The 57,384-nt window shown below is 61.6% G+C and carries 54 protein-coding genes and 1 tRNA gene (2 of these 55 running past the window's edge); 50 read left to right on the top strand and 5 right to left on the bottom strand.

The features are described 5' to 3' along the window. The 9 genes from ACE3PP_RS16580 to ACE3PP_RS16540 all read left to right on the top strand — a co-directional run. A protein-coding gene (locus ACE3PP_RS16580; protein ID WP_374384308.1) for a TerB family tellurite resistance protein crosses the window boundary here: on the top strand, positions 1–283 show its end. 545 nt of this gene lie to the left of the window's left edge; 283 of the gene's 828 nt are visible here — the last part of the coding sequence; its start codon lies beyond the left edge, outside the window; the stop codon is at positions 281–283. Between the two features lie 40 nt (positions 284–323). After that, complete coding sequence (locus ACE3PP_RS16575) at positions 324–2,141, top strand: ABC-F family ATP-binding cassette domain-containing protein (protein ID WP_374384307.1); 1,818 nt, start codon at positions 324–326, stop codon at positions 2,139–2,141. 6 nt (positions 2,142–2,147) lie between these two features. Then, positions 2,148–3,437: an NAD(P)/FAD-dependent oxidoreductase gene (locus ACE3PP_RS16570; RefSeq protein ID WP_374384306.1), complete on the top strand. Its 1,290-nt coding sequence runs from the start codon at positions 2,148–2,150 to the stop codon at positions 3,435–3,437. Positions 3,438–3,552: 115 nt separating this feature from the next. Next, positions 3,553–4,071: an RNA polymerase sigma factor gene (locus ACE3PP_RS16565; RefSeq protein WP_374384305.1), complete on the top strand. Its 519-nt coding sequence runs from the start codon at positions 3,553–3,555 to the stop codon at positions 4,069–4,071. A gap of 136 nt (positions 4,072–4,207) precedes the next feature. Further along, positions 4,208–5,146 (top strand): FecR domain-containing protein, encoded by a 939-nt coding sequence (locus ACE3PP_RS16560; protein WP_374384303.1) that lies wholly within the window; start codon positions 4,208–4,210, stop codon positions 5,144–5,146. A gap of 124 nt (positions 5,147–5,270) precedes the next feature. Next, on the top strand, positions 5,271–7,727 hold the full coding sequence (locus ACE3PP_RS16555; RefSeq protein ID WP_374384301.1) for a TonB-dependent siderophore receptor: 2,457 nt from the start codon (positions 5,271–5,273) through the stop codon (positions 7,725–7,727). A 2-nt stretch (positions 7,728–7,729) separates the two neighbouring features. Beyond that, the gene (locus ACE3PP_RS16550) at positions 7,730–7,987 is read left to right on the top strand and encodes a DUF3649 domain-containing protein (RefSeq protein ID WP_374384299.1); all 258 of its coding nucleotides are present in this window, start codon (positions 7,730–7,732) and stop codon (positions 7,985–7,987) included. Further along, on the top strand, positions 7,984–9,480 hold the full coding sequence (locus ACE3PP_RS16545) for a PepSY-associated TM helix domain-containing protein (protein WP_374384297.1): 1,497 nt from the start codon (positions 7,984–7,986) through the stop codon (positions 9,478–9,480). The genes ACE3PP_RS16550 and ACE3PP_RS16545 overlap by 4 nt, the downstream gene beginning before the upstream one ends. Continuing rightward, entirely contained in the window at positions 9,477–9,761 is a 285-nt protein-coding gene (locus ACE3PP_RS16540) for a DUF3325 family protein (RefSeq protein WP_374384295.1), read from the top strand. The genes ACE3PP_RS16545 and ACE3PP_RS16540 overlap by 4 nt, the downstream gene beginning before the upstream one ends. Positions 9,762–9,796: 35 nt before the next feature. On the opposite strand, the gene ACE3PP_RS16535 is transcribed toward ACE3PP_RS16540, so the two are convergent. After that, positions 9,797–10,147 (bottom strand): RidA family protein, encoded by a 351-nt coding sequence (locus tag ACE3PP_RS16535; RefSeq protein WP_374384293.1) that lies wholly within the window; start codon positions 10,145–10,147, stop codon positions 9,797–9,799. Positions 10,148–10,351: 204 nt separating this feature from the next. Here ACE3PP_RS16535 and ACE3PP_RS16530 point away from each other — a divergent pair. After that, positions 10,352–10,427 (top strand) — tRNA-Glu (locus ACE3PP_RS16530). Between the two features lie 98 nt (positions 10,428–10,525). Here the strand turns inward: ACE3PP_RS16530 and ACE3PP_RS16525 are convergent. Both ACE3PP_RS16525 and ACE3PP_RS16520 read right to left on the bottom strand, forming a co-directional pair. Further along, positions 10,526–12,151 carry a GMC family oxidoreductase gene (locus ACE3PP_RS16525; RefSeq protein WP_374384291.1) on the bottom strand — a complete coding sequence of 542 codons (1,626 nt, stop codon included), beginning with the start codon at positions 12,149–12,151 and terminating at the stop codon, positions 10,526–10,528. Positions 12,152–12,324: 173 nt separating this feature from the next. After that, on the bottom strand, positions 12,325–13,092 hold the full coding sequence (locus ACE3PP_RS16520; RefSeq protein ID WP_374384289.1) for a FadR/GntR family transcriptional regulator: 768 nt from the start codon (positions 13,090–13,092) through the stop codon (positions 12,325–12,327). 342 nt (positions 13,093–13,434) lie between these two features. Between ACE3PP_RS16520 and ACE3PP_RS16515 the strand changes: the two genes are divergently transcribed. The 10 genes from ACE3PP_RS16515 to ACE3PP_RS16470 all read left to right on the top strand — a co-directional run bounded on the left by ACE3PP_RS16515 (position 13,435) and on the right by ACE3PP_RS16470 (position 23,581). Beyond that, positions 13,435–14,598, top strand: a complete 1,164-nt coding sequence (locus tag ACE3PP_RS16515; protein WP_374384287.1) for a cupin domain-containing protein — start codon at positions 13,435–13,437, stop codon at positions 14,596–14,598. Between the two features lie 34 nt (positions 14,599–14,632). Continuing rightward, positions 14,633–15,760 (top strand): LVIVD repeat-containing protein, encoded by a 1,128-nt coding sequence (locus ACE3PP_RS16510; protein WP_374384285.1) that lies wholly within the window; start codon positions 14,633–14,635, stop codon positions 15,758–15,760. 19 nt (positions 15,761–15,779) lie between these two features. Then, positions 15,780–16,157 carry a RidA family protein gene (locus ACE3PP_RS16505; RefSeq protein WP_374384283.1) on the top strand — a complete coding sequence of 126 codons (378 nt, stop codon included), beginning with the start codon at positions 15,780–15,782 and terminating at the stop codon, positions 16,155–16,157. Between the two features lie 63 nt (positions 16,158–16,220). Next, the gene (locus ACE3PP_RS16500; RefSeq protein WP_374384281.1) at positions 16,221–16,820 is read left to right on the top strand and encodes a glutathione S-transferase family protein; all 600 of its coding nucleotides are present in this window, start codon (positions 16,221–16,223) and stop codon (positions 16,818–16,820) included. Between the two features lie 93 nt (positions 16,821–16,913). Further along, entirely contained in the window at positions 16,914–17,828 is a 915-nt protein-coding gene (gene fhmpcd1 / locus ACE3PP_RS16495) for a 5-formyl-3-hydroxy-2-methylpyridine 4-carboxylate 5-dehydrogenase (protein WP_374384279.1), read from the top strand. A gap of 143 nt (positions 17,829–17,971) precedes the next feature. Beyond that, positions 17,972–19,033 (top strand): BMP family protein, encoded by a 1,062-nt coding sequence (locus ACE3PP_RS16490; RefSeq protein WP_374384277.1) that lies wholly within the window; start codon positions 17,972–17,974, stop codon positions 19,031–19,033. Between the two features lie 90 nt (positions 19,034–19,123). Then, the gene (locus tag ACE3PP_RS16485; protein ID WP_374384275.1) at positions 19,124–20,701 is read left to right on the top strand and encodes an ABC transporter ATP-binding protein; all 1,578 of its coding nucleotides are present in this window, start codon (positions 19,124–19,126) and stop codon (positions 20,699–20,701) included. Continuing rightward, on the top strand, positions 20,698–21,786 hold the full coding sequence (locus tag ACE3PP_RS16480) for an ABC transporter permease (protein ID WP_374384273.1): 1,089 nt from the start codon (positions 20,698–20,700) through the stop codon (positions 21,784–21,786). Before ACE3PP_RS16485 ends, ACE3PP_RS16480 begins: the two co-directional genes overlap by 4 nt. 1 nt (position 21,787) lies before the next feature. Next, positions 21,788–22,723, top strand: coding sequence for an ABC transporter permease (locus ACE3PP_RS16475; RefSeq protein ID WP_374384271.1), 936 nt, complete (start codon positions 21,788–21,790; stop codon positions 22,721–22,723). Positions 22,724–22,774: 51 nt separating this feature from the next. After that, positions 22,775–23,581, top strand: a complete 807-nt coding sequence (locus ACE3PP_RS16470) for an N-acyl homoserine lactonase family protein (protein ID WP_374384269.1) — start codon at positions 22,775–22,777, stop codon at positions 23,579–23,581. A gap of 86 nt (positions 23,582–23,667) precedes the next feature. Here the strand turns inward: ACE3PP_RS16470 and ACE3PP_RS16465 are convergent, their stop codons facing one another. Both ACE3PP_RS16465 and ppaT read right to left on the bottom strand, forming a co-directional pair. Next, a complete protein-coding gene (locus ACE3PP_RS16465) occupies positions 23,668–24,408 on the bottom strand; it encodes an SDR family NAD(P)-dependent oxidoreductase (RefSeq protein WP_374384267.1) in 741 nt (246 codons plus the stop codon). Positions 24,409–24,436: 28 nt separating this feature from the next. After that, positions 24,437–25,621, bottom strand: a complete 1,185-nt coding sequence (gene ppaT, locus ACE3PP_RS16460; protein ID WP_374384264.1) for a pyridoxamine--pyruvate transaminase — start codon at positions 25,619–25,621, stop codon at positions 24,437–24,439. A gap of 137 nt (positions 25,622–25,758) precedes the next feature. Here ppaT and ACE3PP_RS16455 point away from each other — a divergent pair, with 137 nt between their 5' ends. The 30 genes from ACE3PP_RS16455 to ACE3PP_RS16310 all read left to right on the top strand — a co-directional run. Beyond that, on the top strand, positions 25,759–27,315 hold the full coding sequence (locus ACE3PP_RS16455; RefSeq protein WP_374384262.1) for a GMC family oxidoreductase: 1,557 nt from the start codon (positions 25,759–25,761) through the stop codon (positions 27,313–27,315). Between the two features lie 10 nt (positions 27,316–27,325). Then, positions 27,326–27,802 carry a hypothetical protein gene (locus ACE3PP_RS16450; RefSeq protein ID WP_374384260.1) on the top strand — a complete coding sequence of 159 codons (477 nt, stop codon included), beginning with the start codon at positions 27,326–27,328 and terminating at the stop codon, positions 27,800–27,802. 58 nt (positions 27,803–27,860) lie between these two features. Continuing rightward, positions 27,861–29,378, top strand: a complete 1,518-nt coding sequence (locus ACE3PP_RS16445; RefSeq protein WP_374384258.1) for an acyl--CoA ligase — start codon at positions 27,861–27,863, stop codon at positions 29,376–29,378. Beyond that, positions 29,375–30,352, top strand: coding sequence for a 2-dehydropantoate 2-reductase (locus ACE3PP_RS16440; protein ID WP_374384256.1), 978 nt, complete (start codon positions 29,375–29,377; stop codon positions 30,350–30,352). The genes ACE3PP_RS16445 and ACE3PP_RS16440 overlap by 4 nt, the downstream gene beginning before the upstream one ends. Before the next feature lie 311 nt (positions 30,353–30,663). After that, entirely contained in the window at positions 30,664–31,404 is a 741-nt protein-coding gene (locus ACE3PP_RS16435) for a type 1 glutamine amidotransferase domain-containing protein (RefSeq protein ID WP_374384254.1), read from the top strand. Between the two features lie 298 nt (positions 31,405–31,702). Beyond that, positions 31,703–32,782: a hydrogenase small subunit gene (locus tag ACE3PP_RS16430; RefSeq protein ID WP_374384252.1), complete on the top strand. Its 1,080-nt coding sequence runs from the start codon at positions 31,703–31,705 to the stop codon at positions 32,780–32,782. Continuing rightward, complete coding sequence (locus ACE3PP_RS16425) at positions 32,782–34,578, top strand: nickel-dependent hydrogenase large subunit (protein ID WP_374384250.1); 1,797 nt, start codon at positions 32,782–32,784, stop codon at positions 34,576–34,578. The genes ACE3PP_RS16430 and ACE3PP_RS16425 overlap by 1 nt, the downstream gene beginning before the upstream one ends. Before the next feature lie 11 nt (positions 34,579–34,589). Beyond that, positions 34,590–35,336, top strand: a complete 747-nt coding sequence (gene cybH / locus ACE3PP_RS16420) for a Ni/Fe-hydrogenase, b-type cytochrome subunit (protein WP_374384247.1) — start codon at positions 34,590–34,592, stop codon at positions 35,334–35,336. Between the two features lie 237 nt (positions 35,337–35,573). Further along, a complete protein-coding gene (locus ACE3PP_RS16415) occupies positions 35,574–36,224 on the top strand; it encodes a HyaD/HybD family hydrogenase maturation endopeptidase (protein WP_374384244.1) in 651 nt (216 codons plus the stop codon). Then, positions 36,224–36,550 carry a HypC/HybG/HupF family hydrogenase formation chaperone gene (locus tag ACE3PP_RS16410; protein ID WP_374384241.1) on the top strand — a complete coding sequence of 109 codons (327 nt, stop codon included), beginning with the start codon at positions 36,224–36,226 and terminating at the stop codon, positions 36,548–36,550. Before ACE3PP_RS16415 ends, ACE3PP_RS16410 begins: the two co-directional genes overlap by 1 nt. Positions 36,551–36,552: 2 nt before the next feature. Next, on the top strand, positions 36,553–36,981 hold the full coding sequence (locus tag ACE3PP_RS16405; RefSeq protein ID WP_374384239.1) for a hydrogenase-1 expression HyaE: 429 nt from the start codon (positions 36,553–36,555) through the stop codon (positions 36,979–36,981). A 15-nt stretch (positions 36,982–36,996) separates the two neighbouring features. Then, entirely contained in the window at positions 36,997–37,845 is an 849-nt protein-coding gene (locus tag ACE3PP_RS16400; protein ID WP_374384237.1) for a hydrogenase expression/formation C-terminal domain-containing protein, read from the top strand. Next, positions 37,842–38,063 (top strand): rubredoxin, encoded by a 222-nt coding sequence (locus ACE3PP_RS16395; protein ID WP_374384234.1) that lies wholly within the window; start codon positions 37,842–37,844, stop codon positions 38,061–38,063. Before ACE3PP_RS16400 ends, ACE3PP_RS16395 begins: the two co-directional genes overlap by 4 nt. A gap of 4 nt (positions 38,064–38,067) precedes the next feature. Further along, positions 38,068–38,577 (top strand): [NiFe]-hydrogenase assembly chaperone HybE, encoded by a 510-nt coding sequence (gene hybE / locus ACE3PP_RS16390; RefSeq protein WP_374384232.1) that lies wholly within the window; start codon positions 38,068–38,070, stop codon positions 38,575–38,577. Then, positions 38,574–39,710, top strand: coding sequence for a nickel-dependent hydrogenase large subunit (locus ACE3PP_RS16385; RefSeq protein WP_374384230.1), 1,137 nt, complete (start codon positions 38,574–38,576; stop codon positions 39,708–39,710). Before hybE ends, ACE3PP_RS16385 begins: the two co-directional genes overlap by 4 nt. Before the next feature lie 8 nt (positions 39,711–39,718). Then, positions 39,719–40,051 (top strand): hydrogenase maturation nickel metallochaperone HypA, encoded by a 333-nt coding sequence (hypA, locus tag ACE3PP_RS16380; protein WP_374384228.1) that lies wholly within the window; start codon positions 39,719–39,721, stop codon positions 40,049–40,051. Continuing rightward, a complete protein-coding gene (gene hypB / locus ACE3PP_RS16375) occupies positions 40,051–40,941 on the top strand; it encodes a hydrogenase nickel incorporation protein HypB (protein ID WP_374384226.1) in 891 nt (296 codons plus the stop codon). Before hypA ends, hypB begins: the two co-directional genes overlap by 1 nt. Before the next feature lie 10 nt (positions 40,942–40,951). After that, the gene (locus ACE3PP_RS16370; protein WP_374384224.1) at positions 40,952–41,212 is read left to right on the top strand and encodes a HypC/HybG/HupF family hydrogenase formation chaperone; all 261 of its coding nucleotides are present in this window, start codon (positions 40,952–40,954) and stop codon (positions 41,210–41,212) included. After that, positions 41,209–42,363 carry a hydrogenase formation protein HypD gene (hypD, locus tag ACE3PP_RS16365; protein WP_374384222.1) on the top strand — a complete coding sequence of 385 codons (1,155 nt, stop codon included), beginning with the start codon at positions 41,209–41,211 and terminating at the stop codon, positions 42,361–42,363. Before ACE3PP_RS16370 ends, hypD begins: the two co-directional genes overlap by 4 nt. Before the next feature lie 35 nt (positions 42,364–42,398). Next, complete coding sequence (locus tag ACE3PP_RS16360; RefSeq protein ID WP_374384219.1) at positions 42,399–42,986, top strand: HupE/UreJ family protein; 588 nt, start codon at positions 42,399–42,401, stop codon at positions 42,984–42,986. Positions 42,987–43,048: 62 nt separating this feature from the next. Next, positions 43,049–44,098 (top strand): hydrogenase expression/formation protein HypE, encoded by a 1,050-nt coding sequence (gene hypE, locus ACE3PP_RS16355; RefSeq protein WP_374384217.1) that lies wholly within the window; start codon positions 43,049–43,051, stop codon positions 44,096–44,098. A 24-nt stretch (positions 44,099–44,122) separates the two neighbouring features. After that, positions 44,123–45,625, top strand: a complete 1,503-nt coding sequence (locus ACE3PP_RS16350) for a sigma-54-dependent transcriptional regulator (RefSeq protein WP_374384215.1) — start codon at positions 44,123–44,125, stop codon at positions 45,623–45,625. A gap of 12 nt (positions 45,626–45,637) precedes the next feature. Further along, positions 45,638–47,053 carry a sensor histidine kinase gene (locus tag ACE3PP_RS16345; protein WP_374384213.1) on the top strand — a complete coding sequence of 472 codons (1,416 nt, stop codon included), beginning with the start codon at positions 45,638–45,640 and terminating at the stop codon, positions 47,051–47,053. Beyond that, positions 47,050–48,048, top strand: coding sequence for a HupU protein (locus ACE3PP_RS16340; RefSeq protein ID WP_374384211.1), 999 nt, complete (start codon positions 47,050–47,052; stop codon positions 48,046–48,048). The genes ACE3PP_RS16345 and ACE3PP_RS16340 overlap by 4 nt, the downstream gene beginning before the upstream one ends. A gap of 10 nt (positions 48,049–48,058) precedes the next feature. Further along, on the top strand, positions 48,059–49,513 hold the full coding sequence (locus ACE3PP_RS16335; protein ID WP_374384209.1) for a nickel-dependent hydrogenase large subunit: 1,455 nt from the start codon (positions 48,059–48,061) through the stop codon (positions 49,511–49,513). Positions 49,514–49,531: 18 nt separating this feature from the next. Beyond that, the gene (gene hypF, locus ACE3PP_RS16330) at positions 49,532–51,853 is read left to right on the top strand and encodes a carbamoyltransferase HypF (RefSeq protein ID WP_374384207.1); all 2,322 of its coding nucleotides are present in this window, start codon (positions 49,532–49,534) and stop codon (positions 51,851–51,853) included. 411 nt (positions 51,854–52,264) lie between these two features. Continuing rightward, a complete protein-coding gene (locus tag ACE3PP_RS16325; protein ID WP_374384205.1) occupies positions 52,265–53,251 on the top strand; it encodes an ABC transporter permease in 987 nt (328 codons plus the stop codon). Between the two features lie 55 nt (positions 53,252–53,306). Further along, positions 53,307–54,329, top strand: a complete 1,023-nt coding sequence (locus ACE3PP_RS16320; protein WP_374384203.1) for a sugar ABC transporter substrate-binding protein — start codon at positions 53,307–53,309, stop codon at positions 54,327–54,329. A 101-nt stretch (positions 54,330–54,430) separates the two neighbouring features. After that, positions 54,431–56,545 carry an ABC transporter permease gene (locus tag ACE3PP_RS16315; protein WP_374384201.1) on the top strand — a complete coding sequence of 705 codons (2,115 nt, stop codon included), beginning with the start codon at positions 54,431–54,433 and terminating at the stop codon, positions 56,543–56,545. Further along, positions 56,542–57,384: the 5' portion of a hypothetical protein gene (locus ACE3PP_RS16310; protein WP_374384199.1), read on the top strand. It continues 213 nt past the right edge of the window; 843 of the gene's 1,056 nt are visible here — the first part of the coding sequence; it begins with the start codon at positions 56,542–56,544; its stop codon lies beyond the right edge, outside the window. The genes ACE3PP_RS16315 and ACE3PP_RS16310 overlap by 4 nt, the downstream gene beginning before the upstream one ends.

The following is a 57,384-nucleotide window of genomic DNA, read 5'->3' as shown; positions in this document are numbered from 1 at the left end:
CGAAGTGGCGCGTATCTTCGGTTTTTCGGATGCCGATTTTGCGCGCCTGCGCGAGGTGAATGTCGGGCCGGACCAGGCTGACCCTTATACGGTGCTGGGCGTGCGTCGCGAGCAGACGGATGAGGAAATCAAGGCCGAATGGCGCCGCCTGATGCGCGAAAACCACCCCGACAAACTGGTGGCGCAGGGCCTGCCCACCGAGTTCGTGGCGCTCGCCAATGAGAAAGTGGCCACTCTCAACGCCGCCTATGACAGGATTGCCAAGGAACGCGGCATCAAGTAGGTCAGCCGGACCTTTTTGATCCAAACAGTGTCCTGCCCACATGCCCCCCGCCCCACCGCTCGTTGCCCTTCGCGATGCCGCCGTCACTTTCGGCGGCAAACCGCTTTTTTCCGGCATCACGCTGACCCTGGGGAAGGGTGAACGCGTTGCCTTGGTTGGGGCCAACGGGTCGGGAAAATCGACCATTCTCAAGGCGTTGGCGGGGGCGATCGAACTTGATGGCGGGGTGCGGTTCCTGCAGCCGGGCACCCGCATCGGCTATCTGATGCAAAATCCGGATCTCTCCGGTGGCGGGACGGTGGCGGATTTCGTGGCCGCGGCGCTCCCCGGGGCGGAGATCGACGATTACCGCATCGCCCGGGTGCTCGATCATTTGGACCTTGCGCCGGGACGCGATACGGCGACCTTGTCGGGCGGCGAGGGGCGCCGCGCAGCGATGGCGCGGGCGCTGGTGGCAGAGCCGGAAATCCTGCTCCTCGACGAGCCCACCAACCATCTCGATCTCCCTACCATCGAATGGCTGGAACAGGAGTTGGCGCAGTTCGGTGGCGGCATCCTGATGATCAGCCATGACCGCACCTTCCTCAACGCGCTCTCGAAACGCGTGCTGTGGCTCGATCGCGGCCGCATGTTCGAGATGGACGGGAATTTCGCCGGTTTCGAGGAATGGTCGGCGGGGATCATCGCCCAGGAAGCGGCCGAGGCGCGGCGCCTCGAAAAGCGGATCGAGCAGGAAGAATATTGGATGGCGCGCGGTGTGACCGCGCGGCGTGCGCGCAATGAAGGGCGCCGGCGCGGCCTCATGGCGCTGCGCAAGCAACGCGCCGAGGCGCTGCGTGCCATCGGCCGTGCCAAGCTCGAACTCGGCGAGGCGGTGCAGGGCGGGCAGTTGGTCATCGAGGCGGAGAAGATCGGCAAGAGCTTCACGCGCACCGACGGCACCCAGCGCCTCATCGCCAAGGATTTCTCGACCCGCATCCAGCGCGGCGACCGCATCGGCATTATCGGCCCGAACGGCGCCGGCAAGACGACGCTCATCAAGATGCTGACGGGCGATCTGGCCCCGGACACGGGCAACATTCGCCTCGGCACCAATGTGACCCGGCTCTATCTCGACCAGAAGCGCGAGAGTTTCGACCTCGACAAGAGCCTGTGGCAGACATTGGCGCCGGGTGGCGGCGACAGCATCATCGCGCAAGGGCGCTCGCGGCACGTGGTCGCCTACCTGCGTGACTTCCTTTTCGACGAGAAGCAGGCAACGATGCCGGTCCGCGCCCTCTCGGGTGGCGAGCGGGCGCGGTTGCTGCTCGCCAAGCTCTTCGCGCAGCCGGCCAATCTCATCATCCTCGACGAACCGACCAACGATCTCGACATGGATACGTTGGACCTCCTCCAGGAGGTGCTTGGCGATTTCGACGGGACGGTGATCGTGGTCAGCCATGACCGCGACTTCCTCGACCGGCTGGCGACCTCGATCATCGCGGTCGAGGGCGATGGGGTGGTGGAGGAATATCCGGGCGGCTATTCCGATTATCTCGACCAGCGCAAAGTGGCCGAGCGCCATGCCGAGGCGCTGAAGCCCAAGGCGCCGGCAGCGAAGCCCGCCGCGAAGGTCGAGGCCGAGCGCTGGTCGTCGAAGGATCAGCGGGCCCTCGACCAGGCGGCGGACCGCATGACGACCTTGGAAGCCGAGGTGAAGACGATCGAGACGGCGCTGGCCGATCCCAATCTCTATGCGCGCGATCCGGCGAAGTTCGAGAAAGCGTCGGCGCTGCTCTCGGCCAAGAAGCAGGAGCTGGAAGCGACCGAGCTCAAATGGCTGGAGCTTGAGGACCGGCGCAGCAGCCTGGAAGGGTGAGGCCAAATGGCGGCGGATTATATCGACACCTATTACCGCCGCTCGCTGGTTGCAAACCAGCCCTATCCGGTGCTCGCACGCGATGTCGCGGTCGATGTGGCGGTGGTCGGCGGTGGCCTGGCCGGCCTCTCCACGGCGCTCGAATGCGCGCGGCGGGGGCTGAAGGTGGCACTCCTCGAACGGCATCGCATCGCCTGGGGCGCCTCGGGGCGCAATGGCGGCTTCGTCACCGCCGGCTATGCGACGGGGCTGGAGACCATCCGCCGTCGCGTGAATGCCGCAGACGCGGACGCGCTCTATCGCCTGTCGATGGAAGGCGTCGAGATGGTGCGCGACAATATCTCGGCGCTCGACATCAAGGGCGTCGATCCGACACCGGGCATCCTCCGCGTCATCCGCTATGACGGCGGCGACGGTATCAAAGCCTATCGCGACGAGATGGCGCGGCGCTTCGGCGAGGAGATGCGCTATCTCGCGCGCGAGGAGGTGCAGGCGCTGACCGCAAGCCCCGTCTATCACCAGGGCCTCTATGAAGAGAGCGGCTTCCATTTCCACCCGCTGAACTATGCGCTGGGCCTTGCCGCGGAGATCGCGCGGCTGGGCGGCATCGTGGCGGAAGGGACGCCGGTCATCGGCATTGAGAGCATCGGCGGCAAGCACATCGCCCAGGTGCCGGGCGCCAGGGTGACGGCACGGCACATCGTCCATTGTGGCGGCGGCTATACCGACGGGCTGGAGCGGCGCCTCCGGCGTGCTTATCTCCCCATCGCCACCTATGTCTTGCTCACAGAAAAACTGGGGCCGCTCCTTAAAGAAGCGATCCGCACCGAGGCTGCGATCGCCGACGACCGGCGTGCCGGCGACTATTACCGTGTCGTGGATGGCGACCGGATCCTGTGGGGCGGACGCATCACCACGCGGGTCGCCGACCCCGCCGATCTCGCCACCCTGCTGCGGCGGCAGATGGTCGGGACCTATCCGCAGCTTGGAGAGGTGAAGGTCGACCTCGCCTGGTCCGGGCTCATGTCCTATGCACGGCATTTGATGCCGCAGATCGGACGGCTCGACGCAGGGCTGTGGCATGCCACAGGCTTCGGCGGCCACGGCATGAACACGACGGCGATCGCCGGCCGGGTCGTGGCGCAGGCGATCAGCGGCGAGGGCGATCGCATCCGCCTCTATGAACCCTTCGGCCTCGACTGGGCAGGCGGGCATATCGGCCGTGCCGCGGCGCAGCTTACCTATTGGGCCTATCAGGCGATGGATGCCTGGCGCGAGCGGCATAACGGTCGTTAAAGCCACCCATAAACGATAGCGCGGGCAAGAGGGTTGTTGCGACTAATTCTTAATTGCGATATAGCCCTAGCCGGGTGGCGCATTTCCGGCCGCCCGGGGATGCACCGGAAGGGCTATGCGCGTCGAGGATTTCAATGCCCTGTTTCGCCGCTATGCGAAGGACTTGACCCGATTCCTCCAGCGTCGGGTCACCAGTCCCGATTTGGCGGCGGATATCGCCCAGGAAGCCTTCCTGAGGGTCATGCAGGCTAAGCCCCGGGCGCCGATCGCGGATCCGCGCGCCTATCTGTTCCGCACGGCCGCCAATCTCGCCGTCAACCAGCGGCGTCATCAGCGCGTGCTGCCAATGGCGGCCAATCCCGAGGTGGAACTGGCCCTCGTGGCCGACCGGGCGCCGCTCCAGGACCGGATTTTTGACGGCCGGGCCCAATTGACGGCGCTCACCCAGGCGATCGCAGAGCTACCGCCGCGCCAGCGCGAAGCTTTTCGCCTTCATGCCTTGCATCATCTAAGTCCGCCGGAAATTGCCGAACGGCTCGGTATCAGCCGCAACATGGTGGAGCGGCATTTGCGCCTTGCGATTGCGCGTTGCCTCGAACGCATGCCGGATTTGGGGCAGGACGACCTGCAATGACACTTTCAGGCGAGACTGCTGCGCAGGATACGTCCCCAAAAGTGACGCTGGCGTGTCTTTCAGATAGAAGCTCCCGACAACGTCGGCAGACCAGAATTAAGGATCGCCCGTGCGCGCACGAGCCAGCAGGCAAGATATGAAGGCGCTGAACGCGGAAGCGGCCGATTGGCTATTGCGCATGCAGGCACCCGATTTCTCCGCCCAAGATCGCCAGACTCTCGATGCCTGGCTGGCCGGCGACGAGCGGCACGCCGCGGCCTTGGCGCGGGCGCAGGCCGTTCTGCAATTGGCGCCGCAGGCATTTGCCGCCCTGGAAGACGTTCCGACGCTATCCGCGAAGATGCCCCGGCTACGCGCCTGGTTACCGATGGGTGCCGCCGTTGCGGCGTCATTGGCGCTCTTTCTGTTGTTCGACGGCCCGATGCGGCTGCTGGCCGATCTGCGATCCGGGACCGAAGCGCTGCCGGCCGTGACATTGGCCGACGGTTCATTGCTGCAACTGAATGCCGGTTCTGCGGTCGCCTTCACCTTCAGCGCGAAGCAGCGCGTGGTGCGCTTGCTGCGGGGCGAAGCCTATTTCACGGTCACCAAGGATCCGGCCCGACCCTTCATCGTCGAAGCGGCCGGTGGCGCCGCAACGGCCCTGGGCACCGAGTTCGATGTCAGGCTCAGCGATCCTGCGGAAGGGGCTGGTGGTGCGGCGGAAGTCAAAGTGCTGGTACACGCGGTGCGCGTCGAAACACCAAATGATACCCAGGTCATTGTGCGGGCCGGCGAAAGCCTGCGCTTCGACAAAAACGGCACCATCGGCGAGACCCGCCGCATCGACATCAACGGACTAGACTGGCGGTCCGGCAAGATCGTGATCGAGGATGAAAGCCTGGCCTCGGTCGTCGAACGGTTGCAGCGTCATACCAATACCCGCATCGTCATCCTGGGTGACGATCTGAAGGCGCGTCGCATCGGCGGCACATTCGATACCCGCGACCCCGTTGCCGCCATCGAACTGCTCTGCCGCAGTCTAGGCATCGAGTATTCCGGCATCGGTTCGCTGCTCGTCGTCCTGCACGGCTGAGCCCAACTCAAACTATTTTCGAACTGTACGTCCTCAAGAGCGCTCGCTGTGTGTCTTCGATATCGGGGGCGATATCTGGACTGCCGCGTCGGCATCCGGGTCCCGTTGGAATTTGGGGGATGGAATGCCGAGAAAGAACCTGCGCGCACTGCTGCTGTCTTCATGCCTGCTGATTGGTACGGTAGCGGACATGGCATGGGCGCAAAGCACGCCGCCGCTTCTGTCGCAGACTCACAAAATTGACATCGCACCGCAGACACTGGCATCGGCGCTCAATCAACTCGCGGCACAGACGGGTCTGCAGATTGTCTTCGACGCGGCCAAGATCAGCGGAATCAACAGCGCTGGCGCCAGCGGGGTGTTGACCACCGAGGCGGCCTTGCGGGCAGTCTTAGCGGGCACCGCGTTCGACTACCGTGTGTCCGGAACCAATGCCGTGACCCTCGACCTCGTCCCGGGCGACAGCACTGAGCTGGCGCCGCTCGACGTCCAGGATACAGCCGAAACCGAAACTGCCTGGGGTCCGGTCGATGGTTACGTCGCCAAGCAAAGCACCACCGGCACCAAGACGGACACGCCGCTCATTGAAACCCCGCAATCGATCTCGGTCGTCACGCGTGACGAGATGGAGGCGCGCAATGTGACCGATATGTCGCAAGCACTCGCCTACACGTCAGGCCTGATCAGTGGCGGTCACGGCACATCCGGTGCGATCGGCGGCGATACCGTGGCGATTCGTGGATTTGGTGGCGACGGTACGACAGGCCCCTCCAGCAACGAATATATCGACGGTCTCAAGCTGGCCGGCACCGGCTATGTGACGTCCGCCTTTGATCCTTATTTCTTCGAGCGTGTCGAAGTGTTGAAAGGGCCAGCCTCGGTACTTTACGGCCAGTCGACGCCTGGCGGCATCTTCAACATGGTCAGCAAGCGTCCGACCGAGGATTTTCAGGGCGAAATCGGTTTTCAGGCCGGCAGCAATGACCTCTTCCAGGGCATTCTCGATGTCAGTGGCGCCGTGGACGGGGATAAAGAATTCCTCTATCGCCTGACGGCGACGGGATGGGACAACGATACCGAGGTCGATTTTTCGGATCGCCGACGCTATGCCCTGGCACCGGCGCTGACGTGGCGGCCCAATGAAGACACCAGCATTACCATGCTCGCGCGCATGCAGAAGGATGATTTTGACTCGTCGCCACTCAACTGGTTGCCGACACGCGGTACGGTGCTCGATAATCCTTACGGCGATATCTCGAGCAGCCTTTACACCGGTGACACGAATTATCAGGAATGGGATCGTGATTCCTACGCCATCGGCTATCTGGCCGAGCATGCCTTCGACGATACATTCACCGTTCGCCAGAATTTTCGCTACAATCATAACCGGCTCGACTTCAAGGGTGTCTACATCCAGAGACTGGACGCCGATTTGATCAACGGCAGCCGCTACGCATTCGGCATGGTGGAGCATTCCAACGACTGGACGCTTGATAACCAGCTGGAAGCCAAATTCGAAACTGGTCCGGTGGAGCATACCTTTCTGCTGGGTGTCGATGGCCAGATACTCGACAATGACACCAAGCGCGAACTCGGCGCCTGGACCGATCTCGATGTCTTCGATCCAGATAACGACAACTTTGCCAACACGGTGGCGCCTTGGCGCAGCCAGGCGCAGCTCAGCAAACAGCTGGGCCTCTATGCTCAAGAACAATTCAAATGGGATGATCTCATTCTGACATTCGGTGGGCGTCAGGATTGGACGTCGGGCGAATTGACCAACCGAATTACGGACGAAACGACGAAGCAGACCGATGACGCCTTCACTTGGCGGGCCGGCGTGCTCTACGCTTTTGAGAGCGGCTTCTCGCCTTACTTCAGCTATTCGGAATCCTTCGAGCCGGAGATCGGCACTGACCAGGACGGCAAGCCGTTCAAGCCCACCACCGGCCAGCAGTTCGAAGTCGGTATCAAATACCAACCCCCCGGCTATGACAGCTTCATCACGCTTTCGGCCTTCGACATCAAACGACAGAATGTGGTGACGGCAGATCCGGTGAATCCGAGCGTATCGACCCAGACCGGGGAGATCGGGTCACGCGGCATCGAACTGGAAGCGAAGGCGAGCCTTGCCGAGGGCCTCGATGCCACCTTCGCCTATACCTACCTCGATACCGAAATCCTCAAAAGCGGCGACACGGCAACCGGCATCGACGGCGACGACCACGATGTCGAGGGCAAGCAGAAGGCTGCCATTCCCACGCATGCGGGTTCGGTCTGGGTCAACTACACTTTCCAAGAAGGTGATTTTGCCGGACTAGGCCTTGGTGCCGGTGCGCGCTATGTCGGTGAGACCTATGGCGATGATGCCAACAGTTACAAGGTTCCCGATTATCTGCTGTTCGACGCGGCCGTCCGCTACGATTTCGGCGAGCTCAGCCCTTCACTCGATGGCTGGATCGCGCAGCTCAATGCCAGCAACATCGCCGACAACAAGTATGTGGCCTCCTGCATCGGCATTGATCGCTGCTTCTATGGCGCCGGTCGCACCATCATCGGCACGGTAAAATACACATGGTGAAGATGCGGCTGGATATAGCCGCACGCATCTTGGCAGCTGTTCTGGGTGGGTACGGTCTGGCGACAGCCATCGTGATCGGTCTGCCTACCGTGTTGCCATTGCCGAAGGCTGAGGCTGTCGCCGTCGCCATGATGCTCAGCTTCGCATTCTGTTGCGGCGCGATCCTCTGGGCCTTTGCTGTTCATTCCGCCTGGCGCGCCTGGGCCGGCATCCTGCTGCCCACGATAGTCCTGGTCGTACTGGTCAGCGGCGTCTCATGAAGGCTGGTTTCCGTGCCTCCATGGCTTGGCTGCACAATTGGGCCGGCCTCATCTTCGGCTGGCTGCTTTTTGCGATCTTTCTCACCGGCACGATCAGCTATTTCCGGCAGGAGATCTCGCTCTGGATGCGCCCAGAATTGCCGGTGCCGAGCGAGGTTCCAAGTGACGTGGCGTCCAGTCTGGCCGAGGGGCGCCTACAGGCAATCGGCCCCCATGCGGATCGCTGGATGATTGAATTGCCGGATGCCCGCGATCCGGCGGCACATCTCTTTATCTGGCAGGCGACGCCACCGACCTTTCAGCACGAAATGGTAGATCCCGCCAACGGCGAGCCCTGGCATCCGCGCGACACCTATGGCGGTGATTTTCTCTACTACTTCCATTTCGACCTGCAAATGCCAAGCATCTGGGGGCGTCTGCTGGTCGGTATTGCCACGATGGCCATGCTGGTGGCCATCGTCAGCGGAGTCATCACGCATCGCCGCATCTTTGCCGATTTCTTCACCTTCCGCCCCTGGGCGAAGCCACAGCGCGCCTGGCTCGACGGCCATAACGCGCTGGGCGTCCTGGCACTGCCCTATCACCTGATGATCACGTATTCGGGTCTCGTCATCTTTATGTTTCTATATCTGCCTTGGGGAATCGAACGTCACTATGGCGGCGACGTGCGTGCTTTCGAGACAGCGCTTCTCGGTGACCCGGCGCCGGTGACAGACGCCAGAGCGGCGGCGCTTCTGCCGCTAGGACCGATCGTCGCCAGGGTCGAGAAGATGTGGGTGGAGGATGACTATCGCCCTCGCGTCGGTCGCATCGAAGTTACGCGTCCCGGCCGTGCAGATGCGCGCATCGTCATGATCGCCAACGACGCCAATCATATTTCTCACGCCCGCAACCGTGTGGTGATCGATGGCGTCAGCGGCAATATTCTCAACGACGATCGGAACCTCAATGCCGCCGCCGGCACCTTCTATGCCCTCTACGGGCTCCATATCGCGCGCTTTGCCGATCCGACCTTGCGCTGGATCTTCTTTCTCTCCGGCATGGCCGGGACGGGCATGGTCGCGACCGGCCTCATCCTGTGGACGCGTAAGCGCGCGGCGCGCGGCGGCAAGGGTTTGCGGCTTGTCGAGGGCCTCAACATTGCGACGATTGCCGGCTTGCCGCTCGCGATCGGTGCCTTCTTTGCCGCCAACCAGATCTTGCCAATCGCTTGGGAAAACCGTGCCGACACGGAGGCGCAGGTCTTCTTCGCCGTCTGGGCGGTGGCACAGGGCCATGCCTTTCTGCGACCGGCGGGATCGGCCTGGCGCGAGCAATTCGGTGCTGCGGCACTTCTCTATCTGGCCTTGCCGCTCCTGCACGCGACCCGCACATCGCACGGCCTCGTCAGCGCGATCGGGGCGGACGATTGGGCACGCGCCGGCGTCGATTTCGCGCTGCTGGCGAGCGCTGCCTTTCTGGCTCTCGTTGCGCGCAAGGTGGGCCGCCGATGAGCATGCTGGCCGCCACAATGGCTGCTATGGGCTTCTCGCTCATTGACTGCGCGATGCAGCGGCATGCGGGGCTTCTCCCGGCGCTGACGTCACCCTTGCGCCGGCTGATGCGGGCCACGGGCGGCATCCTACTGGCGCTGTCGCTGGGACTATGCCTGATGGTCTGGCCGGCCAAGATTGCCTGGGTCGCCTGGTTCGGTCTGCTGACGATTGGCGCCCTGGCGGCCGCGCTGTTGATGACCTGGCGCAGCGGCGTGAAAAGAAAACGCCCGCACCAGTAACGGCGCGGGCGCTCAAAGGCACGAGATTTCGAGCGTTAGATCGCCGCGGTCACCATGATCTCGACCTTCCACTTCGGGTCGGCGAGCTTCGCCTCGACCGTGGCGCGGGCCGGGGCTTCGCCCTTCACGACCCATTCCTTCCAGGCCTTGTTCATGTCCTGGAACGTGGAGATGTCGGAGAGCCAGATGTTGGTCTTGATGAGCTTGGTCTTGTCGGTGCCGGCTTCCTTCAGAAGGGCGTCGATCTGGGCCAGGATGTTCTTGGTCTGCTCGTAGACGGAAGCCGAAACCGGCTCCTCCGCCACCTGGCCGGCCAGATAGACGACGTTGTTATGGATAACGGCATCGCTGATGACCGACGGATCGCCCAGACGCTTCAGTGACATGTAGACCTCTAATGTATTGAAAAATGGAAGAAATTCAGGCCAGGACCGAATTCAGCGCAAGGCTTTCGGGCCCGGCCGGGCGGCGCATTATGCCGATCAGGCGGTGGCGCGCAAAGGGGCGTTAAAGAATAGAGTGGCGGCGAGGTCATTCGACCGTTGCAATCCGCCAATCGAGCGGTTAAAAGGCCCCCGCACAGCCCAGACGTCCCCATCGTCTAGGGGCCTAGGACATCACCCTTTCACGGTGAAGACACGGGTTCGAATCCCGTTGGGGACGCCAAATCGCCACGAAGCCGAAAAATCCGGTTTCATCCAGGCCGGCTCGTTCCAGCGCCCATATCCCCGAAAGATTTCCGCAGCCGTCGCCGGCCGATTTGTTCAGCCGGCTGAATGCGTTGCGCGGATGATATCCGAGGCCCGCTCGGCGATCATCACCACGGCGGCATTGATATTGCCGGTGATCATGTCGGGCATGACCGACGCATCGACCACGCGCAGGCCCTCGGCACCCCGAACGCGCAAGGTTGGATCGACAACCGCCATGTCATCGTTCGCATCGCCCATCCGGCAGGTTCCCAGGGGATGGTGCACGGTGATCGATGTCTTGCGGATATGGGTGTCGATGTCTTCGTCCCCATTCTTGTCGTTGCCGGGGAAGAATTCGCGCTCGATGAACCGCTGCATCGATGGCTGGGCCGCCACTTCGCGCGCTTGGCGCACGCCGGCACGGAGCACCTTCCAATCATTCGGTGTCGACATGAAGCGTTGCAGGATGCGGGGGTGTGCACTCGGATCGCGCGACTGCAAGGCAACCATGCCGCGGCTTTCCGGATGCAGCATGACGATGCGGCAGGCGAAGCCGTCCTTGAAGGGTTGCTTGAACGGCTTCATGTAGGGATAGGCGCCAAGCGGCGCGGCCGTCAGCAGGAATTGGAGGTCGGGCAGCGGAACGTCTTCGCTGCTCTTGAGGAAAGCCGTAATGCCACCGGGTACGTCGGCTGCGAAGCCCTTGCCGAGAAAATAGGCCTTTCCCAATTCCTTGGCGATGCGATCGTAGCGCATCATCGGCAGGAAGGGGCCCGGATCCTTGCGGTGATACATCAGGATGACAGAAACATGGTCCTGCAGGTTCTTGCCGACGCCCGGCAATGCAAGCCGGACCGGGATGTCGTGGCGGCCCAGCTCCACGGGATCGCCGATCCCTGAGAGATTGAGGAGCTGCGGCGTGTTGATGACGCCGCCCGCCAAAATGACCTCGCGACCAGCACGTGCGGTGCGCGTGATGCCGTCCTGTACATATTCGACCCCGACGGCGCGCGTGCCGTCCATGACCAGGCGCGTGGTGAGGGCGCGCACTTCGATCGACAGATTGCCGCGCTGTCGCGCGGGCTTCAAATAGGCGGTGGCGCAGCTGGAGCGCCGACCGTTGCGAATGGTCATCTGCAGCCGCCCGAAGCCTTCCTGGGTGGCGCCGTTGTAATCTTCCGTCCAAGTATGGCCGGCGCGCCGACCGGCCTCGGCGAAGCCATCGAGCAGCGGATCCTGATAGTGACAGAATTGCGTTCCGAGTGGGCCATCGCCGCCGCGAAAAGCGTCGGCGCCGCCTTCCCAGGTTTCTTGCCGTCTGAAATAGGGGAGCACGGAATCAAACGACCAATCCCGCAACCCACTCGCCGCCCAGCGATCGAAATCGCCCCGGTTGCCGCGCACATACGCCATCGCATTGGTGGAGGAGCAACCGCCGACGACTTTGCCGCGCGCGCATTCGACCGCGCGGCCTTCGACACTCGGTTCCGGTTCGCAGAAATACATCCAGTCGTGCAGGCGCTTTTGCAGAATCTTTCCCCAGCCCAGGGGAATGTGGATCCAGGGGTCGCGGTCCCAGTCGCCAGCCTCAAGGATCAGAACGGAAATGCCGCTCTCTTCACTCAGCCGATTGGCGAGCACGCAGCCGGCCGAGCCGGCGCCGACGATGATATAATCGTACTCCACATCCCGCGCCACGATTGCCATCCCGTATGTTGCCCGGCCTTGGTGCTGCGCGGGTCGTTGTCGGTCGATCGGCCGGATTGGTTCGTCGCCTTGTTGCAGGCGAACCAATTTTAACCGGTGCCGCGACCAATCGTTAACACGGGTTGTGGTGGCTGGACAAGTCGGCGGCGCTTGCCGCCGGTCGATTACTGCTGCGTGCTGCCGGCCGGGAAGGCGTGCTGGAAGATATAACGCTGCACGTCGCTGAGATGCTGGCACATCAATTCTTGGGCGCGATCGCCCTGACGAGCGGCGATCGCCTCGGCGATATCGCGGTGATAGTCGGCATAGACGGCCTGCCGCTTAAAGCAATTGGCATTCTCGCCCATGCGCTGCCAGTTGGCCTTGCGCTGGCTGGATTGCAGCGTGTCGAAGATCGCCAGAAACAGGGTATTGCGGGCGATCTCGGCGATCGTCCGGTGGAACAGCAGATCCGCATTCTGATAGGTGGCGGTATCGCCGGCGTGGCGCGTTTCGTCGACCAGAGCCAGCAGGCGGTTGATCTCGGCCTGGGATGCGCGAAAGGCGGCAAGGCGCGCCATGACGGGCTCGATGGCGAGACGGACTTCGATCACTTCCAGCGGATTGGTGTGATCGAGAATCCCTTCGAAGCCACCCATGACGGCCGCATTGGCAAGTGCGCCCAGGGAAATTCGGCTGCTGTTATAGGCCGCACTGGCGACCGGCATGCCATTGGTGCCGTCACCGTTCCGCTGGCGGCTGATGAAGGTCCCGCGGCCCTGCTGGCGCGAGATGTAACCTTCTTGTTCGAGGATATCCAGCGCGCGGCGCAAGGAACGTCGACCGACACCGAGTTCCAGCGCCAAAGCCCGCTCCGGCGGCATGCGCGAATCGGCGTCCTGGCTGGCGATCAGCCGCCTGAGTTTCGTGAGGGTGGGGTCCACGCGCTCCATGCTCGGTCCTGGGCTCAGTCCTGGTTCGGGCTTCCTGGTTGGGGCAAAAGGCACCATTGGTACCAGTTGCAGATGCAATGGATACCACGATCCTGCCGTATCGACAATTGTCGCACCAATGACGGTCGATATTGCGCTGCATGATGGACCGGGCAGCAATTGGGCCGCCACCAGAGCGCAAAACCGCCCCATCGAGTCAGCTAGGCGTTGACGGTGCCGAGAAGAAATGGTTACGTTGCCGGCAACAAGAAGGCCCAAAAGGGCGAACCAATACGAAATTGGTTCGAGGGGCGGGTCGGGACGGCCAGTTCCGGTTACCGCATCGGACAGCGGAGGGTGGATATGTCGGTACAAAGCGGCAAGACCGGCGCTCGGCTTGAGGGTGACAATCTTCAGGCGGCGCTCGACAAGCTTCACGCGGATGTCGAAAAGGCCAATATGGCCGGCTATTGGGTCGTCGACCGAACCGTCAAGAATGACGAAGACCGCCAGGTGATGGACAAGCGCAAGGCCATCCCGTTCTCGTGGAAATACAAGACGGATATCGAGCCGCTGCTCTACCGTTCGGCCGAGTTGATCACGACCGAGAGTTCGGAGCGCCGCTCGCTGGTGCTGGTCAATCCGGGCCTGGCGCCGAAGCGCGCCACCACCACCAACATGTACGTCTCCTATCGCCTCAACGATCCGCGCGAGATCATGCCGCCGCATCGGCACTCGCCCAACGCCATCCGTCTCGGCCTCTCCGGCCAGCAGAACTTCACGGGCGTCGAGGGCGAGAACATCACCTTCGGTCCGGGCGATCTGGTGCTGACGCCGCACGATACGTGGCACAATCACGGCAACAAGGGTGACGAGAACGCGATCAACCTGTCGGTTCTCGATCTGCCGCTCGCCGAGACAATGAACTGCATGTATTTCGAGCACGATTACACGGAAGAAGAAGAAGGCATCCGTGTTGCCCGCAAGATGCAGTCGGAGCGCTTCCCGGCGACCTATTCGCAGATGGTCTACGGGCACGGTGGCCTGCTGCCGCGCTTTGTTTCGCACAATCGCGGCGCCGGCAATGCCTCGCCGATGTATGTCTATCGCTATGATATGATGCGTGAGGCGCTCGAAAAGTTCCGCAACTGGGACGGCGATCCTTATGAAGGCATCATGATCGAATATGTCGATCCCACCAGCGGACAGCCCGTCTTCAAGACCGTCACGTTCTTCATGCAGATGCTGCGGCCCGGCGAGAAAACGCTGCCGCTGAAACAAAGCGCCAGCCTGGTCGTTTCGCCGTTCGAGGGACAAGGTTACAGCCTCGTCAACGATCAGAAGATCGCGTGGAACCAGTTCGACACGGTGGCCGTGCCCGGTGCCTCCTGGTGCCAGCACGTCAATACGTCGGACCGCGATCCCGCCATTCTGTTCGTTGCCAGCGACGAACCGGCCTTGAAGGCGCTCGCCTTTTATCAAAAGCACGGCAGGAACCAGAAAGGCGACGTCGTCAGACTCGCCTGACCCTTGATCACGCCGAGCGCAACGGACGGAATTCATGGCACGCGCAAAAAACACCAAGCTGTTGGCGAACATTGATTGCCCGGGTGGCGGTCAGGTCTGGGTTGACGGTCATATCCTTTATATCGGCCACATGCGGCAGCCCAGCGGCACGACCATTGTCGACGTCGCGGACCCGAAAAACCCGAAGGTCCTTTCGCGCGTCGAAATGCCGGTCGGATGGCATTCGCACAAGGTGCGCGTTTCGGACGGCATCATGGTGGTCAATCATGAACGCCAGGGCATGGAGGGCGATGCGGAATTCGGCGGCGGCCTCGGCATTTTTGACGTCTCCAACCCGGCCAATCCACGCCTGATTTCGAAGTGGCGCACCCATGGCAAGGGCGTGCACCGTTACGATTTCGACGGCCGTTACGCCTATATCTCACCGACGGCCGAAGGATATGTCGGCAATATCGCCATGATCCTCGACCTCAAGAATCCGGAAAAGCCGGAGGAGGTGGGGCGTTGGTGGATTCCCGGACAATGGAAAGCGGGCGGGGAGGAATATCCCTGGGACAGTTGGACCCCGCCGCGCTGCCATCATCCGCTGCGCATGGGCGACCGGCTCTATGTCAGCTATTGGCATCACGGTTTCTATATTCTCGACATCGCCGACATGTCGAAGCCGCAATTGATTTCAGCGGTCAACACCTCGCCGACGTTCCCGCATCCCACGCATACCTGCCTGCCGATCCCGGAGCCGCTCAAGGGCCGCCGCATCATGGTCGTGGCGGACGAGGATGTGGCCAAGCTGTGGCCGGCGGCGCCCGCCTTTACCTGGATCTACGACATCACCAACGAGCATTGCCCGATTCCAATTTCGACCTTCCAGGTGGAAGGGCTTGATCGGGATGGCTCGCCGCAGCCGCCGATGATGGGGTGTCACCAGCCATCGGAGCGCTTCAAGGGAAGTGTCATTCCCTTTGCCTGGTTCGCCCAAGGGTTGCGCATCCTGGATATCGCCGACCCCTTCAACCCGAAGGAAGTCGCCTTCTACGAGCCGGATGCGCCGAAGGGTTTCGAATTGTCATCATCCAATGACGTCACGATCGACAGCCGCGGCCTGTGCTATCTGATCGACCGGCAGCGCGGCGTCGACATCATCGAGACGTCAGTCCTTTGAAGGACGAGGGAAAGCGGACATGAGCGATATCACCACCATCGGCAAGAAGAACCCCAATCTTCCCTTCCATCCGGCGGTCCGGGCGGGAGACTTCATCTTTGTCTCGGGACAAGTTGCCAAGGACGAGAACGGCAACATGTGCCACGGCAATATCGAAGAGGAAACGCGCTGGACGATCGAATCGATCCGTCGCATCCTGGCTCTGGATGGGGCCGATCTCAGCGATGTGGTGAAGGTGACAGTCTATCTTGAGGATGCGCGCAACTTCGGGCGCTACAACAGGATTTTTGCCGAGTACTTTCCGGAGGGGCGCGTTTCGCGGACCACCGTCGAGGCGCGCGCCGTCATTGAATGCAAGATCGAGATGGATGCCGTCGCCTACAAGCCGAAGGCTTAAGGCGTCTGTGATAAGAAATGCAAACCGGCGGAGCGATTTGCCGCCGCGAAAAGGAGAATGAAGATGCTGCGAGTTCTGGGTCGCGCGACGTCAGGCAACGTACAGAAGGTCCTGTTCCTGCTTGAGGAACTGGGCGTGCCTTATCAACGCGAAGATTACGGCCGCCAGTTCAACAATACCCAGGACGCCACCTATCTCTCCCTCAATCCGAACGGCAAAGTCCCGACGCTGGTGGATGGCGATACCGTGATCTGGGAATCCAACACGATCCTGCGCTACCTCGCCGCGAAGAACAAAAGCGCGCTCTATCCGACCGACCTCGTCCAGCGCACGCAGGTCGAGCGCTGGATGGATTGGCTCCTGGCCTCGCTCAACGCACCTTATGTCGCGATCTTCAAGGAAGCGAAGAAGCCCGCCAATGAGCGCGGCCCGAGTTGGGATGCCGACGCGAAGGAACTGCGGACACAGCTTGAAATCCTCGCCAAGGCCACGGCCGGCCGGCCGTTCCTCGCGGGCAATGACTTTTCGCTGGCCGATGTGTGTCTGGCGCCGATCGTGCATCGCTGTCTCGATTTTCCGGTCGATCTGCCGGGCCTCGATGGGTTGCGGGCCTGGCGCGACAAGGTGACGTCTCGTCCGGCCTTCAAGAAGGCCGTCGGCTGAGGCAGAACTGCCCGTTGCCAAGGTGGCGACAAGACCACCATTGAATAACACGCGGTTACGACAGGTTTGGGCTCTACTCCTTCTGGGGGCGGCATGACCAAGGCAGCCGTTATCGGCTTGGGCACGATGGGACCCGGCATCTGCGCGACGCTCGCGCGGGCCGGGGTGAGTGTGGTCGCCTTCGATCTGAGCGCGGAGCAGCGCGCCAAGGCGCCGGCCATGCTCGACCTGGCGACGCAGGTTTTGGAGAAACTCGGAGTCAAGTTGGTCGGAGGTGGGTCGGTCCAATTGGCCGATTCCCTGGAGACGGCCGTGGCCGGTGCGGATCTCGTCATTGAGAACGTGCCGGAGAAACTGGACCTGAAGCGCGAGATTTTCGCGGCGATCTGCCGGTTGGTGGCGCCGGGAACGATCATCGCCAGCGACACCTCCGGCATTCCGATTACCGACATTCAATCCGGCATGGCCAATCCCGGCCGGATCATCGGCATGCACTGGTCAAACCCACCGCATATCATCCCGATGATCGAGGTGATTGCCGGCCGCGAGACGGCGCCCGAGACCGTCGCCTGGATGAAGGACTTCGTGCGCCGCATCGGCCATCTGCCGGTCGTGATCAAAAAGGACGTGCCCGGTTTCGTCGAGAATAGGGTGCTCTATTCGGTCATGCGCGAATGTGTCGACCTGGTCGAACGCGGGGTCATCGATCCGGAAGACCTAGATACCTGCGTCTCCTGGGGCATCGGCTATAAGCTGGCGGTGGTAGGGCCCATGGCGCTTCTCGATATGGCCGGGCTCGATATCTACAACGCCGTCGGCTCCTACCTGAATCGTGAATTGTGCGACCGCTCGGATGTGGCACCCTATGTCACGCAGCGCGTTGCCGAGGGCAAATTGGGCATGAAGACCGGGGGCGGAATTTTCGGCTACACGCCCGAAAAAATCGCTGCCTTGCGCGAGGAGCGCGCGCGGAAACTGGTCGCGATCCGGCGGATTTTGCAGGAATAAACGGGCGGGAGGAACCAAGCAGTACCGGCGGGAGCCCGAGATCCGGCCGCAAGAGGCAAACAAGTAAGTGACGATCAATACCTGGGTTGGACGACCCTGTTTGAGACGAGCACAACAGCAATGAAAAGCAGGAGGCTTTCCACATGATCAAGATCTCGAGACGGAATGCAGCACGGTCTGCGCTGGCGGCAGCGATGATGACCAGCATGTTTGCATTGACCGGCGGTGCGCTGGCGGCAGACGTGAAGTCCATCGCCATTTTGACGCCCGAAGAGCCCACCGATTACGGCTGGAACCAGCAAGGCAACGACGCCGCCAAGGCTGTGGCGGCCAAGTACGGCCTGGAATTCATCCCGGCAACGGGCCTCGGCTATGGCGATGTGCATCCGCAGCTGCGTGAAGTGGCCGACGATGGTGCCAGTCTCATCATCGCCCACGCCAGCGGCTACAACACGGCAGCACCCGAAGTTGGCGCCGAAAAGGGCGTCGCAGTTGCGATCGTCGATCGTCCCGATGCCAACAAGCCGGGCGCCATCGCCGACTATACGCTGAGCGGCCATGAAGGCGCCTATCTCGCGGGCATCCTCGCTGCCAAGACTTCCGAGACCAAGACGGTGGGCATTGTGGTCTCCGGTGAGCCGCCGTCATGGAACTCGCAATCGGCCGCCTTTGCCCAGGGTGTAAAGGCTGCCGATGGCGGTGTGAAGATTCTCTACGCCGTGATCGGCCCGGCCGCCTATTCCGATGCCGCCGGCGGTCGCCGCGTCACCGAGCAGGTGATCGGTGCCGGCGCCGACGTGATTTTCGGCCAGGGTGACGGCGCGACGTTCGGCATGCTGCAGGCTGTCGAGACCACCAAATCCACGAAGGGCGGCAAGGTCTGGTTCATCGACGTGATCGGCGACAAGACGGCGATCGACAAGGGCCATCTGCTTTCGTCGGTCATCTGGAACCTGGAACCGGTCTATTCGGCGATGGTCGAGGATCTGAAAGCGGACAAATTCGGCACCCACGGCTATTCGATCCAGCTCAAGGACGATTCCGTGAAGCTGTTGAAGAGCCCGCATGTCGGCGATGCGGCCTGGGCTGAGGTCGAAAAGGCCAAGGCCGAGATCATCGGCGGCAGCCTCAAGATCGAACCGGTGTGGGATGCCAAGGATGTCCGCGCTCTGATGAGCTCGGTCACCGACGCGCCGGCGCAGTAACATCAAAGCGTAACGTCGCCGGTGGCGACGACCTTTTGGGGGCCACGCCATGCCCTGGTGCACGGCGTGGCCCGCTTGTCGAGCGGATAGATGAATACGACCATTTTGCCGACACCAGTCGTGGCGGTTCGCGGCGTCACCAAGCGGTTTCCCGGTGTCCTGGCGAACGACCGCATTTCCTTGGAATTCAGGGCCGGCGAAGTGCATGTCTTGCTTGGCGAAAACGGCGCCGGCAAGTCGACGCTGATCGGCATCCTTGCCGGCATGCAGCAGCCGGACGAAGGCGAAATCCTGATCGACGGGCAGCCCATGCGCATCGGCTCGCCCCGGCAAAGCCTTGAGTTCGGCATCGGCACCGTCTTCCAGCACGTTCTGCTGGTGCCGAGTCTCACGGTCATCGAAAATCTGATGCTGGGCAGCGGTTGGTGGAGTCGCCTCAACAAGGCGCCGGCCCTCAAGCGATTCAGCGAGCTTTCAGCGCTCCTCGGTGTCGCCATCGACCCGGATGCGACCGTCGGTCGTCTCTCGCTCGGCGAACAGCAGCAGGTTGAAATCATGCGCGCCCTGTGGCGCGGTGAGAAAGTTCTCATTCTCGACGAACCCACGTCGATGCTGACGCCCCAAGGCGTTCGCGATCTCGGCGAGGTGATAAAGCGTCTGCGCGCCAAGGGCGTTGCGATCATCCTCATCACGCACAAGCTCTTGGAAGCATACGAATTCGGCGATCGCATCTCGGTCCTGCGCCTCGGGCGGGTCGTCGGTGATATTGAGCCCGCCCGTCTTTCCGCGATGAGCGAGACCGAGGCGACCGATGCCATCATCGAGCTGATGTTCGGCAAGGACGCCGCCCGCTCCGGCGAGGCCGATGCACTGGTCGATACGGCGCACCACCAGCGCAGGGTCAACCGCGCGGGCGCGCCGCGGCTGGTCGCGCGGGAGATCGAGACCGAGGCTGTGCGCGGCGAATGTCCGTTGCGCCATGTCAGCTTCGATCTGTGGCCGGGCGAGGTGCTGGGCATTGCCGGTGTTGATGGCAACGGCCAGAAGCATCTGGCGGAGGTTTTGGCAGGGCAGCGGTCCGCCGAGGCGGGCAAGCTGGAACTCGGTGGCCGCGACATCACGAAAGACGGTGTGCCGGAACGCCGGCAGCTGGGTATCCGCTACGTCACCGACGAGCGCCTCGGCGAGGGAACGGTGGGGATCTTCTCCGTCGCCACCAATCTGGTGCTGAAGGAAATCGGCCGCCCGCCCTATTGGCGTAAAGGGTGGAGCGATTGGGACGGCATCCATGATCATGCGCGTGGCCAGATCGGGCGTAACGATATCCGCACGCCGTCGGAAAAGACGCCGGTTGCCAAGCTGTCCGGGGGCAACATACAGAAGGTCCTGCTCGCGCGCGAAATCAACAGCGAGGCCCAAGTCGTGGTCTTCAACAAACCGACCTATGGCCTCGATCTGCAGAATACTAAGCTGGCGCATGAGCGCATCATCGCCAGTGCCGACCAGGGCATGGCCATCGTGGTGATTTCGACCGACCTCGATGAATTGATCAAGGTGAGTGACCGCATCGGCGTCATGTATCAGGGACGCCTGGCCGGCATTGTCGAGAACGGACCGGATGTCGAAAGACGGGTCGGCCTATTGATGACGGGAGTGGAAGCGGCATGAGCGCCAGTGCCGAAATCGATTCGAACACCGACGAACTGGAGCGCCGGGAGCGTCGGCGCGAGTTCGCTGCTTCTGTCCTGCGCGTGGCCATTCCGGTCATTGCGGCCCTTGTCATGGGTGGCATCATTCTGCTGATCCTTGGCAAGAATCCGCTCGATTATTACGGCTTCGTCGTGCGTCGCGGCTTGCTCACCTGGGGCGGCCTGCAGGAGACCCTGACCCGCATGGCCCCTCTGCTTCTGATCGCGTCCGGGCTGATCGTCGCCTTCCGGGCCGGCATCTGGAACTTGGGCTCCGACGGTCAGTTCCTCCTTGCCGCGGTGGTGACGGCGGCGCTGGCTCCGGCACTCATCACCGTGCTGCCCGATGCGCTGACCCTCATCATCTGCATGTTGGTGTCGACATTGGTGGCGGCACTCTGGTCCCTCATTCCGGCGATCCTGAAGGCGCGCTATGGAATCAACGAGATTATCACGTCGCTGATGATGAGCTTTCTCGGCGTCAGTTTCGCCAATGTGCTGGTGAAGTTGTTTTTTCGCGATCCAGCGACCACGGTGCCGCAAACCCAAAGCCTTGCTGTCGAAGACCGACTGCCGCGCCTTTTCGACACCACGATTCATCTCGGCCTGTTCATCGCCCTCGTCGCCATCATCGGGGTGCACATCATGATGACGCGCACGTCCTTCGGATTGAAGCTGCAAGTGGTCGGCGCCAATCCGGCGGCAGCTGTGCATGCCGGCCTCAAGGTGGGTTGGCTGACCATTGCCACCTTCGCCATCAGTGCCGGCTTGATCGGCCTCGGTGGGTCGGTGGAGATTCTCGGTGTCTGGGGTGTGGTGCGGGCCGACTGGAATCCGGCCTTCGGCCTCCTCGTCGTGCCGCTGGTCTTTCTGGCGCGATTCAACGGTTATGCAACGATCGGCTTCACGCTGTTCTTTTCCGTCCTCATGATTGGTGGCGAAAGCGCCGCGCGCCGTGTCGGCGTGCCCAATGACTTTGTCCTGGTTCTTGTGGCCCTGCTGCTGATCTTCCTGGCGGTGGTCGAATATCTGGACCATCTGCGCCGCAAGAGAGCGGGGGCCTGACATGGAAGCGCTTCTCACCCAGCCGTTCCTTACGGCACTGATCTTCGGTGCTATCACCGCCGGCGTCCCACTGCTTCTCGCAGGGCTCGGCGAACAGATATCCGAGAAGGCGGGCGTCCTCAATATCGGCATTGAGGGCATGATGCTCTTTGGTGCCTATGCCGGCTTCGTCGCCGCCTACTATACCGACTCATTTTTCGCCGGCTATGTCGTCGGTGGCCTCGGTGGTGTGCTGGTTGCCGCCCTGGTGGTGCTGTTGTGCATTCGGTTCGGCCTCAACCAGATCGTAATCGGTATCGCCGTGACCCTCGGCATTGAGGGTCTGACTGCCATCCTGCATCATTTCCAGTTCAGCCGAACCTATCCGCGTCTTTCGGCGTCACCGGTCGTCAGCATTCCCGGCCTCGTCGATATACCGGTCATCGGTCCGGGCCTGTTCAGCCACAACGCCATGGTCTATCTCGCCGTCATCCTGGTGGGCGTGTTGGGCTGGGCCTTTCGGCACACCTATTTCGGCCTCAATCTGGAAGCCGCCGGCAACAAGCCGGCGGCCCTGGATGCTGCCGGGATCGACGTTATTAAGACCCGTACGATTGCAGTCCTCTGCACCGGCTGCTTGGCCGGAATCGGAGGTGCCTATATGGCCAATGTCGGTGCCGGAATCTTCGTACCCTTCATGACCGGCGGCGCGGGCTTCATCGGCATCGTATTGGCGATGCTGGCACGTGGTCGGCCCATTTGGGTCCTGTTGGGTGCGTTGCTGTTCGGCATCAGCCTTTCTATGACGACGGCGCTGCAGGTCGCTGGCGTCAACATCCCGACCGACGTGGTGCAGATGCTGCCATTCGCCATGGTGATGCTGGTTCTGGTAATCTTTGCCCGCCACAGCGTCTTGCCACCGGCGCTGGGACTGCCTTATGTGCGCGGTGATCGCTGAAAACGGACCGAACTCGACCAAAGACGCGACGATGCAAGGGAGGTTGGAAAAATGACGGATACGAAAGTCTATCTGCTGGATGGCGGGACCTTGGTGATCGACGGCTTTCACGCCTTCTGGAACCGTGGACCGGCCGGTGAAGTGCGCTTTCCCTGCTATTCCGTGGTGATCGAGCATAAGGATGGGCGCTACATGTTCGACACGGGTTACGATTTCGACCATGTCATGCGCGTCCTGCCGTTCGAAAAGCCGATCCAGGACGATAGCCAGAAGATCCCAGGGCAGCTGGCCAAAATTGGCCTTAAGCCAGGCGACATCAACTATGTCATCAATTCGCACTATCACTTCGACCATTGCGGCGGCAACAAGCACCTCCACAATGCTTGCACCATCTGCCATGCGAAGGAACTGGAGCAGAGCGCCAATTGCCAGCCCTTCGAACATCTCGGCTATTCGGACCTGACTTTCTCGCCGGAGATCATGAAGGCGAAGAATGTCCAACTGCCGCCGGACCCGGTGCTTGATGTCTATACGCCGAAGTTCGAGACATTGAGCGGTGACCAGGAAATTGCGAAAGGCATCTGGCTGTTCGAGACCCCGGGCCATACGGCCGGTCACTACAGTCTGATGGTGGAGTTGAAGAATCGCCGTCCCATGCTGTTTACGGCCGACGCATGCTACAGCAAGAAGAACATGGATATGATGTGCATTTCGAGCTTCCATCTCGATCCGACGGCGAGCCTCAATTCCATGAAGCGGCTCAAGGCGCTGGCGGAAAAATATGATGCCGAGCTCTTCTATTCGCACGATCTCGAGAGCTTCAAGACCTACCAGACGGGCGCTAACTTCTATTCCTGAGGCTTCCGCCTCCGGCAAAGAAAAGGCCCGCCTCCGGCTGGAGGCGGGCCTTAGTTTTTAGAGCATTTTTGCTCCAGGAAATCTCCTTAGTATCGTACCATGCCAGCGTCGACGTTGAGGGCCTGACCGGTGATCCAGTGCGCTTCCTCGGAAGCGAGGAAGGCGACCGCCGGCACGATGTCCTTGGGCTTGCCGTGTCCCTTGATCGCCTGCAGCATCTCGACGAAATCAAAGGCGTCCTTGTGAGGGGTGGTCTGAACACCCTCGGTGTCGACGAGGCCGGGCATCACGGTATTGACCGTGATCTTATGGGCGCCAAGTTCGGTCGCCAGTGCCCGACCGAAGGCAAGGACACCGCCCTTCGACGCGACGTAGTGAGCCATGTTGGGCGTGCCTGCCAGCATCGAGTTGGAGCCGAAATTGACGATTCGCCCATAATTGTTCTTGCGCATCAGGTCGGACCCCGCCCGGCACATGAGGTAGAGCCCGTCATAGTTCACGCGGGCGACACGGCGCCATTCCTCGAACGTCAAATCATCCCACTTCACGAAGGGAACAATAGCCGCGACATTGACCAGAATGTCGAGCTTGCCCGCCTTGGCGGCGACAGTCCCGAACAGATTCGCCACTGAGTCCGGGTCGCCGATATCGACCTGATGGCCGAACGATTTGCCGCCGATCTCCTTGGCCGTTGCCTCGGCCCCGGCGCCATTGATATCGGCCGCGATGACGGTTGCCCCCTCGGACCCCAGACGCAGGGCGACAGCCTTGCCCATGCCCTGCGCGGCGCCGCTTACCACCGCTACGCGACCTTCGAATCTCCGCATTTCAAGCTCCCTCTGCTTCGTTTGTTTCTTAGATCTTGCCGGCGCTGATCACGGCCATTGCCGCTTCGATGCCGGCACCGACGTCGGCCTTGCGTCCCAGTTTGCGCAGGGCGCCACCGAACGCCGTCAGCGCGACGATTGCATAGATCGGCTCCGCCACCGGGCCCATATGGCCAATGCGGATCAACTTGCCGAGCGTGTCGTTGCGCCCGGTCGAGAAGACGACGCCATATTCGGCGCGTGCCGCAGCGATGATATCGCTGTCCTTGATGCCCGCCGGCACCTTGACGGCGGTGCAGGTTGGCGAGGCGATGGATTCCGTCTTGGCCCACAATTCCTGGCCCATCGCGAGGATGCCGGCGCGTGTCGCTTTGGCGGTCAGGGCGTGGCGGTGCCAGACCTTTTCCGCCCCTTCGTCAAGGTATTGGTCGAGCGCGGCATCGAGCCCATTCACTTCTGCAACCGATGGCGTGAAGGGAAAGGGCTTGGACTTGCTCCAGGCGTCCTTCCAATCCTTCAGGGAGAGTGCCGAGGCGAAGGGCGCCTTCGGATTGGCCTCGATATGCTTCCAGGCGCGGTCGCTGACGGCCATGACCGTGAGGCCCGGCGCACCGCCCAGGCACTTACCGGGCCCAGTGATGAAGACGTCGGCGAAGCAATCATTGGGGTGAATGTCCATGCCGCCGAAGGAAGAGACCGCGTCGACGATCAGCAACGCGTCATGATCGCGCACGATCTTGCCGATTTCGCGGGCCGGGTTGATCGTGCCGGAAGGCGTGTCGTGGTGCACCAGCGAAACGACCTTGATGTCCGGGCGCTGCTTGAAGGCTGCGGCCACGGCATCGGGCGAGATCGATTCGTTGAAGGGAACCTCGATTTCGACCATGTCCTTGTGATAGCGGGCTGACCAGTAGCCGAAGCCCTTGCCATAGACACCCGACGCCAGGTTGAGCACCGTGTCGTTGGGGCTGATCAGGGAGGCGGCGGTTGCTTCGATCCCAGGTGCCGGCTCGCAGTGCAGGATCAGGGCCGGCTGATCGACCTTGAGCGCCTTGGCGCACTTCCGCGCGACGGATTCGTAGAATTCCTGGAACCAAGGGTCATAATCATAGTGCACCGGACGCGACAGGGCCTGGAGAATGCTGGGATAAGTGGCGACTGGTCCCGCGGACAGTGTGATCACCGGCTCCTTGACGCTGGCTTTGAACGGCATTTGGTTCGGCCTCCCCTGATTTGGTTCGTAGCGGTCAATTTCGACCGCGATGTTGTACATCTGTAATGAATGATAGACTGGCGCGCAGGAAAGTGAAAATACTTATCCGCACAATAAGGGGAATTGGTGCGGACACCATGGCGACAGCACAGGATAAATGGTTCGATATTCTGATTATTGGTTCAGGCACGGCGGGGGCGGTGCTGGCAGGGCGACTTGCCGCCGATCCCGCGCTGAAGGTCGGCCTGATCGAGGCCGGCGGGGCGGCGACCCATCCGCTGATCGCCGAACCGACCAAATGGCCGCTCCTGCAAGGCAGTGACATAGATTGGGGCTACCGAACCCTGCCGCAACAGCACACGGCGGGCCGGGTTCACGATTGGCCGCGCGGGCGGGTGATTGGTGGTTCCACGGCCATCAATGCCATGGCCCATGTCCGCGGCCACCCTTCGGATTTCGATCGATGGGCGGCGGAGGGCTGCGCCGGCTGGGGTTTTGCCGACCTATTTCCCTATTTCGTCAAATCCGAGACCTACACGGCAGGGGCCGATCCCTATCACGGGCAGAACGGGCCCTTGCACCTGATCAGACCCACCGAACCCAACCCGGTCACACGCGCCTATATGGCAGCCGGGATGGAACGCGGTCGCGAACCCACGCCCGACCATAACGGCGCGCGGATGGACGGTCCTTGCCTCAACACGCTGACCATCAAAGACGGCAAGCGGCAGACGATTGCCGACGCCTACCTGACACCTGTCCTGGGGCGCAAGAACCTGACCATCCTGCAGACGGTCGAAATCACCGAGCTGGTGGTAGAGAAGAACCGTGTGACCGGCGTCCGTGCCGGCGACACCGTTTATTTCGCCGACAAAATCGTTCTCGCAACCGGGGCGATCGGATCGCCGCTTCTGCTCATGCGATCGGGCATTGGACCGGCCGACGAATTGAAGGCGTTGGGCTTATCCGTCCGCCTCGATGTGCCGGCGGTGGGACGCAACCTGCACGACCATCTTCTGTCGGGCGGCAATGTCTATCGGTCGAAGAAGCCGGTCCCGCCGTCACGTTATCAGAATTCGGAATCGCTGATGTATCTGCACCGGGCCGGTGCCGACCGGGCGACGGCGCCCGAGATGGTCCTGGCCTGTGTCGTGGCGCCGGTCATTACTGAGCAGTTCCAAGCCCCGCCCCTCGGCGAGGCCTATACGCTGATGTTCGGGTTCACCCACCCCAAAAGCCGTGGCAGCATTCGCTTGGCTTCCGCCGATCCCAAGGTCATGCCCTTGATCAATCCCAACTATCTGGCGGAAAGCTACGATCGCGAGGCCTATCTCGAGGCCCTCGATACCGCGCGGGATATCGGGGCAGCGCGTGCTTTCGATGATTGGCGGGCCGAGGAAGTCCTGCCGGGACCAGCTTGCACCAGCCGCGCCGACAAGCTCGCCTTCCTGGAAAAGGCGGCTTTTACCCACCATCATCCGGTTGGAACGTGCCGGATGGGGAGTGATTCGGCGGCGGTCGTGGATACTGCCCTCGCTGTGCGTGGCATCCAGGGCCTATATATATGTGACGCCTCGGTCATTCCCACGATCACGACCGGGCCGGTCAACGCGGCGATCGTCGCGATGGCCGAGCGCTTTGCCGATCTGCTGGCCGGGCAACCGGTTCTGCCGCCGGCGCGGCCATCGATTTAGGAGTTGAACGTTGCGTCAGATCCGTCTTCACCGGCACAGCGGCGTGCGGCAGGCAATCCCGGCGCTCCTTGCCTTCGCCTTGGCGCTCGCCGGCTGCGCGGGGGGCGAGGATGCCGGGGCGGATGCGCATGATGTCGTCTTCAACCTGCAGAACACCGGCAGACAACCGATTTCCTGCCGTCTCATCTACGGCCATTGGGTGGAACGCGACTATGGGGATTTGGCGCCGGGCGCTTTCCATGCGGACAGATTTCGACAGCAGGCCAGTGACGGTGCCTTCTTCACGATGCGGCCGGACGGGCGCAAGCGCATGATGATTGAAACCGTGCAGTGCGCCAGCTACCCCAACTGGAAAGAAACAGTTGGCCAGGTCGATTTCGCACCCGCCCGCGGCCAAAAGGTTGACATTCTGGAAGCGCGCTGCGCTCTTCCGGAAGGTGGCGGCAGGATCGTTTGCGAACCCTTGAAGGCCAAGGCAGCGGATTGATCGTTGCCGGCGGCCGGAGAAGGATAAATTTAAGTCTGGGTTGATCGGAGGGAACAGAATGAGCGGTTTTTCCGGCATTGCCGAAATGATGCGTCAGGGCGATGCGGCCGCACCAGCCATCGGTGCACCAGATCGCAGCGACATGTCGCGTGGCCAATTGTCGAGCCTGATGGCGCGGGTCGGTGCGGATCTTCGCGGCATCGGGATCACGCGCCGGGATGCCGTTGCCATCGTCATGCCAAATGGACCGGAAATGGCCGCTGCCTTTCTTGCCGTGGCAGCCGCCTGCATCGCCGCACCTCTCAACGCCGCCTACCGGGCCGACGAATTTGATTTCTACCTCGGCGATCTCGATGCAAAGGCACTGATCCTGCCGGCGGGAATGGACACGCCCGCGCGCCAAGTGGCCGGCACGCGCAACATTCCGGTCATCGAGTTGGCGCCTGATCTGGCCGGGCCGGCCGGCAGCTTTACCCTGTCCATCCCGGCGGGTGGCAAGGTGGTGGATCCGGCGGCGGCAGACGATGTTGCCCTGGTACTGCATACTTCCGGCACCACCTCACGCCCAAAGATCGTCCCGCTCACCCAGCGCAACTTGATGACGTCGGCCGGCAATATCGCGCGGACATTGGCGCTCACCCCGAGCGATCGGAGCCTCGTCGTCATGCCGCTCTTCCACATCCACGGATTGGTGGGTGCGCTGCTTTCGTCATTGCACGCCGGTGGCTCGGTCTACTGCCCGGCCGGTTTCAACGCCTTGAAGTTCTTCGCCCAGCTCGATATGGCCGAGGCGACGTGGTATTCGGCGGTGCCGACGATGCATCAGACGGTCCTCGCGCGAGCAAAGGGTAATGCGGATGTCATTGCGCGGCGCAAGCTGCGCTTCATCCGGTCTTCCTCGGCTTCGCTGCCGCCGCCGGTCATGAAGGAACTCGAGGCAACATTCGGCTGCCCCGTGATCGAATCCTACGGCATGACCGAAGCCGCGCATCAGATGGCCAGCAACCCGCTGCCGCCCGCCGCGCGCAAGCCAGGCTCGGTCGGTATTGCCGCCGGTCCGGAGGTGGCCATCATGGATGAGTCGGGGCGCCTCCTGAAGTCGGGTGAGGTCGGCGAAATCGTCATCAAGGGCGCAAACGTCACGCTGGGTTATGCCAACAATCCAAAGGCGAATGCCGAGGCCTTTCGCGACGGCTGGTTCCGCACCGGCGATCAAGGCATCATGGATGCGGAGGGCTATGTCAGCCTTACGGGGCGCCTGAAGGAGATCATCAATCGCGGCGGCGAGAAGATTTCGCCGCGTGAAGTGGATGACGTGATCATGGAACACCCAGCCGTCGCCCAGATCGTCACCTTCGCCATGCCTCATGACAAGCTGGGTGAGGTGGTGGCCGCCGCCGTGGTCCTCAAGGAAGGGGCGACGGCCAGCGAACGCGACCTGCGGGATTTCGCGGCCAAGCGATTGGCCGATTTCAAAGTGCCGCAGAAAATCGTTTTTCTCCCGGAGATTCCCAAGGGTGCGACCGGCAAGCTGCAGCGGATCGGCCTAGCCCAGAAGCTGGGTCTCGCATCATGAAAATTGCGATCTACGGTGCTGGCGCCATCGGCGGATTGCTCGGCGCCCATCTGGCGCGCGCCGGCGAAGAGGTGACCCTGATCGCGCGCGGTGCGCATCTCGCCGCGATGAAGGAGAAGGGTCTTTCGGTCCAGCGCGGCGACGACAGCTTCACCGTTCATCCGGCCCTAACCGATGACCCTGCGGTCGCCGGTCAGCAGGATTACGTCATCATCGCGTTGAAGGCGCAGTCCGTGCCGCCTCTGGCCGACAAGCTTGCCCCGATGCTGGGGCCGGAAACGGCAGTGGTCATGGCGGTCAATGGTGTCCCCTGGTGGTACTTCCACGGCGTCGGCGGAGCCCTCGAAGGGCGTCGCCTTGCCAGCGTCGATCCAGGAGATATGCAGTGGAGACATATCGGTCCCGAACGTGTCATCGGCTGTGTGGTTTATCCTGCGGCGGAGATCGTCGAGCCGGGCGTTCTGAAGCATGTCGAGGGCGACCGTTTCACGCTCGGTGAGCCGAACGGCGAAAAAACCGAACGTGTGACCAAGTTGAGCCAGGCACTCATCGCTTCCGGTCTCAAGGCGCCGGTCAGGGCCGACATCCGCACCGAAATATGGGTGAAGCTCTGGGGCAATGTGGCGTTCAATCCGCTGTCGGCATTGACCGGTGCCACGCTCGATCGCCTTTGTGCCGATCCGGGAACGCGCGGTGTTGCCAAGGCGATGATGCTGGAGGCCGAAGCCGTGGCAAATGCCCTGGGCGTCAAGATGCCGGTCGACATCGAACGGCGTATCGACGGTGCCGGCGCCATCGGCGCCCACAAGACATCGATGCTGCAGGATTTCGAACGCGGCCGCCCGATCGAACTCGACGCGATCGTCGCGGCGGTTGCTGAACTGGGCGGGCTCGTTGGCGTGCCGACACCGACCATCGACATGATCTATGCTCTCACGCACCAAAAGGCGATCATCGCTGGCTTGATCTCGTAGGGACCGACAGACGGCGAAACACCATCGCTTGCGAACGTGGCTCTTCGATCGCGAGAGCCGCTTCAGCCTCTAGACCCACGTCATGCGCTCGTTGAGCAAGCGAGCTCTGATTCACCCAGCAACATTGGCCGATAAGAAGCCAGATCGATTGAAGCCAACTGACCTCTGCGGCATTGGAGGCTTTGGATAAGCTGTTTCTGAGGTGGAACACCTCAGCCAAAGCTCGGCATTGAAAATCCTCCTGGCGAATGTTTCGATGATGCTGAACAAGCCGCGCCGGACAATCGGCCTTCAGCAGGGGAGAGTGGGCAATGGATACGCCGCCAAAATTTTCCGCCTTCAATCGCATGCAGCAATTGATGTCGACCTCGCCGGTTCCGTCGATCTCAACGGAACTATTGGTGACTGCCGATGGCGAGCTCAATCGCGAACTCAATGCCTTCCTCTTCGACCCGCCGACCGATCCACATCTGCTCAAGGGCAAGCGCATCGCTATCAGCTGCACCAATGGCGTCGAGGAAGTGGAAATTCTAGGCGCGCTTTGCTGGCTCAGCGAACATGGTGCCACCGTGCATATCGTTGCGCCGCGCATCGGGGAGTTTCACCCAACTCTTGGACTTCGCTTTCCACCGCAATGTGCGACCCATGTGTTGGCGATCCGTCTCATGGAAAATGCCGGCTGGCTTAAGATCGACCGCTATACCGACGAGGCCAAGGCGGCGGATTACGATGCCATCATTCTGCCGGGCGGGTGCTGGAATCCGGATGCCCTGCGCATGGACCCGCATGCGCGCGAACTGGTACGTGCGATGTTCGAGGCAAAGAAGCCCACTTGTGCCATCTGCCATGGCCAGTGGGTCATGGTGAGCGCCAAGATTTTGAAAGGTCGCCGCGCAACCGCTGTCTGGAATATCCAGATCGACCTGGAAAATGCCGGCGCGACCGTGCTCGATGAACCTTGCGTCGTCGATGGCAATCTCATCACAGCGCGCTTTCCCTACGATCTGCCACGCATGGTCCGGGCGATGGTCGACCAACTGCTGCCCGGTTGATGATGGCGCCGCCAGGCTTTGGCTGGGAAGACAAAGCCTGGCTGACAGATGTTCCGTCAGCAGCCAGCGAAGAAGTGCCACGACCGATGCCGCTGGAAAGTTTCTTGGCACCTCAATCCAGACCAACTGGAAAGCGGATCACCAGCGCCACCCTTGCCTGGTTATGCTAATTTATTGGAATGAAATAGAAATCCCCTAGCCGGAAAGCTGGCACGCGATCTGCCTTGTCCTCTTACCGGCCGCGCCACCGAAAACCATCAAGAATGCGCGGCCAGCAGCAAGGGGAGGGCGCCACAAGATGGGCCAGATGACCGAGACGTTCTATGACGTCATGCGCCGGCAGGGGATCACGCGGCGCAGCTTCACGAAATTCTGCAGTCTGACGGCAGCCTCGCTCGGCCTTGGGCCGGCCTTTGCGCCGCAGATCGCGCATGCAATGGAGACCAAGCCTCGCATCCCGGTTTTGTGGCTGCACGGCCTTGAATGCACCTGCTGCTCGGAATCCTTCATCCGTTCCGGCCATCCGCTGGTCAAGGACGTCGTTCTTTCAATGCTGTCGCTCGACTACGACGATACGATCATGGCCGCAGCCGGTCGCGCGGCCGAGGCGATCGTCGAAGAGATCGTCACCACGTATAAAGGCAATTACATCCTCGCCGTCGAAGGCAATCCGCCGCTCAACGAAGACGGGATGTTCTGCATCATCGGCGGCAAGCCGTTCGTCGAGCAGCTGCGCTATGCGGCAGCCGACGCCAAGGCGATCATTTCCTGGGGTTCCTGCGCCTCCTGGGGCTGCGTCCAGGCGGCTCGGCCCAATCCGACCCGCGCGACACCGGTGCACGAGGTCATTCTCGACAAGCCGATCATCAAGGTGCCGGGCTGCCCACCCATCGCCGAAGTGATGACGGCCGTCGTTACCTACATGCTGACCTTCGACAAGATCCCCGAGCTCGACCGCCAGGGGCGGCCGAAGATGTTCTACAGCCAGCGCATCCACGACAAATGCTATCGCCGGCCGCATTTCGATGCCGGCCAGTTCGTCGAGAACTGGGACGATGAGGGGGCGCGCAAGGGCTATTGCCTCTACAAAATGGGTTGCAAGGGGCCGACCACCTATAATGCCTGCTCGACAGTGCGTTGGAACGGCGGCCTTTCCTTCCCCATCCAGTCCGGCCACGGCTGCATCGGCTGCTCTGAGGACGGTTTCTGGGACAAGGGTTCGTTCTACGACCGCCTGACCGGCATCAATCAGTTCGGGATCGAGGCGAATGCGGACAAGGTCGGCGTGGCTGCCGCTGGCACCGTCGGCGCCGCCATTGCCGCGCACGCCGCCGTCAGCGCCATCAAGCGCGCCCGTGAGAACGGAGGGCAGGAATAATGAGTACGCTGCAGACCCCCAACGGCTTCACCCTGGACGATAGCGGCAAGCGCGTCGTCGTCGACCCTGTCACCCGTATCGAAGGGCATATGCGTTGCGAGGTGAATATCGGTGACGATAACATCATCCGCAACGCCGTCTCGACCGGCACGATGTGGCGTGGCCTCGAGGTCATCCTGAAGGGCCGCGATCCGCGCGATGCCTGGGCCTTCACCCAGCGAATCTGCGGCGTGTGCACCGGCACACATGCGCTTACCTCGGTTCGCGCTGTCGAGGATGCGCTCAGCATCAAGATTCCGGAGAACGCGAACTCGATCCGCAACATCATGCAGCTGTCGCTGCAGGTGCATGACCATCTGGTCCATTTCTATCATCTTCATGCGCTTGACTGGGTCAATCCGGTAACAGCGCTGAAGGCGGACCCGAAGGCGACGTCGGACCTTCAGGTTGCGACTTCGCCCAGCCATCCCAATGCCTCGCCCGGCTATTTCCGCGATGTGCAGAACAGGCTGAAAAAGTTCGTCGAAAGCGGCCAATTGGGACCGTTCAAGAATGGCCATTGGGACAACCCGGCCTACCTGCTGCCGCCGGAAGCGAACCTGATGGCGGTGACGCATTATCTGGAAGCGTTGGATTTCCAGAAGGAAATCATCAAGACACGCACCATCCTGGGCGGCAAGGACCCGCATCCGAACTGGCTGGTGGGCGGCGTTCCCTGCGCCATCAATGTCGACGGGACGGGTGCTGTGGGCGCCCTCAACATGGAGCGGCTCAACTTCATCGCTTCGGTCATCGACCGCACGATCGAGTTCGTCGAGAACGTCTATATCCCCGATGTTCTGGCGATCGCTCAGTTCTACAAAGGCTGGCTCTATGGCGGCGGCCTGTCGGGTCAAAGTGTGTTGGCCTATGGCGACATTCCCGAGCGTGCCAACGACTATTCGCCCGACAGCCTGCACATGACGCCGGGCGCCATCATCAACGGCAATTTGAAGGAAGTCTTCCCGGTCGATTTGCGGAACCCGGAAGAGATCCAGGAATTCGTGCCGCATTCCTGGTACACCTATCCGGACGAGCAAAAGGGCCTGCATCCTTGGGACGGCATCACTGAGGCGAAGTTCGAGCTTGGGCCCAATTTCAAGGGCAGCAAGACGAACATCGAGCAGCTCGACGAGGCCGGCAAATATTCGTGGATCAAAGCGCCGCGCTGGAAAGGCCATGCGATGGAAGTCGGGCCGCTCGCCCGCTATGTCATCGCCTATGCCAAAGGCCACAAGGAAATTACCGAGCAAATCAACATGGTGTTGAAGACGCTGGATGTGCCGGTGACGGCGCTGTTTTCGACGCTGGGCCGCACCGCGGCGCGGGCACTCGAGGCGCAGCGTTGCGCGCGGTTGCAGCGCTATTTCTTCGACAAGCTCATCGGCACCATCAAGGCGGGCGATTCCTCGACGGCCAATATCGATATGTGGGAGCCCAAGTCCTGGCCGAAGGAAGCCAAGGGCGTTGGCTTCACGGAGGCGCCGCGTGGTGCGCTCGGTCACTGGATCAAGATCAAGGACACCAAGATCGAGAATTACCAGTGCGTCGTGCCGACGACCTGGAACGGTTCGCCGCGCGATCTCAATGGCAATATCGGTGCCTTTGAGGCGGCCTTGATGAACACCAAGGTCGAACGGCCGGAAGAACCGGTCGAAATTCTGCGCACCATCCACAGCTTTGACCCATGCCTTGCCTGCTCGACCCACGTGATGAGCGAGGATGGCAGGGAATTGGCGCACGTCCGCGTCCGCTGAGGGAGGCAAACATGGCCAATGCAACAAGCACGGGTCAGGGTAGGCGGAAATTGCGCCGGATCGTCCAGTCGATGGAAGCGGTCTATATCTATGAGGCTCCAGTTCGCCTCTGGCACTGGATCAATGCGCTGGCCATCACGGTTCTAGCGGTGACCGGCTATTTCATCGGCTCACCGCTGCCCAGTGTACCGGGCGAGGCGAGTGCCCATTTCTTGATGGGCTACTTTCGTTTCGCCCACTTCAGCGCCGGCTATGTGCTGGCGGTGTTCTTCGTGCTGCGCCTCTATTGGATCTTCGTCGGCAATTCGCATGCGCGCCAAATCTTCCTGCCGCCCGTGCATCGGCTGGATTGGTGGGGCGGCGTCTTTCACGAGATGAAGTGGTACCTGTTCCTCGCCAAGGAGCCGCGGAAGTATGCCGGGCACAATCCACTGGCGACGCTGGTCATGCATTTCATGTTCGTCTGGGGCATCATCTTCATGATCGTCACGGGCTTCGCGCTCTACGGCGAAGGCGCCGGCATGGATTCTTGGCAGTTCCAGTTCTTCTCAAGCTGGGTCATTCCCCTGATGGGGCAGAGCCAGGACGTTCACACTTTCCATCATCTGGTCATGTGGGTGATCGTCTGCTTCGCCTTGGTGCACATCTATGCGGCGATTCGGGAGGACATCATGTCCCGGCAGAGCATCGTCAGTTCGATGATTTCCGGCTGGCGCCAATTCAAGGACGACCGGCCGCTAGAGGATGACCACCCTTAATCAACCTGCAACGAGATCCCCCTCAAGGCGGGCCAATGGCCCGCCTTCTTTATTGGATGGTATCTTTCCGATTTGTCCTAAAAATGATAAGTTGATTTCCATTTCTTTTTGAACTTATGGAAATCATTGTTCCAGAACAAATGGTTAGCCCTGAGACAAATTGGCACGCGCCCTGCAGTTCAGCTTTCCACTGGGAGTGAAAAAAGCAGCAAACGCTGCAAATCTGACGGGGGACACATGCGGGACGAACCGAAGGCGGTTCTGGTGCTCGGCATCGGCAATCTGCTCTGGGCCGACGAGGGCTTTGGGGTGCGGGTGGTCGAGGAACTTGACCGGCGCTTCCGCTTTCCCAGTCGTGTCCGCCTGCTCGACGGTGGCACCCAAGGCATCTACCTGGTCCAGGACATTCGCGAGACCGATATCCTCGTCGTGTTCGATGCCATCGATTACGGCCTCGTCCCCGGCACACTGAAACTCATCCACGACGACGACGTCCCAGCCTTTCTCGGCGCCAAGAAAATGAGTCTCCATCAGACCGGCTTCCAGGAGGTGCTGGCGATGGCGGCGATGCTTGGGGACTATCCGGCGCATATCCTGCTGGTCGGTGTCCAGCCTGCACAGCTTGAGGATTTCGGCGGCAGCCTAACAGATTCCGTCAAGGCGCAGATCGAGCCGGCCATCGCCGCCGCTCTCGACTATCTCGCCAAATTCGATATTTGTCCGACCGCGCGCGAAGACAGGCCGCAGACCGACCTCACCGGTGAATTGTCGCTCGGTCGCTATGAGGGTGAGCGGCCGAGTGAAGCTGCGGCCTGCCGCACCGGCGACGAACGCATCCTTGCCGGATTGGGCAAGGGCGACCCGGATCTGAGCGGGGCGCCGAACTGATGTGCATCGGCATTCCCATGCGGGTCATCTCAGGTAACGGATTTGCGGCCTTGTGCGAGGGCAGCGGGCGGCGCGCCGAGATCGACATGCGCTTGGTCGGCGCGCAACAGCCGGGAACCTGGGTGCTGACCTTTCTGGGTGCCGCGCGCGAAATACTCGATGCCGAGGAGGCGCAGCGGATCGCCGATGCCTTATTGGCGCTGGAGATCAGCATGCGCGGCGGTACGCCGCCCGAAGCACTCTTTGCCGATCTCATCGATCGCACGCCACAGTTGCCCGATTTTCTGCGCCCCACCGCAGCCATTGCCAACAAGGAGACGGACTGACCATGCATCCGCTGATCGACGCCTTGGGCGCGCGACACGGTTTCACCGCCGTGGATGAGCGTTCACTTGACGATGTTGCCGGCCCGCTCGATATGGCGATGCTGGTCATTTGCGGCAACCCGCAGGTGACGGGCGAGGCGTTGGATCTTGCCGTCGTCGCTCCTGAACTGCTGAAAGCTTTCGGTGATCGCGTCACGGGATTGGTGGCAACGCCGCAGGCGGAACGGCATTTTCAAATGCGTTTCGGGTTCAGCTTGTTCCCAGCGCTGATCTTCCTGCGCAACGGCCAATATTTGGGCACCCTGACGCGCATGCGCGATTGGCCGGAATACATGGTCGAAATCCCCGAAATCCTGCAGCGCCAGGCATCGCCGCCGCCGCAATTCGAACTGGCCCGAGGTTGCGGCAACCTGCAGGCGGCCCCGCACTGAGAAAGGACTAGCGACATGAGCAACCCGCCGTTTTCCCTGACCGGTGCAGGCAGCCAACCAGCAGAAGAGGACGGCAGCGTCCTCGAATACATGCAGATGCCCGACGGCATGATGACCTTCAGCCAGCCGAATACGCCGGAGCCGGAGGATGTCGAGAATCTTGTCGGCGCCAAGGCGGTGCTGGAATCAGTGCTGCAGTCGCTGCGTACTTATCGGCGCGGCGATGAGGCGCGGCGCATCGATCTTTCTCATCTCGATCCGAACAATCTGCGCTTCGTCGATCAGCTCCTGGGCAGTGGCGAAGTCAGTATCGTCGCTGGCAATGACGCCCAGATCCAGGAGGCGGTGATGGCCGGCATCTGGCGTGTTCGCCATGCCGGTCCGGACGGGCGCATTGCCGCCGATGCGGTCGAGGTCGGTCACGTGCCCTCCGGGCTGTGGACTGCGGCTTTCGGCTCGGCTCCCCACTTCGTGGCCATCAATGACAGCGTTCCGCCCGCAGAAGCGCAGAGTGCCGGCGCCCTGCTTAGCGAAATCAATGACAATCTGGCGCATCCGCCTGCCGATGGCGGTGCCTACACTATCAACCTGTCGCTGTTGCCACATACCGAGGAAGATCTGGCGCACCTTGCCAACAGCCTGGGTGGTGGATCCGTCGTCATCCTGTCGCGCGGCTATGGCAATTGCCGGATCTCCAGCACGGGGACCCGCAACGTCTGGTGGGTGCAGTACTATAATTCGCAAGACGCTCTCATCCTCAACACGATCGAGATATCAGGTGTCCCGGAAGTCGCTTGCGCGGCCATGGAGGACATCGCCGACAGTGCCGAGCGCCTTGACGAAATCCTGGAGATTTATCGGTGACGCGCAGCTTCTTTGCCGGTTCCTATGGCGGCGACGATGCCCAGCTCAACGATGCGAGCCTGCTCGAATGCCGTATCTGCTGGTGGGTCTATGATCCGGCTGTGGGAGATCCCGTCCACCAGATTCCCCCGGCGACGCCGTTTACTGCCTTGCCGCCCGATTGGGCCTGCCCCGTCTGTGCCGGCCAGCGCGACGCCTTCCTGGTGGTGGAGGCGTAGGGACATGCAGCAGGAATCGGTAACGGCGGCCTGTGTGGCGGCTCGGATCGAGACGGTCTTTCACTCGATCCAGCAGACGCGCATGGCTGATGTACCGATCCTCAATCACCGCCTTGCCGTGGCGGCTGTCGGGACACAGGCTTGGGCGGGCAAATGGCTGTCGATCCTGGTGACGCCCTGGTGCATGAACATTCTCATTCTGCCCGATGTGGCGTCGAGTGAGGGATGGACGGAAGCACGTCCCGGCGACACGGTGAAGATGCGGCTGCCCAGCGGCACATACAGTTTCATCGCCGGCACCGAACCTGAGCTCGGTCCGTTTCTGATGTGCTCGCTTTTCTCGCCGATGCTGGAATTCGTCGATCAGGCGGCTGCCATCGCAACCGCAGAAGCGGCGATGGGCGAGTTGTTGACGCCGCCTGAGCCAAAAGATACGCCAGCGAAGGAGACGGGCGCGGTGTCGCGTTCGCGACGCTCTCTCTTCGGTCTCGACAAAGTGGAGGCCGGCCGATGAGTGCTGCAGGCAGCATCGATATTGTGCTGAGCGGCAAGGGCCGCGGGGTCGACATCATTTCGGGGCGCCGTGCGCTGCCGGACGCATTGACGCACGGGCGCGCGCCGGCCGAAGTCTCGGCCCTGCTGCCAAGGCTCTTTGCCGTCTGTGCGCTGGCGCAGGGTGCCGCGGCGGCAGAGGCCTGCGAGAACGCACTCGGCGTTCCGGCGGCGGCGGCACTCGTCGCCAAGAGAGCCTTTCTGGTCAAGGCCGAAGCGGCGCGGGAACATTTGTTGCGACTGCTCGTCGAAACCCCGAAATCGCTGGGCGTGCCCGCATCGCCCGAGGATCTCGCGGCCCTGCGCGGCCTTGCCGGCGCCCTGCGGCGCGCCGTCGAAGAGCGGCCCCTCCCGCAATGGCAGGTGGAAAAGCGTGCGATCCGCGCCCATGTGACGGATCTGGTGACGCGCCATCTCTATGTGCCGGCAGCGGCGGACGAACCTGCCCGCTTTCTGAACTGGCTCGAAGGCAACGACCGGCCGCTCGCTCGTTTCTGCCAGCATTTGCTCGATCATGACGCGGCGACGCTCGGTGCCGAAGGGAAGCCATCCCGGAATGTTGCGGACCTGGCCGTTGATGAAATCGGCGCGCGGCTCTTGGGTCCGGACGGCGACAGCTTTTCGACGCGGCCGGGAGTCGATGGCGGACAACCGGAGACGACGTCCTTCATCCGGCTCCAGGACGCGCCGCTCGTTGCTGGACTCAAGGCGCGCTTTGGCGACGGACTGCTTACCCGCATTGTCGCGCGCCAGCTGGAAGTCGTGACCCTCGTTACAGATATGGCGCGACTCGATCCTGCATGCGATCTTGGTTCAGCGCCCTTCCGGCTCGCTGATGCACCGTCAGGGACGGGCGAAGGTTTTGCTGCAGTTGAGACGGCGCGTGGTCGGCTCATCCACGCGGTACGACTGAGGGACGGGAACATCGCTGACTATCGCATCCTGGCGCCGACGGATTGGAACTTTCACCCGGAGGGACCGGTGATGCGGCGCCTCGACCGCCTATCCAATGGCGCGCCAGCCACCGAATCGCGGGCCCGTATGTTGATCGACGCGTTCGACCCTTGCGCGCCTTATCGGCTGATGGTGCAGTGATGCATGAAATGGCGCTGAGCGAAAGCATCGTACAGGCGATCGAGGCCGGTGCCGGCCAGCACGGTTATGAGAAGGTATCGCTCGTGCGGATCGAAGTCGGGCCGCTGGCCGGTGTCGAGAAGGAGGCCTTGCGCTTCTGCTTCGATGCCGTGGCGCGCGGGACCATTGCCGATGGCGCGCGCTTTGAGATTCTGGAAACCGAGGCGCGAGCTTGGTGTCTGCCCTGCGGCAAGAGTGTCGTCATCCAGCACCGGCTCGACAGCTGCCCCGAATGCGGCAGCGCCCAGTTGCAGGTGCAAAGCGGCGATGAAATGCGGATCAAGGAATTGGAGGTCAACTGATGTGCACGGTATGCGGTTGCGGCGGGCATGAAGCGAAGGTTGAACGCCGGCAAGATGCCGGGCACGGCCACGATCATCATGATCATCACCACGATCATCACCACCATGATCATGGTCATCACGATCACGCGCATCATGACCATGACCATTCTCACACACATCCGGACTCACCGCAGCGCGCGCATGCGCCGGGCTTGACTCCAGCCCGCATGGTGCAGATCGAACAGGATATTCTTGCCAAGAACAATTCCTTCGCCGCGGAAAACCGTGCCTTCTTGGCCGAGCGGGGCATCCTGGCGCTCAATCTTCTTTCCAGCCCGGGATCCGGCAAGACGAGTTTGCTGGTGCGCTCGATTGAACTGATCGGGAAACGCTTTCCGGTCGCGGTGATTGAGGGTGATCAGGCCACGGCCAACGATGCCGACCGTATTCGGGCGACAGGCACCCCGGCCCTGCAGATCAACACCGGCAAAGGCTGCCACCTTGACGCGCACATGGTGGGCCATGCCCTTGCCGAATTGAATCCCGCTGCCGGTGGGGTTCTCTTCATCGAGAATGTCGGCAATCTGGTCTGTCCGGCAGCGTTCGATCTTGGCGAGGCGCACAAGGTGGTCGTTCTTTCGGTGACGGAAGGCGAAGACAAACCGCTGAAATATCCGGACATGTTCCATGCCGCCGACCTGCTGCTCCTCAACAAGGTTGATCTGCTGCCGCATGTTGATTTCGATGTCGAGAAGGCGCTGGCTGCGGCGCGGCGCGTCAACCCGAAGATCAAGATGCTGCCGGTCTCGGCCCGCAGCGGTGAGGGGCTCGATCACTGGCTCGACTGGCTGATTGCGACGCGCCAGCGGGAGCTCGCCGGTCATCCGGCGCTCGACCGCGTAGCGTAAGGAGCTTCCCATGTGCCTGGCGCTACCGGCCCAGATTGTTGCCCTCGAACCTGACGGGGAGAGCGCTGTTGTAGCGCTTGGTGGCGTCCGCAAGCGCATCTCGCTGGCCTTGATCGAGGAGCCGCAGGTTGGCGAGTTCGTGCTTGTCCATGTGGGCTATGCCTTGCACAAGATCAGTGCCGAGGAGGCGGAGCGAACCTTGGCGTTGATGGCGGAGATCGGATTGGATGCCGAGGCGGATGCTGAACGCCAGATGGAGGTTGCGCCATGAGATATGTCGACGAATTCCGCGATCAGGACCTGGCGCGTGGACTGCAGACGGCGATCGCGCGCGAAGCCAATGCCGCGCGCCAATATCGCATCATGGAGTTCTGTGGCGGGCACACGCATGCCATCTTCCGCCACGGTGTTCAGGATCTGATGCCAGCGAACGTCGAGTTCGTTCACGGGCCGGGGTGTCCGGTTTGCGTCCTTCCCGTCTCGCGCCTCGATATGGCGATCGACCTTGCGCGTCGTCCGGGTGTCACGCTGCTGAGTTATGGCGACATGATGCGCGTCCCGGCCAGCCGCCGCGCAAGCCTCCTCAAGGCCAAGGCGGATGGCGCCGATGTGCGCATGATCTATTCGACTCAGGACGCGCTGAAGATCGCCCGAGAAAATCCCGAGCGGCAGATCGTGCTGTTCGCGATCGGCTTCGAGACAACGACGCCACCCACCGCCGTGGCGCTTCAGCAGGCGGCGCGGGAGGAGCTCGGCAATTTCTCCGTCTTTTGCAACCATGTCCTGACGCCGGCGGCGATCAAAGGCATCATGGCGACGGCGGACGAAGGGCCGGAAACCGGCGTGCAGGTCGATGGCTTCCTCGGCCCCTCCCATGTCAGCACCGTGATCGGCAGCGGCCCCTATGAATTCGTTGCTGCCGACTATGCCAAACCGGTGGTGATCGCCGGCTTCGAACCGCTCGACGTGATGCAATCCACCTTGATGGTGATACGCCAGCTCAATGAGGGGCGTGCGGAGGTCGAGAACCAATATACCCGTGCCGTGACGCGCGCCGGCAATGAGAAGGCGCAGGCGCTGGTGGCCGATGTCTTTTCCTTGCGCGACAGTTTCGAGTGGCGCGGCTTGGGCGAGGTGCCCGACAGCGCCCTCCGTATCGCCGATAAATATGCTGCCTTCGACGCCGAGAAACGTTTCGAGCTGAAGCAATATCCAGCGCGGGAAGCCAAAAGCTGCGAATGCCCCGCCATTCTGCGTGGGATCAAGAAGCCGGTCGACTGCAAGCTCTTCGGTACGACCTGCACGCCCGAAAATCCGATCGGGTCGTGCATGGTCTCATCCGAAGGTGCCTGCGCCGCGTATTGGACCTATGGCCGCTTCCGGCAGGGCGATAGCGAGCACAAGACCGCTTCGGCCGCCTGATAACTGTTTCTGTCAATTCAACAGGGAGATGGAAGATGAAACTACCTCGCATCACTGCAATCGCCGCCATCCTGGCGCTTTCCGCCAGCCCGGCCTTTGCGCATATCGGCCTTCACGAAACCGGTGACTTCACGCATGGCGCGCTACACCCGCTGTCGGGCGTCGATCATCTGCTGGCTATGGTCGCCGTCGGTTTCTATGCCGCGCGTCAAGGTGGGCGTGCCCTGTGGTTTGTACCCACCGCCTTTGTCGCTCTGATGGCCGTCGGTGGTGTGCTCGGATTCAGCGGCCTTGCGCTTCCTTATGTCGAACCGATCATTGCCGTCTCCGTCATTGTCATGGGCGCATTGCTCGCATTTGATATTCGGTTGCCTTTGCCGGCTTCCGCCGTGATGGTTGGTACATTCGCCTTGTTCCACGGTCACGCGCATGGGACGGAGGGCGTGTCGATGGAGAGTTTCGCGAGCTATGCGTTGGGCTTTGTGCTGGCGACGACGATCCTGCATGGTATCGGTATCGCTCTCGGCAAGGCATTCACACGCAGCAACCGAACCGGTGCCTGGGCTGGCCGGATCTTTGGTGCAGTCGGTTGTGTTGCCGGTGCGATGCTGTTGGCGAGCTGAGTGAATCAAACGGCGACACCTCGCAGTAGGTGCCGCCGTTCCCCGATGACGGGAGCGATGACATGAATCTTCTGCGCAAGCAGGCCAGGGTGCGGCGGCTCGATCTCGACGGGCGGGTCGAGATGATCCACGGCGGCGGTGGCAGGGCCACCGCACAACTCGTTGCCGACCTCTTTCAACACCATCTCGACGATCCGCTGCTGTGCAAGGGCGGCGATCAGGCGATGCTGGGGCATGTGCCGGGACGAATAGTGACCAGCACGGACAGTCATGTCGTCTCGCCGCTCTTCTTCCGGGGTGGCGATGTCGGGTCGCTGTCGGTGCATGGAACGGTCAACGACATTGCGATGTCCGGCGCCGTTCCGCTCTATTTGACCGCTGGTTTCATCATCGAAGAGGGGTTTCCCTTGCGGGACCTCGACCGGATCGCCGCCAGCATGGCAGCCGCCGCGCGTCGTGCCGGTGTTCGGGTCGTTGCCGGCGACACCAAGGTCGTCCAGCGCGGCAAGGGTGACGGTGTCTTCATCACGACGGCGGGCATCGGGGCTCTAGCGGATGGTGTCGATCTGGGGCCGTCACGCATCTCGGCCGGGGATAAGATCCTGGTCAGCGGCACGATTGGGGATCATGGCGTGGCGATTCTCTCGCAGCGGGAGAATCTCGAGTTCGACGGTGATATTGCCTCCGATTCTGCGCCCCTCGGCGATTTGGTGCAAGCTATGCTGGCGGCAGCGCCGCAACTCCATTGCCTGCGCGACCCAACGCGCGGCGGCCTGGCGGCAGTGCTCAATGAACTGGCTCAGGAATCAGGTCATGCCATGCATATCCGCGAAGCAGCGCTGCCGGTCTCGGCAACTGTCGCCGGTGCTTGTGAGTTGATCGGCCTCGATCCACTTCATATTGCCAACGAAGGCAAACTCGTCGCCTTTTGTCCGGCGGAGGTTGCGGCGCCCCTTCTGGCGGCGATGCGCGCGCACGAATTGGGACGGAACGCTTCCATCATCGGCGAGGTGGTCGAACAGGCAGCGACACCGGTTGAGATGACGACTGTCCTGGGCGGGCGACGCGTGGTCGACTGGATCAACGGCGAACAATTGCCCCGTATATGCTGACAGAAATTGTTTGAGGATGAATGCATGAGTCTGCCCACGATCCTCATCATTGACGACGAACCGCGCAGCCTTGAAGCGCTGGCGCGCATCTTGAATGATGATTTCGATGTCAAGACCGCCGCAAATGTCGAGCAGGCGACGGCGCTGCTGGAACAGGAATGGGTCCAGGTCGTTCTCTGTGACCAGCGCATGCCGGACATGACCGGTGTCGAATTCCTGAAGCGTGTCCGCGACCGCTGGCCTGATATCGTCCGCATTATCATTTCTGGCTATACGGACACAAATGATGTGGTTGCAGGTATCAACGAGGCCGGCATCTACCAGTACATCACCAAACCCTGGCAGCCCGACAATCTGATCTTGATTTTGAAGAGTGCCGCCTCCCTCTTCCGCCTGCAGCGCGAGAACGAACTGATGTCGCTGGAGATGAAAATGTCTCCCGACCGGGCTGAGGCCGTCGTCGCGCGGCAAAGGAAGGAACTGAAGCAGACATATCAGTTTGAGGACGGTATTGTTCGCGCTGCCGATAGCCCGCTCAGCGGTATCTGCGACAAGCTGCGGCAAGTGGCACCCTTCGATGTGCCGATCCTGCTGGTTGGTGAATCCGGAACGGGCAAGGAATTGGCGGCGCGGGCGCTCCACTATAACAGCCTGCGCTGGAACAAGCCCTTTGTCGTGGAGAATTGCGGCGCCCTTCCCGACCAGCTGCTGGAAAGCGAATTGTTCGGGCACCGCCGCGGCGCCTTTACGGGCGCGGTCGAGAACCATGTCGGCTTGTTCGAGCGTGCAGATGGCGGAACCGTCTTCCTCGACGAAATCGGTGAAATTTCCCCCGCCTTTCAGGTGAAGCTGCTGCGTGTGCTGCAGAACGGCGAAATTCGGCCAGTCGGTGGCAATCGGACCCGGCAGATTGATGTCCGGGTGGTTGCGGCGACCAACCGGGACTTGGAAGCCGAGATGCGCGCAGGGCGATTCCGCGAGGACCTCTATTACCGCCTGGCGGGTGTTTCCGTCAGGATGCCGGCCCTGCGGGAGCGGCGCATGGATATTCCCGTTCTGGCCGAAGCGATCCTCCAGCAGGCCGGTACGGCACTTGGCAAGCCAGGGCTGTGTTTCACAGACGAGGCGCTGCGCGTTCTTGCCGACTACAACTGGCCCGGCAATGTCCGCGAACTGCAGAACGAAGTTCGGCACATGCTGATCATGGCTGGCGATGCAGATCGGCTGAATGCCAATTTGATATCTCCGCGCATCTTGCTGGGTACGCCGGCCGGACGCTTTGCCGCGCAGGGCGATGCGGAAGACGGCGATTTCATCACAGGTCTCGACGGGTCTCTCAAGGACCGGGTCGAAGCCCTTGAGGCGCGGATTTTGCGCGAGACGCTCATTCGGCACCGTTGGAACAAGAGCCGGGCAGCCAAGGAACTGGGCTTGTCTCGGGTCGGGTTACGCTCCAAACTGGAACGCTATCAACTTGATCGCGTGGCGCCCTTTCCACAGCGTGGCGATCTCAAGGCGGCCAATTAGGACCAGGCGAAAATGGCAAGGCACTTGCCGACGGGAAGTTCAGGAGAAGTTGCAGCAAAGCCGACCGGTCTCATCGACCTGGCCGGAGTGGCCTCGGCCCTGACGCTTTCTTCGCAAGGGGAGGAGGCGTGGATTGACGTCATCCGCAAGATGGATTCCGTCTATGCCGATCTTGTCGGCTATCAAGTCGAACTCGAGCGCAAGAATGCGGAACTGGAGGAGGCGCGCGCCTTCATCGATTCCGTCCTGAGCGCGATGACTGATGTGCTCATCGTGATCGACGCGCGTGGCATTATTCAAGAAGTCAACGCGGCGCTGGTGAAGCTGCATGGCAAACCTGCGGATTCGTTGAAAGGTCGACCCTTTGCAGAATTGCTGGCGCCCGAATCCGCTGCCTTTGCCGGGCTTCTGGCAACGCGCCTTGGTGGCGGCGAACCGATCATCGACAAGAACGTCTCGCTGCGCGATGCAACGGGTGGCGGTGCGCCACTCTCCGTCAACGGCTCGCCACGCTTTGATCATTCTGGGCGATTGGTGGGCATGGTTCTGATCGGCCGCCCGACGGGTGAACTGCACCGCGCCTATGCTGCCCTAGAACAGACGCATGACCGTCTACGCCGGACCCAGCAGCAGCTCGTCTTTGCCGAAAAGATGGCAGCTCTCGGTCGATTGGTAGCGGGAGTCGCGCATGAGCTCAACAATCCGATCTCGTTCGTCTTCGGCAACATGCACGCGATGAAGCGGTACGGTGAGCGTATCACACGCTATCTGCAGGCGGTGGACAAGGGAACGCCGGCCCCGGAGCTTCAGGCGCTACGTGCCGAGCTGAAGATCGACCGCATCATTCAGGATATCGGTCCTTTGGTCGATGGCACGCTGGAAGGTGCATCCCGGGTCAGCGAGATTGTGCAGGATCTGCGACGCTTCTCGTCGACGCAAAAGGAGAATGTCGAGACCTACGATTTGGTTCGTGTGGTGAAGACAGCAACGCAATGGGTCCTGAAGGCGACGCGCGTCAAACCGGATCTGGAATTCGACATGCCGGAGCAGATCAATATCGTTGGCCGCAGCCGCGCCGTGCACCAGATCATCATCAACCTGGTTCAGAATGCCGTCGACGTGCTGAGTGCGGTCGAACGCCCAATCATCCGTCTCAGCGCCGGAATCGGCGATGGAGATGCCTGGATCAAGGTGTGCGACAATGGGCCCGGCATCCGCGCGGAAGAGATGGACCGAATTTTCGAGCCCTTCTTCACGACCAAACCGGTCGGGGAAGGAACCGGCCTTGGACTCTATGTCAGTTACGGGCTGGCCGAAGAGCAGGGCGGTCATCTGGAAGTAGCCAATGTCCCGGATGGCGGCGTGGAGTTTCTGCTGACCATACCGCTCGCATTCGATATTGAGGCCGAAGCCGGAGAGACGGCATGAATCTGCTATGGCTGCAATCGGGTGGCTGCGGCGGCTGTACGCTGTCTTTGTTCAACGCGGAAAATCCCGACCTCGTCACCGCTCTTGAAGCGGCGCACATCGATCTTCTCTGGCACCCCTCCTTAAGCCAGGCGAGCGGGCGCGAGGTGATCGAGATTCTCGAGCGTGTTCGCGCCGGCAATATCCGGCTCGACATTCTCTGTCTGGAAGGCGCTGTCATCAACGGCCCACAGAATAGCGGGCGCTTTCACATCCTTGCCGGAACCGGTCGCCCCATGCGCGACTGGATCGCCGACCTGGCACCGCTAGCCGAATATGTGGTGGCGGTCGGCTCTTGTGCCGCCTATGGCGGTATCACGGCTGGTGGCGGCAATCCGTCCGAGGCAACCGGGCTCGCCTTTGGTGGCGCTGAGGCGGGCGGATTGCTCGGCGCCGATTTCCGCGCCAAGAGCGGCCTGCCCGTTGTCAATATCGCCGGCTGCCCGACGCATCCGAACTGGGTGACTGAAACGTTGATGCAGATCGCGCTTGGCCATTTTGCCGGCACGGATATGGACCAGTTCAACCGGCCGCGCTCCTATGCCGATCATCTGGTGCATCACGGCTGTCCGCGCAACGAGTTCTATGAATACAAGGCTAGCGCCGAGCAACCCTCCGATCTCGGCTGCATGATGGAAAATATGGGCTGCAAGGGAACGCAGGCGCACGGTGATTGCAACACGCGCCTGTGGAACGGTGACGGCTCATGCCTGCGCGGCGGTTATGCCTGCATCAATTGCACGGCCCCTGGCTTCGAGGAGCCAGGACATCCGTTCGCGGCGACGCCGAAATTTGCCGGCATTCCCATCGGCCTGCCGACGGATATGCCAAAGGCCTGGTTCGTGGCGCTGGCATCGCTGGCCAAAGCGGCGACACCGGATCGATTGCGGCAAAATGCCGTGCACGACCATGTTGTCGCTCCACCGACTGAATCCCGGCGCGGCAAGCCGCAATGAGGCACGCCCAATGACGCGTCGGATCATCGGCCCTTTCAACCGGGTCGAGGGCGATCTTGAAGTCAAGATCGACATCAGCGACGCACGGGTCGACGGTGCCTGGGTCGTCTCGCCGCTCTATCGCGGTTTTGAGCGAATGCTGCACGGCAAGAATCCGATGGACGCGCTGGTCTACGCACCACGCATTTGCGGCATCTGTTCGGTTTCGCAATCGGTCGCGGCGGCAACGGCGCTGGGAGAATTGCTGGGGATCAGTCCGACGCCCAATGGCGAACTGGCGCGCAATATCATTCTGGCGGCCGAGAATGTCGCCGATCATCTGACGCATTTCTATCTCTTCTTCATGCCCGATTTCTGCCGGGAGACCTATGCCGCAGAGCCTTGGTTCGCGGCGGCGGCCGAACGCTTTGCTGCGATCAAAGGCAGTGCGGCTCGCGACGCATTGCCGGCCCGGGCCGAGTTCATGCATGTGATGGGGCTGCTGGCCGGAAAATGGCCACATACGCTGGCTATCCAGCCCGGCGGTACGAGCCGCGCCATCGAAGCGCAGGAGCAGATGCGCCTGCTCCTCATCCTCGGCGGATTCCGTCGCTTCCTGGAACGGGTCCTATTTGGGGCCAGCCTCGAACGGATAGCTTCGCTGGACAGCATCGCGGCATTGGAAGCCTATCGTGCGGAAGATGGTGCGCAATCGGCAGATTTCAGGCATTTCCTTCACATCGCAGATGCTCTGCATTTGGACCGTATCGGCGCCTCCGGGGCGCACTATCTCAGCTATGGGAACTATTGGAGTGAGGGCAAGCCGCATTTCGATCGCGGTCTTGTCTTGAGCGACGGCAGTGCCGGTACGTTCGACCCGGCCGATATTGCCGAAGACATTTCTCATGCCTGGCTGACCGGCGGTGACGACCCACAGCACCCCTATCAGGGCGTGACAGAGCCCGACGCAGCAAAAGCAGAGGGATACAGCTGGTGCAAGGCGCCGAGATTGGCCGGCCAAGTGGTGGAAGTGGGTGCCTTTGCCAGGCAGGCCGTCGATGGCCAGCCGCTCATCCGCGCATTGGCGCAGCGGGACGGGGCCAATGTCCGCAACCGTGTCGTCGCCCGACTCATCGAAATTGCACGTATTGCCTTGGCGCTTGAACATTGGGCGCGGCAATTGTGCCCGAAGGAGGCCTATTGCGTCACGGGAACGATGCCTGACGAAGGCTCTGGTTGCGGCCTCGTTGAAGCTGCGCGCGGGTCTCTCGGGCATTGGATCAAGCTGAAGCACGGCCGTATCATCAATTATCAGATCGTTGCGCCGACGACCTGGAACTTCTCGCCGCGAGATGCCGAGGGGAGGCCGGGTGCATTGGAGGCGGCCCTCGTCGGGGCACCGGTCAGATCCGGCGAGATCGATCCCGTCTCGGTGCAGCATGTCGTGCGGTCGTTCGACCCGTGCATGGTCTGCACCGTTCACTAGCGCCGCGGCATTGCTTCAATGGCGCAAAGCTCAGATATTGGTTTGTCGATCAGGGTTCGCGGCGCGGTCCAGGGTGTCGGCTTTCGCCCGCATGTCTGGCGGCTCGCGCATGAACTCGGCCTCAAGGGGCAGGTGCTGAATGATGGTGAAGGTGTCCTGATCCATCTCCAAGGCGGGTCCGTTGAGATCGAGCGGTTTCGTGCGCGCCTGGTCGCCGAGAAACCAGCGCTGGCCCGCATCGACGAGGTTGTTTTCAGCCCGCTTGGCAACGCCGAGGCGTTCGCGGATTTTATCATCGCCGAAAGTGCGGGTGGTAGGATCGCCGTGGCCATCGCGCCGGACGCTGCGACCTGCCCAACTTGTTTGGCAGAGGTGCTTGATTCCAGGGACCGCCGCTACCTCTATCCTTTTGCCAATTGCACCCATTGCGGACCACGGCTCAGCATTGTCACCCGCATACCCTATGATCGCGCCAATACCAGCATGGTCGATTTCGCCATGTGTGCAACCTGCCGCGGTGAATACGAGAATCCGGCCGATCGCCGCTTTCACGCACAACCTATCGCCTGTCCAGAATGTGGTCCGAAACTCTGGCTCGAAGACAAGAACGGAAGGTTGGTGGAGGAGCGGCATGCCCTGACAAGGGCCGCGCAAATGCTGGGTGCCGGCGCCATCCTGGCCATCAAGGGAATTGGCGGCTTTCATCTGGCATGCGATGCGATGAACGTCGATGCTGTCGCCGAACTGCGTCGCCGCAAGCGTCGCGGTGACAAACCTTTCGCCTTGATGATGAGGAATGGCGAGGAAGTTCGTCGATATGCCGAGGTCGACGAGACGGCACTGGGCGCGCTTCAGCATGTCGCAGCACCGATTGTGTTGATGCGCCCACGCCCCGGACAGGCCGTCCGTGATCTTGCCGCCCAGATTGCGCCGGGCCAGGCCGAAATCGGGATCATGTTGCCTTATTCGCCGCTGCATCACCTGTTGATGGCGGAGGTGCCGGGTCCGCTTGTGATGACATCGGGAAACGGTCGCGACGAACCGCAGGTGATCAGCAATGAAGGGGCGCGCGATGGACTCAAGGATATCGCGGACGGGTTCCTGATGCATGATCGTCGCATCATCCGCAGGCTGGATGATTCGGTTGTGCGCGTGGTGGGTGGTGCTGCCAGGATCATGCGCCGTGGTCGCGGCCACGTTCCAAATCCGCTTCCCCTTCCCAAGGGATTGGTGCGGGGGCGGTCGATACTGGCTGTCGGTGGAGATCTCAAGAACACCTTCTGCCTGTGCCGAGACGGTGAGGCATTGCTGTCGCCGCATATCGGCGAGCTCAGAAATCCCGCAACGCAACGGGATTGGCGGGAGGCCCTCGGTCTCTTTACGGAAATGCTCGATTTCGTGCCGGATGCGATCGCCGTCGACATGCATCCTGATTATTCGGCAAGCATCGTGGGCGAGGTGCTCGCCAGCGAAATGGGCAAACCGCTCCTGCGTATCCAGCATCACCATGCCCATATTGCGGCCTGCATGGCGGAGAACGGAGTGGAAGCGGGCGGGGCGCCGATCCTGGGTGTCGCCCTCGATGGTCTCGGAATGGGGGCGGACGGCACCATTTGGGGTGGTGAATTTCTTTCATGCACATATGAAAGCTTCACCAGATTGGCAAGATTTGTGCCCGTTGCGCTGCCCGGCGGCGACCTCGCCAACCGGCAACCTTGGCGCAATGCCTACGCGCATTTGCAGCGGCTGCCGGGGGGCGGAGAGATCTGCGATCTTCCAGCCATTCGGCGCCGATCGGCCAAAGAATTGTCTGCGGTAGAAGTGTCGCTCAGCCGCAGTATCAACGCACCCCTGGCGAGCTCGGCAGGACGATTGATCGACGCGGTCGCGGCAATTCTGGACATCGCCCCAGATGAATTGAGTTTCGAAGGAGAAGCGGCGCAAAAGCTTGAAGCCCTGGCACTTGGTGTCAGGGATGAGGCTCACCGCTACGGCTTCACCATAGCGCGCACGTCGATCCTTGAAGTTGAGTGGGATCAAATGTGGCGCGATCTACTTGCGGATGTCGCCGCCGGCACAGCGCCGGCACACATTGCACGGCGGTTCCACAACACGCTGGTTGCGGCTGTTTGTGAGAGCGTCACGGCTTTGGCAAGGGACATGCGTTTTTCGACCATTGCACTTTCCGGGGGTGTCTTCTGCAACCGATTGCTGCTGGAGGGTGTGTCCGATGTACTTCACGACAAAGGATACAAGGTCCTAGCCCACAGGAACGTGCCTAGCGGTGACGGGGGGCTATCATTTGGTCAGGGCGTGATTGCCACAGCGCGATTGGGCTGAAGGATGAGCAGAGCGTACTCAGGTTGCGCAGGTGGCAGAACGTTTCCGATGGGCCTTTGCGTGCAACGATAAATTTCCAAATGAGGTCGAACGTCAGCATTCGACCGGGAAATGCTCAATCAATGGGCAAGTTGCCGCGCGATGTCGCGATGCATGGTCATACAAAATGAACATGCCCAAAAAAGGGGCGCTGGCGACGATCGAAATCTCGAGTTGCAGCGCAATATAACAAAAGACAATAGCGAAGATATTTAATTAGTAATTCCGGCTCTATCGGGCTGTTGCTAGCTTCCCTGCCATGAAATGGGTCGAGAACGACCTGCGTGCGTGTTTTTCCCGGCTGGAGATGTTTCCGGCATCAGGGCGACGCACAGAACCCGGCGCAAATGCCGGGCAGGGGAGGAAAGCGGGATGAAGGGTTCGGGCTTTACACGCCATCTCAATCAGGAGCGAATCGTTCTCCTGCTGACAGTGGTGCTGTTTGGCGCCTTTACATTTGTGCTTCCGAAGTTTCTGACAGCGGAGAACATGCTGTCACTCCTGCGTTCCGTTTCAGTGCTCGGAATCCTCGGCATTGGCATGCTCGTGGTCGTGCTGGGTCGCGGTATCGACCTGTCGATGGTCGCCAACATGGCGATCTCGGTCGCCTGGGCCATGCAGATGGCCGGAACCGGCACATCGCTTGGCGAGGCACTCAGTCTTGGCCTTGGGCTTGCGCTGCTCATGAGCCTCATCAGCGGCCTGCTCATCGCCTACGGCGATATTCCCCCACTCTTCACCACGCTGGCGATGGGGACCTTCATCTATGGGTTTGGGCGCGCCCACCTCATCACCGGCACCGATGTCGTCTACATGCCGAATGATATCGGCTGGATCAAAGAACTGGGCCAGGGAAATGTGCTCGGCATTCCGGTCCCCGTCATCGTCGCCTTTGCCGTTGCCATGACATTCTGGTGCTTCCTGCGTTTTACCAAGCCAGGGCGCTTTATCTATGCGATTGGCGACAACAGCCAGGCTGCGCGCATCACGGGTCTTCCCGTCCGACCCATGCTGGTTGCGCAATATGTCATTTCGGGAGCGATCTCCTTCATTGCCGGCATCATCACGGCGACCTCGGTGGCGGCAATGAACACGCGCGTCGTCAATTCGAACATGATCTATGACGTCATCCTGGTCGTTGTGCTGGGTGGCGTCGGCCTGTCCGGCGGGCGCGGCAATGTCCGTAACGTCGTGGTCGGCACGCTTCTCATCGGCGTGCTGATGAACGGCATGACCATCATGGATATCCAGTACACGCTGCAGAACGTGATCAAGAGCCTGATCCTGCTGTTGGCCATCGTGGCCGACAGCATCCTCAATCCCCGCGATGAACAGACGGGGCAACAGGGCGACATCTGACGAATCGCCCACAATTCGAGTCATTGCGGAACACCAATCTGTCAGGGAGAACAAGATGAAAGCATTGCGTAAATTAGGGCTGGTAGCGGCCGCGATCGCGACCCTTGCCACATCGACGGCAGCCATCGCCCAGGAAATCAACGACCCGTTCCGCGATCCGGCGCTGGAATCGTTGAAGGGCAAGAAGATCGCCTATCTGCCGATCTCGATCGGCTTCGACCTCGCCCAGGCCTGGGGTGGCGTGGTCAAGCAGCAGTCGCAAGTCTACGGCATGGAATTCACGTCGCAGGATCCGAACTGGAACACGGATGCGATGGCCCAAGGCTTTACCGCACTGCTCGCCGAGCATCCGGACGTTATCGTGACCCAGAACCCCGACATGCAGTCGCTGGCGCGCCTGATGAAGCAGGCGAACTCCGAAGGCATCGTCGTCATCCAGCTCAACATGGCGGGTGCCGTGCAGACCGATGCCGTCGTGGCCCCGGACTTCATCGGTATGGGTGAACAGATCGCCCAGAAAGTGCTCGACCGTTGCGGCAAGGACACCAACACTTCGCACAAGGTCTCGATCGTCCAGGGCGTGCTGACCGGCGGCGTCAGCTTTTATCAGGTCCAGGGCATCAACAAGGTCTTCGCCGAACATCCGGAAATCCAGGTTGTCTCCAGCCAGGCAGCCGACTGGGATGCGACGAAGGCTCGCGCCATCACCGAGACCGTGCTGCAGCAGCATCCGGACATCTGCGCCGTCATCGACGTCTGGGACGGTCAGGGCGTCGGCACTGGTGCTGCCATTCAACAGGCCGGTTTGTCGGACAAGGTGTTCTTCATCACGTCGGGCGGCGGTGCGCAATCCATGTGCGATAAGTTGAAGGACGGTACTTTTTCGGCCGCCTACAACTATGATGCCGTGGGCATGGGCCGCGATGCCTGGACCGCGATCATGGTGGCACTGCAGAACAAGCAGGGCGGTGGCGCGATCAAGACCCAGATCTATTCACCCTATCGCTACATGACGAAGGACGATGTCCGCGACGGTACGTGCTTTAATCCTGAAGAGTACGCCAAGATCCTTCGCTGATGACGGGTGACGATGCCCTGCCTTGAGGGCAGGGCATCTCGACCGCCGGCCGCGGGCCCGACTGCCCCGCGGCCGGTCATTCCAACTCCAAGAGGTCGATCGTGGCGCAAGCTGGCACCCTGACGAAACTCCGTTACCGCTTCATTCCCGATCATGTGCTCGGCGAAATTCTGTCGAAGAAGTGGATCGACAACACCATTCCGTTCCTGGTGCTGGTCGCGGTCATCATCGTCTTCGGGTCGCTCATCCCCAATTTCTTCTCCGCCGGCAACCTCTCCATCACGGCGCGCCAGCTTGGCGAGTTCGCACTGCTCTGCATCGCCATGATGGCAGTGATCGTGGTCGGCGGCATCGACCTTTCCGTTGGGTCCAACTTTGCGCTGGGCAATTTCACCGCCCTGGCCTTGCTCAATCTCGCCGGCTGGCCTGTCTGGGCAACCATCCCGGCGGTCATCCTGATCTGCGGATCCGTTGGGTTCATCAACGGTGTCCTCATCGGCTATCTGCGACTTCGGGCTTTCATGACGACCTTGGTGACGTTGATCATCGTCCGCGCCATTGTCGATATGCTGTTGCTGAAATACGCCCAGGCTATGTCTTTGAGTTTCGTCGACAGCGCCGCCTGGGACCGGATCGGCATGGGCAATGTGCTGGGTCTCCCTTTCTCTTTCTTTCTCCTCATTGTGGTGGCCCTTGTCGGGCACATTCTCATCACCCGCTCGCGTCCCGGCTGGCGGGCTATGGCCATCGGCGGGTCGCGTCGCTCGGCGCACAATATCGGGCTGCCGGTCCGTGGCATCATCTGCTCGGCCTATACGATCTCGGGCATGCTATGTGGGCTCGCCGGATTGCTCTATGCCGCCAGATTGTCCGGTGCCGGATCCGATACGGGCATGGGCATGGAGATCATGGCTCTGACCGCCGCCGTTCTGGGGGGCAACTCGCTGGGTGGCGGGCGCGGGTCGATCGTCAAAGCCCTGATCGGTGCCGTCATCGTCCTGGTCATGACCAACGGCGTGCTGCGCCTCGGCCTCAACTCCGGTTCCGGCCCGATGGTTCTGGGCCTGCTGCTGATTTTCGCTGTCTTCATCGATGTGCGCTGGAACAAGAACCGCGACAAGCTCCTCAACAAGGTCTATGTCTCGCCAACCTTGGTCGAGATGCCCAAGCCGCGCTCGACTGCCGAAGGCGCCTTTGCTCTCAACGATCGCTTGGCGGATGTCGAAATCATCGGTCTCGGCGATGTCGAAAGCCCCGAGGATGTCATCCTCGATGAAGATGACGTGCTCTATTGCGGCACCCGTCACGGCGACATCGTCCGATTTTATCCGCCTGACTATAAACGGCATGACGTGTTCGCCCATATCGGCGGGTCACCTCTGGGCATGAGCTTTGACAAGGACCGCAATCTCATCGTCTGCGTCGGCGGCATGGGTCTCTACCAGATATCGCCCCAAGGCGCGGTATCGCGGTTGACCGATGAAACGACGCGCTCGACCTTTTCCGTGGTTGACGACAGCCGGCTGCGTCTTGCCGACGATTGCGATATCGCTCCCAACGGCAAGATCTACTTCTCGGAAGCCACCATCCGCTACGAAATGCATGATTGGCCGGTGGACGCACTGGAGAGCCGTGGTAACGGCCGCATCATCAGTTATGATCCCGCGACCGGAAAGACGCGCACCGAGGTGCGCAAGCTTATCTTCCCGAACGGCATTTGCACGGCGCGCGACGGGCAGTCGATCCTGTTTGCCGAAAGCTGGGCCTGTCGCATCAAGCGCTATTGGATCGCCGGTCCCAAGGCAGGTCAGGTCGAAACCGTGGTCGACCGCCTGCCGGGCTATCCGGACAACATCAACCGAGCCTCGGACGGGACCTATTGGTGTGCCATCATGGGCATGCGCTCACCGGCCCTGGACGTCGCCTTGCGCATGCCGGGTTTCCGCCGCCGCATGTCGCGTCGCATCGCGCCCGACCAGTGGCTCTATCCCAATCTTAATATCGGCTGCGTCATCCGTTTCAACGATGCCGGCGAAGTCCTGGAATCGCTTTGGGATCAGGGTGCCAAGAATCATCCGATGATCACCTCGATGCGCGAGCATAAGGGCTGGCTGTATCTGGGCGGCATCACCAACAACCGCATCGGCCGTATCCGTCTGCCCAAGGCCGATGCGAATTGGTCGGCCTGGCGTGATTACTGGGGAGGCAAGGCATGATCGAAGCATTGAAAGGCTTTGCTGACCGGTTTCTTGGCCGCGGTTCAGCCGCCTTGACGGTGCCGCCGCTTGATGGTGCTCTGAAGCCGAACAATCGCCTTGAGGAATTGCCTGCGGGCATCCGGGGCGAGGCGCCCGACTGTCTCGCCGTGAGGGGCGGACAAATTGTATGGGCGGAGGGGAACCGCATTCAGGCCGAAACCGGTCCGATCGGGCAAGCGGGCGGCGAGATCACGGCGCTGGCGGCTTCACCGGCGGGCAGGGTCGCGGTCGCGAGCATCGACGGCGGTGTCGCCATTGATGGCATCGTGCCAAAGGCACTGGCCGACCTCGCCTGCGTGACGGCACTTGCCTTTGACGGCGAGGATGTTCTCTGGATTGCCATTGGTTCGACGCTCCACAAATATACCGACTGGTCGCGCGACTTCCTCGAACTGCGCCGCGCCGGCCAGGTGCTGCGCTTCGATATCGGCACGGGGACTATGAAGCTCGTGGCGGCCAAGCTCGGCCACCCAAAGGGTATTCTCCCCGCGGGCGATGGCGTCATCGTCAGCGAATCCTGGGCCAAGCATCTCATCCGCATCGATGGCGCAGGTCGCATCTCGCAGCTGATGGAAGATCTGCCGGGCTACCCCGCCGGCATCGCGCCGTCTTCGTCGGGCGGCTATTGGCTGGCCATCTTCGCGCCGCGCGGGCCTCTCCTGGAGCTCGTCCTGCGCGAGCCCGCCTACCGCCGCGCCATGATGGCCGAGGTCGAGCCGGAATTCTGGATCGCGCCAGCCCTCAAATCCGGCTATTCGTTCCGCGAACCCATGCAAGGGGGCGCCCTCAAGCAGATG

The sequence above is a fragment of the Dongia sp. genome, assembly GCF_041910485.1.
Taxonomy (GTDB): domain Bacteria; phylum Pseudomonadota; class Alphaproteobacteria; order Dongiales; family Dongiaceae; genus Dongia.
The sequence above is the reverse complement of the archived record's forward strand: the minus strand, read 5'-3'. Positions and strand labels throughout refer to the sequence as shown.

Bases quoted from the DNA above. Each gene is read 5' to 3' on its own strand.
- ACE3PP_RS16575 (WP_374384307.1), top strand. From the start codon at position 324: ATGCCCCCCGCCCCACCGCTCGTTGCCCTTCGCGATGCCGCCGTCACT.
- ACE3PP_RS16570 (WP_374384306.1), top strand. From the start codon at position 2,148: ATGGCGGCGGATTATATCGACACCTATTACCGCCGCTCGCTGGTTGCA.
- ACE3PP_RS16565 (WP_374384305.1), top strand. From the start codon at position 3,553: ATGCGCGTCGAGGATTTCAATGCCCTGTTTCGCCGCTATGCGAAGGAC.
- ACE3PP_RS16560 (WP_374384303.1), top strand. From the start codon at position 4,208: ATGAAGGCGCTGAACGCGGAAGCGGCCGATTGGCTATTGCGCATGCAG.
- ACE3PP_RS16555 (WP_374384301.1), top strand. From the start codon at position 5,271: ATGCCGAGAAAGAACCTGCGCGCACTGCTGCTGTCTTCATGCCTGCTG.
- ACE3PP_RS16550 (WP_374384299.1), top strand. From the start codon at position 7,730: ATGCGGCTGGATATAGCCGCACGCATCTTGGCAGCTGTTCTGGGTGGG.
- ACE3PP_RS16545 (WP_374384297.1), top strand. From the start codon at position 7,984: ATGAAGGCTGGTTTCCGTGCCTCCATGGCTTGGCTGCACAATTGGGCC.
- ACE3PP_RS16540 (WP_374384295.1), top strand. From the start codon at position 9,477: ATGAGCATGCTGGCCGCCACAATGGCTGCTATGGGCTTCTCGCTCATT.
- ACE3PP_RS16535 (WP_374384293.1), bottom strand. From the start codon at position 10,147: ATGTCACTGAAGCGTCTGGGCGATCCGTCGGTCATCAGCGATGCCGTT.
- ACE3PP_RS16520 (WP_374384289.1), bottom strand. From the start codon at position 13,092: ATGGAGCGCGTGGACCCCACCCTCACGAAACTCAGGCGGCTGATCGCC.
- ACE3PP_RS16515 (WP_374384287.1), top strand. From the start codon at position 13,435: ATGTCGGTACAAAGCGGCAAGACCGGCGCTCGGCTTGAGGGTGACAAT.
- ACE3PP_RS16510 (WP_374384285.1), top strand. From the start codon at position 14,633: ATGGCACGCGCAAAAAACACCAAGCTGTTGGCGAACATTGATTGCCCG.
- ACE3PP_RS16505 (WP_374384283.1), top strand. From the start codon at position 15,780: ATGAGCGATATCACCACCATCGGCAAGAAGAACCCCAATCTTCCCTTC.
- ACE3PP_RS16500 (WP_374384281.1), top strand. From the start codon at position 16,221: ATGCTGCGAGTTCTGGGTCGCGCGACGTCAGGCAACGTACAGAAGGTC.
- fhmpcd1 (WP_374384279.1), top strand. From the start codon at position 16,914: ATGACCAAGGCAGCCGTTATCGGCTTGGGCACGATGGGACCCGGCATC.
- ACE3PP_RS16490 (WP_374384277.1), top strand. From the start codon at position 17,972: ATGATCAAGATCTCGAGACGGAATGCAGCACGGTCTGCGCTGGCGGCA.
- ACE3PP_RS16485 (WP_374384275.1), top strand. From the start codon at position 19,124: ATGAATACGACCATTTTGCCGACACCAGTCGTGGCGGTTCGCGGCGTC.
- ACE3PP_RS16480 (WP_374384273.1), top strand. From the start codon at position 20,698: ATGAGCGCCAGTGCCGAAATCGATTCGAACACCGACGAACTGGAGCGC.
- ACE3PP_RS16475 (WP_374384271.1), top strand. From the start codon at position 21,788: ATGGAAGCGCTTCTCACCCAGCCGTTCCTTACGGCACTGATCTTCGGT.
- ACE3PP_RS16470 (WP_374384269.1), top strand. From the start codon at position 22,775: ATGACGGATACGAAAGTCTATCTGCTGGATGGCGGGACCTTGGTGATC.
- ACE3PP_RS16465 (WP_374384267.1), bottom strand. From the start codon at position 24,408: ATGCGGAGATTCGAAGGTCGCGTAGCGGTGGTAAGCGGCGCCGCGCAG.
- ppaT (WP_374384264.1), bottom strand. From the start codon at position 25,621: ATGCCGTTCAAAGCCAGCGTCAAGGAGCCGGTGATCACACTGTCCGCG.
- ACE3PP_RS16455 (WP_374384262.1), top strand. From the start codon at position 25,759: ATGGCGACAGCACAGGATAAATGGTTCGATATTCTGATTATTGGTTCA.
- ACE3PP_RS16445 (WP_374384258.1), top strand. From the start codon at position 27,861: ATGAGCGGTTTTTCCGGCATTGCCGAAATGATGCGTCAGGGCGATGCG.
- ACE3PP_RS16440 (WP_374384256.1), top strand. From the start codon at position 29,375: ATGAAAATTGCGATCTACGGTGCTGGCGCCATCGGCGGATTGCTCGGC.
- ACE3PP_RS16435 (WP_374384254.1), top strand. From the start codon at position 30,664: ATGGATACGCCGCCAAAATTTTCCGCCTTCAATCGCATGCAGCAATTG.
- ACE3PP_RS16430 (WP_374384252.1), top strand. From the start codon at position 31,703: ATGGGCCAGATGACCGAGACGTTCTATGACGTCATGCGCCGGCAGGGG.
- ACE3PP_RS16425 (WP_374384250.1), top strand. From the start codon at position 32,782: ATGAGTACGCTGCAGACCCCCAACGGCTTCACCCTGGACGATAGCGGC.
- cybH (WP_374384247.1), top strand. From the start codon at position 34,590: ATGGCCAATGCAACAAGCACGGGTCAGGGTAGGCGGAAATTGCGCCGG.
- ACE3PP_RS16415 (WP_374384244.1), top strand. From the start codon at position 35,574: ATGCGGGACGAACCGAAGGCGGTTCTGGTGCTCGGCATCGGCAATCTG.
- ACE3PP_RS16410 (WP_374384241.1), top strand. From the start codon at position 36,224: ATGTGCATCGGCATTCCCATGCGGGTCATCTCAGGTAACGGATTTGCG.
- ACE3PP_RS16405 (WP_374384239.1), top strand. From the start codon at position 36,553: ATGCATCCGCTGATCGACGCCTTGGGCGCGCGACACGGTTTCACCGCC.
- ACE3PP_RS16400 (WP_374384237.1), top strand. From the start codon at position 36,997: ATGAGCAACCCGCCGTTTTCCCTGACCGGTGCAGGCAGCCAACCAGCA.
- hybE (WP_374384232.1), top strand. From the start codon at position 38,068: ATGCAGCAGGAATCGGTAACGGCGGCCTGTGTGGCGGCTCGGATCGAG.
- ACE3PP_RS16385 (WP_374384230.1), top strand. From the start codon at position 38,574: ATGAGTGCTGCAGGCAGCATCGATATTGTGCTGAGCGGCAAGGGCCGC.
- hypA (WP_374384228.1), top strand. From the start codon at position 39,719: ATGGCGCTGAGCGAAAGCATCGTACAGGCGATCGAGGCCGGTGCCGGC.
- hypB (WP_374384226.1), top strand. From the start codon at position 40,051: ATGTGCACGGTATGCGGTTGCGGCGGGCATGAAGCGAAGGTTGAACGC.
- ACE3PP_RS16370 (WP_374384224.1), top strand. From the start codon at position 40,952: ATGTGCCTGGCGCTACCGGCCCAGATTGTTGCCCTCGAACCTGACGGG.
- hypD (WP_374384222.1), top strand. From the start codon at position 41,209: ATGAGATATGTCGACGAATTCCGCGATCAGGACCTGGCGCGTGGACTG.
- ACE3PP_RS16360 (WP_374384219.1), top strand. From the start codon at position 42,399: ATGAAACTACCTCGCATCACTGCAATCGCCGCCATCCTGGCGCTTTCC.
- hypE (WP_374384217.1), top strand. From the start codon at position 43,049: ATGAATCTTCTGCGCAAGCAGGCCAGGGTGCGGCGGCTCGATCTCGAC.
- ACE3PP_RS16350 (WP_374384215.1), top strand. From the start codon at position 44,123: ATGAGTCTGCCCACGATCCTCATCATTGACGACGAACCGCGCAGCCTT.
- ACE3PP_RS16345 (WP_374384213.1), top strand. From the start codon at position 45,638: ATGGCAAGGCACTTGCCGACGGGAAGTTCAGGAGAAGTTGCAGCAAAG.
- ACE3PP_RS16340 (WP_374384211.1), top strand. From the start codon at position 47,050: ATGAATCTGCTATGGCTGCAATCGGGTGGCTGCGGCGGCTGTACGCTG.
- ACE3PP_RS16335 (WP_374384209.1), top strand. From the start codon at position 48,059: ATGACGCGTCGGATCATCGGCCCTTTCAACCGGGTCGAGGGCGATCTT.
- hypF (WP_374384207.1), top strand. From the start codon at position 49,532: ATGGCGCAAAGCTCAGATATTGGTTTGTCGATCAGGGTTCGCGGCGCG.
- ACE3PP_RS16325 (WP_374384205.1), top strand. From the start codon at position 52,265: ATGAAGGGTTCGGGCTTTACACGCCATCTCAATCAGGAGCGAATCGTT.
- ACE3PP_RS16320 (WP_374384203.1), top strand. From the start codon at position 53,307: ATGAAAGCATTGCGTAAATTAGGGCTGGTAGCGGCCGCGATCGCGACC.